This is a genomic window from Pseudomonas sp. B22(2017) (genome assembly GCF_002113105.1).
GTDB lineage: Bacteria > Pseudomonadota > Gammaproteobacteria > Pseudomonadales > Pseudomonadaceae > Aquipseudomonas > Aquipseudomonas asiatica.
In genome coordinates, this window is record NZ_NEJN01000014.1 from 1 (window position 1) to 56,740 (window position 56,740).

Here is a 56,740-nt window from a genome sequence, read left to right on the forward strand (position 1 = left end):
GAAGGGGGCACAGCCATGCTGGGCATACTCGAAAACCTGCTGGTCGACCCCAAGCTTATCGGGCGTCATGGCGATGCCCAGCAGTTCGGGATTGTTGCGGGCCTGGATCAGGTCCAGGCCCTGGAAGCGATGCGCAGGCGACACGCCGCTCTTGTAGGCGTTCAGCACGCTCACCGGCCAGGCATCACTGGAAAAGGCCAGCCAGGCGCTGCTGTACCTGCCGGTATCGAGGTTGAGAAAGGCCGAAGGAATGTCGTGATCTGCGTTCACGCATTTTTCGGGCAGCGGCGAAGGCGGGCCATCTGGCGGCTCGTAAGGGTTGAAGCGGCGCAGATGACCTTGCTCGCTGACGGCATAGGCATGCCAGACCTGCTGGTCGAGCAGCACATACAGGAAGCCCCTGCGCAAGGTGCGCAAGCCGATCTTTGTCGAGATATGCCGGTTATCCGCTACGGTGGAGACACACTCGGGGCGGGTATCGGGCACCAGGGCGCGGCGCAGCGGCAGGATCGGCAGGCCCTGGCGCTCGCAGAACATGCACTGGTCGTGCGGCAGCCCGGCTTCGGCGATCGCGAGGGCAATACGTTGGCTGATGGTCATGAGCGATCCTCGTTCTGGACAGGTCCTTGTCGACCCCTGAACACTAACGGGGAATCGCTTTCCAGAGAGGCTTTGGGCTTCCCAAAACCTTGTAGGAAACGTCTCTGAATAATGGTTTAGCTCTATATGGGGTCATGTTCGGTACCCCGGCCTTTTGCGCCACCTGTCGAGCCCAAGGCACTGCTGCTGGCCGTTTTCCGTCCGATCTGTATGCGCGATCAACGCGCAAACCCAGGAGAACGTCCATGGCAAACGATCAGAATGACCCCGGCCTCGAGCAAACCGAATCCCAGCCCGGCAGCGGTGACGGAGAGGTCCCGCTACCTTCGGATGACGAAGGCCCGATCGAGGAGGAGATGGAGGACGTGCAGGCCAACAATTCGGTTTCTGCCGAGCACCCGCAGCCTCGCTGACGGGATTTGGCCGGAACGAATGCGGTTCACATCTTTCTTGCGAGGTATGCAGCGATGAGCCCCAACCCGAATGCACAAGGCGGCACGAACCCGGAAATGCCCACTTCACCCGACCCGGCCGTTGACCCCGACCGCCCGACCATACCCGACCCTGATGACGACCCGCTCATGAACGAAGAAGAGGGTGGTGATTGGCAGGAGGAAGACAACTTGGCTGATGACGGCCGGCAGAGCGTGGAACAGCCTGCGGTAGACCTCGATCAGCGCAGGGAATGACCATTGATAGGGCAGGCCCCTGTGGGAGCGGGTTTACCCGCGAAGAATCCAACTCGGTGTATGGCACCGGCTGCGCCGGTGTTCGCGGGTGAACCCGCTCCCACAGGTACTGTGGCTGCCTTGAAGGTTGTGGTGATCCTGTTGGAGCGGGCATGCCCGCGAAGAATCCAGCGCGGTGGCTGGCACCGGCTGCGCCGGTGTTCGCGGGTGAACCCGTTGCCACAGGTACTGTGGCTGCCTTGAAGGTTGTGGTGATCCTGTTGGAGCGGGCATGCCCGCGAAGAATCCAGCGCGGTGGCTGGCACCGGCTGCGCCGGTGTTCGCGGGTGAACCCGTTGCCACAGGTACTGTGGCTGCCTTGAAGGTTGTGGTGATCCTGTTGGAGCGGGCATGCCCGCGAAGAATCCAGCGCGGTGGCTGGCACCGGCTGCGCCGGTGTTCGCGGGTGAACCCGCTCCCACAGGTACTGCATCTGCCTTGAAGGTTGTAGTGATCCTGTAGGAGCTGGCTTGCCTGCGATGGGCTGCGCAGCAGCCCCCTGGCATGCGCGCCGGTGTATCACCCCCGTCGCAACGCAGCCGCCAGCCCCACGGTCAGGACCACGGCACAAAGCATGGCCAGGCTGATGGCGATTGCGACACCCCAGGCATCGAGCAGCCCTGCCAATACCAGATAAAACGCAATCACCCCCACCGCCCCGATCGCATTGCCCCGCACCATCGCCGCCATTCCTGCACGGCCAGTCTGCACATGGGCGAACACCACTAGCGGCCAGGCAATCACCGGGATTGGCGCCAGCATCCCGCTGGTCGCCGGGCCCAGCCAGTTGGCCAGGCTTGTGGTGACCATCAGCAACGAAGTGGCAGACACCATGCGCAGAGGGATTTCCCAAAATCGATGCCGGGGCCGGACCAGGGTGTCCGGCCTGGGCTCGCGGCCGCTGGCGCGTATCAGCACGCCGATCAGCACCAGCGCCACGGCAATCGACAGGTACAGGTTGCCCCCTGGGTAAACGCGTAGGCCGCGACGCCATAGAACAGCATCGCCAGCAATACGGCCCAGCCGATGCCGAGCCTGCGTGTGGCGAACAGGTAGAAGGTGTACGTGGCCTGCACCGCCGCCAGGCCGCCCAGCGCGCCGGGCACCGCACCCAGGGCAAAGGCCGTGCCCTGTTCCAGGCACAGGAAGGTCATTACCAAGGCCGAAGTGATCGGCAGGCCGGACAGCAACCCACCGAGCAGGCCGCCCCAGCGACGCGAGGCGAGGGAGATGGCCCACATCAGGAGCGGGGTGACGATCAGCTTGAGGTAGAACAGGGTCATCGCAGGGCTATCCAGATGTGCGAAAGGTGCGCCCGCCGTCGATATTGGTAGGGCGCAGATGAATCAGCTGCGGCTGGCCTCCAGCGCCTGGGCCAGGTCGGCGATGATGTCGTCGCTGTGCTCGATGCCGATCGACAGGCGCACCATGTCCCGTGGCACGCCGGCCTTTTCCAGCTCCTCGTCATTGAGCTGGCGGTGGGTGGTAGAGGCGGGGTGGCAGGCCAGCGACTTGGCGTCGCCGATGTTCACCAGGCGCACCACCAGCTGCAACGCATCGATGAAGCGCGCACCGGCCGCCTGGCCGCCCTTGATGCCGAACGACAGGATCGAAGCTGGTTTGCCGCCGGTGTAGCGCTGGGCCAGTTCATGCTCGGGGTGGTCAGGCAGCCCTGCATATTTCACCCACGCTACCTGCTCGTGGGCTTGCAGGTAACGGGCGACCTTCAGCGCGTTCTCGGTGTGGCGTTCCATGCGCAAGGCCAAGGTTTCCAGGCCTTGCAGGATCAGAAAGGCGTTGAACGGCGACAGCGCTGCACCGGTGTTGCGCAACGGCACCACGCGGCAGCGGCCGATGAAGGCGGCGGGGCCGAAGGCTTCGGTGTAAGTGACACCATGGTAGGACGGGTCGGGGGTGTTGAGCAGGGCGAAGCGCTCCTTGTTGTCCGCCCAGGGGAACTTGCCGGAGTCGATGACGATGCCGCCGATGCTGGTGCCATGCCCGCCGATGTACTTGGTCAGCGAGTGCACGACGATATCGGCACCGTGCTCGAACGGCCGGCACAGCACCGGGGTGGCCACGGTGTTGTCGACGATCAGCGGCACACCATGGCGGTGAGCGGCCTCGGCCAGCGCGGCGATGTCGACGATATTGCCGGCAGGGTTGCCGATGGACTCGCAGAACACCGCCTTGGTGCGAGAATCGATCAGCGCTTCGAGGGCGGCGATGTCGTCATGGGCGGCGAAGCGGGTATGGATGCCCATGCGCGGCAGGGTGTGGGCCAGCAGGTTGTAGGTGCCGCCGTACAGCTTGGCCACCGAGACAATGTTGTCGCCGGCCTCGGCGACGGTCTGGATGGCATAGGTGATGGCCGCCATGCCGGAGGCCACCGCCAGCGCGCCAACCCCGCCCTCCAGGGCGGCCATGCGCTGCTCGAGCACGTCGTTGGTGGGGTTCATGATGCGCGAGTAGATGTTACCGGCCACCTTCAGGTCGAACAGGTCGGCGCCGTGCTGGGTGTCGTCGAAGGCGAAGGAGGTGGTCTGGTAGATCGGTACGGCCACTGCCCGGGTGGTCGGGTCGGGGCTGAAGCCTGCGTGGATAGCGAGGGTTTCCAGCTTCATGCAATCGTTCCTTGAGCGTGGGTGGAGCGATCGAGCATGTGGTGGGTGGAGGGTGTGGGTCAAGCGTGAACTGGCGATGGGCTGCCCGGCAGCAGCCCATCGCATCCACGGGCGCTGCTACTCGTCCTGTCGGCGCACGTGCATCACCCACTGGCCTGCATACCAAGCGCCGCCTACCGCGATCAGGCCTGCTACTGCGCGCCAGTCACGGAAGAACAGTCGCATCGCATTGATGGTGGGTGGTGCGTCGCTGCTGCGGACGAAGATGCGGATGCGCGAGGGTTGTGGGGCGGGATCGGTCTCCACGCCGTCGTGCGGTGGCAGCGACGCCGGGCTCAGGCCCTCCTGGATGATCAGGTACTCACGGCCCTGCTGCAACACGCGGGCGTTGATGTTGCCCTTCTTCAACTGCTCGACCAGGCCCTTGGTGACGCTTTCGATCTGTCGATCCACGGTATGGACGAAGTCCAGCAACTGGGCGCCGGTCACTTCTGGCTCGGCGGCAAACGCCAGCGGCCCGGCGTAGATGAGGGCGATGTCTAGGGGTTTGTTCATTTCCAGCTCCTTGCCGAATCCGGCGACAGCGGGTCGGCGCGCTGCTGCGCGCCGGCCGTGGTCTCAGGCGTGTTCGAGGACCCTGCCAAGGCGTTCCTTGCGGGCCGCGATCAACCGTTGAGTAGCCTCGTAGGACACCTTGGTCACCTGGGTGTAGGTGAGCGTCAGCTTGATATTGGCGCCATCCATGCGCGCAGACGCTGTTGCGCAGTTCATGCCACTGGGGAACTGGATCTGCATTGGGCCGACTACGACGTTGCTGCTGATGACTTCACCCAGCTGTACCTTCTGGAACAGCCCCAGGTAATACGTGGGCGTCACCTTGAACTGGGCCTGGCCGCCACCGACCACATCCGGCTTGAACACCGAACCCTGGCCGCTCATGCCGATGCCCAGGTTGGCAGGCAAGTTCGATTTGTTGTTGATCTGGATGCTGTCTGCGGGCGCGGAGCCGCTACCCAGCACCAGTTGCTGGACGTTGTCCTTGAACACGCAATCCCAGACCGACCCGAGCTGCGTCGACAGCGTCTGGCTGGCCTTGTACACCCCGACACCCCCGACTTGCCGATAATTGGCAATCACCACGTTGTAGTCGATGGTCCACTCCACCCCGCTGTAGCCCTGGGTGGGCACGGTGGTCTGCTTCCACGACACGCTGTCGAGCCCTACCGAGCTTGGCAAGGTCTGGTAGACCGCGAGGGTCCAGGTATCGTTGGTCTGGTTATCGAAGTCGACATAGTAGTCAGTGCTCATGATGCTCTCCTTGTCATGTGGGCCGAGGGCATGGGGTCACGCGCTCGGCCCAGTGACAGGAGCATCGATCATGCCAAGCTGCTGATCGCTTGCTTTTCAACCAGTTAGGTTGAAAAACAAGGGGGCGGGTGGACGTTTTCGTCCACCTCGGGGTGCTCGCGACGGACGCATCCGACCACCTCAACCAAGGGGCGCCCTGGCGTAGCACAAACGGCTCGGACGCACCTTCATCCGCACCAGCGACAGCAGGAAGCCGAACCCGCACTGGTTGGGGTCCAGCACCGGTACGTAGCAGCCAAGGTCCTGCTCGATGAGCTTCGACAAGCGCTCGGCGACACCCATGAAGCCGGTACAGCCAAGCAACAGTGCCTGCGCGCCGTCCTCTTTGATGGCCGCCAGCCCGGCTTGCAATGCCTTGACCAGTACCACCTCGACATTACCCAACTGGGCCACCGGGCAGTCGATGGAACGGATGGAGGCAAAATTGATGCTCTGGCCGTAATTGGCCACATGGCCGCGTTGCAGGGCCAGGGTGCTCTGCAGGATGGTGATGATGGAAAACCGCTGACACAACCCCAGGGCACTGAACGCGGAGGTGGGGAAGCCGCCAATGATCGGGATATCGATCACTTCGCGGGCAGGCTCCACGCCGCACATGTCGAAATCGCTCAGCCAGATGCCGTCGAACCCCTGCTGCTCAAGGTGCTGGGCCAGGCGCACCACTGCCAGGGCGTTCTCGGCGAGATTCAGCCGGTTCTGGATACACGGGCTGCCCTGGTCGATGTTGTACACCTGGACCTCGACATCCGGGGGCACCACTGGGGCTATCGAGGCCAGCAGGCCCTCGTTGTAGTCGCTGCTGTTGACCGGTGCGAGAACCGCAATACGCAGGCTCATGGTCGTAACTCCTGCAGTTGCTCGATGCTTCGGTAAGCGCCCATGTAACCCAGGTCTGCCAGCAACTGCTCGAAGCTCCACGCGATCAACCCACCGGGCTGGCGTAGCGGCGCCGCCGCCTGCCAGCCGATCAGGCAGGCAGGGCGCCCGGCATAGCTCGGGTCCAGCGAGCCATCGGCGCGCACCAGGTCGCCGTTGGAGGCCAGTGCCGGCCCCGCACCTTCGAAGAACCAGGCAATGCTGTCCGGGGCCATGGCCAGCGGTTGCGGCTGGTGCTTGTCCCACAGCAACAGCGACTCGTTCTCGTAGCACAGGCGCAAGCTTCCTTCGTGGCTGTCGAGGTCGATGCGGCCGATGTCGAAGCCGCCCTGGGTAGTCACGCCAGCATGGGTCAGGCGCGCATTGCGAGACAGGCACCGAGCCATCAGGCCGAACTGGCCAAGCCAGTCGAGCACGGCCTGGCAAGTGTGCAACTGCCCGGCAGCCAGGGCTCTGCCCAGCGCCAGGGCGCGGCTGAGGGTGCCACGCAGCGGCAGCGCGGAAGGCAGCTGGTCGGGGCTCATGCACCATAGCGCCAGGCCTCCGAACTCACCGAACGTCGGCGAGCCGACCACAGGGCGCAACATTTGCTCGGCGATCACATTGGCGTTTTCTGCGTACCCCTGGGCCTCGGCCGGCGGCGTTACATTCAGTTCCACCACCAGTCCGCCCTGGCTGACCACGAACGACGGCCGCGGCGGTATACCGGCAGCAGCGAAGGTGAGCATCGGCAATGAGGGCACCGCGCGCCCGGCGCCGTCCGCATCGACCACCGCCAGGCCCAGCTTGGCGGCGGCCAGGCACGCAACCAGAAAGCCCAGCGCGCCGCTTTCCGGCGGCACGACATAGGCAAGCTCGCGGCCCTGTTCATTCAAGCGCTGGCGCAAGCATTCCAGGGCCTGGATCGGCCCGAGGGGGTACTGGCAACGCCCGATCGTTTCCGGTGCACCCATGTACGCCACTACCGCGGCGTCGCCGGCACGGGCCTCATCCACCGTGACCACCCTGACGCGGTCGCGCGGGTAGAATTCCCCGATATTGAACGCGGCCAGCAAGTGCCGGGCCGACGCCAAGGTGCCGCCACCACCACTGCCAAAGAAACAACCACCGTTGATCAACGCTTGCAGATCCTTGTGCTCCAGCTCGAACGCCATGATCGTGCTCCTGCTTTCCGGTTGAGGGGGTCAGCTCGACAAACGTGCCAGCCAGCTACGCACGTTGCTGGCGGGCGGGTAGTCCAGTTGCGGGTCGAGGCCGCGAAGCGCACGCATCAGGATCGACTGCACCTGGGCGCCACGTTCGCTGCGTTCGAGCAACCGGGCCAATTCCAAGGCGGCATGCAGCCGCGCCGGCACCACGCCGAGGGTCAGCGCGGTGGACAAGGCGACGCGCAGGGTCGCCTCGGCTTCGCGGTCGTCGCCAAGTGCCAGCAGCGCCCGGCCGCGTAACAACATCAGTTCGCACAGGTAGGCACGCTCCTGATGGTCCTGGGCCAGGTCCAGGGCGACATCCACCAGTTCCAGGCAGGCCTCTGCGCGCCCGCCCAGCAACAGCACTTCGCCGCGCTTCCAGGCCTGGAAGCCGTGGAACAACAGGCCCCCGTTACGCAGCACATGCTGCTGGTAGCCTTCGGCAATGGCCTGTTCACCGGCTTCGTACTCACCCGATAGGCCCTGGTGATAGCCGCGCAGGATCATGCCCACGCCCCGGTAGAAGGAGAACTCGTGGCGCGCACTGAGCAGTTCCAGCTCGCGGCCCAGGCGCCCGAGTGCATCGCGCTCGCCCAGCACTGCAGCGAGCCAGGCCGCGCCCTGCAGGGCGACCGCGCGGTTGAAGGGGTTGTCGACCGCCTGCTCGGCGCGGGACTGCAAGCGGGCCAGCGCCTGGCGCGCCTGGCTGAACAGGCCCAGCTCGAAGGCGGCCAGGCCCTCGAAAGTGCGGGCAAGGCCCACCAGGTCCAGCCCTTGGCTCGATGGCCAACTGGCCTGGTCCTCCTCCAGCAGCCTGCCGCGCGTCAGGCAGGCCAGGCTTTCCTCGAAATCGCCGAGCCAGAACAGGGTATTGGCCATGGCCAGGTGGGCCTCGATGCGCAGTGCCTCGCCACCGGCTATCTGCGCCTGCTGCAGCATCTGTTGTGCCGTAGCGCGAGCCTCTGCCAGCTCCAGGCCCATCAACAGGGTGGTCCACAGGCCGAACGACACCGACGCCATCTCTTGCGGCTGGCCTTGACGCGCGGCCAAGGCCTGGGCGTCCCGGTAGCTGGCCAGGCTGGTGATGCTCAACCAGCCCTCGATACTGCGAAAGCTAACTCCCAGTAACCGGTGCAACTCAAATTGTAAACGCCACAGGTCTTTGCCCTCGTAGACCCGCTCGGCCACTTCCAGGCCTTTCTGCAAAGGGCCCAGGGCGCCGCGGAAGTCGGCCCCGTCGATCAGCTTGCGGCCTTCGGCCAGGTAGCGCTCCACGGTCAGGCGCAAGTCCTGGCGCAACCGGACCCGCCGCTCGATCACCTTGCGGTTGACCCCCAACAGCTGCGCCGCAGCACTCTTGTTGCCGTTGCAGCGGTTCAGCGCATGCTCTATCAGCAGTGTCTCCACCGCTGCCAGTTTGTCCGGCCCCTCAAGCCCGAGCAGCGCTTCGGCCAGCTCTACGGCAGGCGCCGAGGCGGGCGAGGGCGGTACCAGCAATTGTTCGAGGGTTTCCCGATCGACCAGTGGTGACGGGGCCAGGGTGCCGATGCGATCGATCGAATTGCGCAGTTCGCGCACATTGCCAGGCCAGTCTCGTTGGCACAGCAGCTCCAGCGCTGCTGCATCGAAGCGCAGCGGTCGCCGTTGTTGGCGGCAAAAATGCTCGATCAGGTCCGGGATGTCCTCACGGCGCTCGTTCAGTCCCGGCAGTTCGAGCTCGAACACCGACAAGCGGTAGTACAGGTCTTCGCGAAAGCGCTCCTCGGCCACCAGGCGCTTGAGGTCACGGTGGGTGGCCGCCACCACCCTGCCGCGGAAGCGCCGGTTTTCGCTGCTACCAAGCGGCCGGTACTGCCCGGTTTCCAGCACCCGCAGCAGCTTCGGCTGTAGGGCCAGGGGCAGTTCGCCGATCTCATCGAGGAACAGTGTCCCCGCCCCAGCCATCTGCAGGTGGCCCATGCGCTCGCCAACCGCGCCGGTGAACGCGCCGCGGGCATGGCCAAACAGCTCGGACTCGAGCAGTGGCTCGGGTATTGCCCCGCAGTTGAGGTCGATGAATGGTTTGCCCGGCGCGCTCAAGCGGTGCAGTTGCTGGGCGATGACTTCCTTGCCGGCTCCCGTCGGGCCGAAGATCAGTACCGGCCGGTCGCTCTGCGCCACCCGCCGCAGCAAGGCCTGCAGCGCCTGCATGGCGGGCGAACGGCCAGGCACGCCATCCTCGTCGCCCGGGTGCGTGGTGCACAGTGGCTCCATGAGAATCCATCCTCGTTGGGGTGAGCCAGGCAATGAGGTATAGCAGAACGACGCGGCCGCTGCTGGTGTCCGGGCGGCCACCGGTCAGAACGTCGAAAATGCGCGCGACCAGCCCGCCGGAAACGATGGACGCGGCGGCCGAGGCCACTGTCTGGTTGATGTTGCTTTCGTGCAACGTCCATGCGGGCCGGCCCTTGCTGCGCCCCGCCAGGCCCTGCCACAGGGTGAAACCGACCAGCAAGGCGATGATCGACATGTTGAACGACCAGCCGATCCGAAGGCCCGCGTACACATTCGAGGGCGTCAGCAGAATGCCCAGCGCTACGCCGGTGAGCACCGCCCGTGGGCTCAGTTCACGTTCGATGCGAACCTGGGGAGGGGCGGTAGACGGGGCAGGTCTCATGGCAATCCCTTGTCGGAGTGGTAAGCGCGCTTTGCACAACTGAGCCACTGATGCCACAAAGGTTCACTGTCGCTTCTGGTTGTGAAAGGTGTCCAGCAACGGCCCGGAAGTGCTAGCGGCTACACCGTCGGGTCTCAAGAAAAGTGCTGCGCACAGGGGCCCGCTCTTGCTGACACTGCCGAATCAAGAGAGATTAGTTAAGTTATCCAAATTCGATAACTTTCCTAATCTTGGTATAAGTCAGGAGTGGGGCAAGCATTCATGGGATGTAGCCTCGCAGAGCCCCATCACCAGCGCTGATGTCGAAACCGCTTCAGAGCAGGCCATTGCCACACTGGATGAGAGCTTCTTCCGGGTGCGCTTTGACCGCCTGCAAGCCGCAACCACAGGCAACGCTCCTCGGCCGGGACGCAAAAGCGTACCCGGCGCGAGCGCACGCACACCACGGTTCATTTCCCCCCCGACTGCCCAAACCGCTTGCGATACTCCGCCGGCGTAACCCCCACATGCTTCACGAACGCCCGCCGCAACGTATCCGCATTGGCAAACCCACACAGCGCCGCCACCTGCTTCGGTGGCTCCCGCCCAGTCTCCAGCCGCGCCCGCGCAGCATTTACCCGCGCCAGCTCCACCCACGCGGCCGGGGTCATTCCCACATCACTCTGAAACACCCGCGCAAAATGCCTCGGGCTCAGCCCAACCCGCGCAGCCAGGCTGGCAACCCCGTGGTCCACTGCAGGGTTGGCGGCCACGTAACGCTGCAACCCCTGCAATGCCGAACGCCCAACCGGTGATGTCCCACCTTGCCGGCTGAACTGCAGCTGCCCGCCAGGCCGCTTGAAGTACATCACCAGATGCCCGGCCACCTGCCTGGCAATGTCGCGCCCCAGATCCTCTTCGACCAACGTCAGTGCCAGGTCCAGCCCGGCCGTTACCCCCGCAGCGGTACGCAGGTTGCCGTCATGCACCTGAATGGCGTCGGCATCCACCTGCACCCGCGGATAACGCTCGGCCAACGGCTGCGCCACGGCCCAATGGGTGGTCACACGCCGTTCATCCAGCAACCCGGCAGCCGCCAGGGCAAACGCCCCCGTGCACACCGAGCCGTAACGCCGGCAAGCGCCCGCGCGTTGCCGCAGCCAGTCGAGAATGCCGGGGCGCAGGTATTGCTCGGCAGCCTGCGGCGTGCCGGCGACCAGCAGGGTGTCGATGGCTTCCAGGTCTTCGCCGATCCAGCCGTCGGCGACCAGGCGCGTACCGGAAGAGCTCACCAGCGGCCCCGGTTCGCAGGCCAGCAACAGCAGGCGATAGGCTTCACGGCCGGCCTGGCGGTTGGCTTCGGCGAATACATCGAGCGGGCCGCAGGCATCCAGCAGTTGTACGCCGGGCATGGCCAGTATGGCGACCGTGATGGGGGCAGAGGGCATGGTGGCTCCGGGCGTTGCGCCGCAAGTCCGTAATCCGCCGACAATGGCAGTATTTGGCTGTACAAGTCAATTGAGGACATTGGCCCACGACCGCAGACTGGGCTCGTCATCAACCCACCCAGGAGCGACCATGTCCTCATCCATCGCCGGTATCCAGGTGCCCGACAGCGCCATGGCTCGGGAAATCACCGAGCTCGTCCGTGACACGGCTTCCCCTTTGCTGTTCCACCACTCCAGCCGGGTGTTCTACTTCGCGGCCCTTGCCGGGCAGCGGCTGGGGCTGCGTTACGACAGTGAACTGCTGTACGCAGGCTGCATGTTCCATGACATGGGCCTGACCCATCAGCACAGCAGCGATTGCTGCCGCTTCGAGGTGGACGGTGCCAATGCGGCGCGCGATTTCCTCCAGCGCCACGGCGTGGACGAGCGCGATGTCGAGCGTGTGTGGACGGCGATCGCGCTGCATACCACGCCGGGCATTCCAGAGCACATGCACCCGCTGATCGCCCTGGTCACGGCGGGGGTGGAGACCGATGTGCTGGGGCTGCACCACGAAGGGCTGGAAATTGCCGCACGGGACGCCGTGGTCCAGGCGCACCCGCGTGGGGAAAGGTTCAAGGAGGCGATCATTCAGGCGTTTTACGACGGCATCCGGCACAAGCCGCAGACCACGTTTGGCAACGTGAAGGCGGATGTGATCGCGGACAAGGAGCCTGCATTCCGGCCTGGGAATTTCTGCAGCGTCATTCGGCAGTCCTGCTGGGCGAGCTGAGTAAAGCGGGCTGGTGCTGCCGGTGTTGGCAGGCCCTGGTGCCTGTCAGCTAAACAGATTGGGGTCGCTTTGCGGCCCTTCGCGGGCGTGCCCGCTCCCACAGGTTGCGCATCAGATCAAACCGGTGCTATCGAAGTGGGAGCTGGCTCGTCGAACGCAGAGTCCGCCGCCGAGCGCTCGCGATTCGCCACCCCGAACGGCACATGCACCATCGGCAAATCCCCCGCCGGTGATTGCAAATGGCTGCGTTGGTCATCAAAGAACACATGCGGCTTCAGTATCGACAGCACCCTGGGTTTCTCCATCCCGCCCAGAAAGAAGCACTCGTCCGGCGATACGCCCCAGTCCTTCAGCGTCGTCACCACCCGCTCATGCGAAGGGGCATTGCGCGCCGTCACGATGGCAATCCGCAAGATGCGCGTGTACGCCGGGTCTTCGGCCAACTTGCGGTCCTCGAGCATGCGAATCAGCGAAAGCTTGCGGTACAGGTCCGCCAAGGGCCCCGGCGAATGCGGGATCCCCTTGCGCACACGTTCATGCTCCTGAAACTCGTCCAGGTTGTCGTCGCGCTTGTACACGCGCTCGGCCTCGTCATCGGCAATCACCCCGTCAAAGTCGAAGGCCACCCGCAATTCGGTGTCGATCTCGTCATCGTAGATGCGCGTCGGCAGCACCCGCCCGGCCGGGTAGTTGGCGTCGATGGCTTTCTGTACATCTTCCTCGTTGGCACTGAGGAACAGCGAGGCATTGAATGCCGGGATGTACTCGTAGGGCGAGCGGCCCGACATGAATGCCGCGCGGGTGATGTCCAGCTGGTAGTGGTTGATCGAGCGAAACACCCGCAGGCCGGTCTCCGGCGAATTGCGCGACAGCAGCACCACCTCCACCGGCAACTGCTCGGGGAAGGCCTGGTTGATGCTCAGGAAGCGGCGAATGAACGGGAACGCCACGCCCTTGGGGAAGGGTTCGTCCAGGTTCTGCTGCTGGTGCTGACGGTAAGCCTCGACGCCCTCGGTCTGGTAGATGTCGTCCGAGACGGTGAGGTCGAACAGCGCACTCGAAGCAACGCCGATGACCAGTTTCTGTTCGATGGGGTAGGGCATGAAACAACTCCTGAGCGTGAGCTGAAGGCAAGTGTACCGCGCGCTTCGCGGCGCTGTCGGCGTCAGATCAGGATGTAGTCGTTACGCACCACCACCGGCTCGTGTGCGCCTTCGACCAGGTGCACGAACTGGCCTGCTACCTGGTCGATCGCCAGGCAGTCGTCGACATCCAGCAAGGCATCGGTATGCGGCTTCAGCCAGTCCGCCTGCATGCGTTGCTTGCCCAGGGCCTTGGCCTCGGTCTTGCTGTGGGCGGTGACCAGCAGGTAGCGGTGGGCCTCGCCGAATACTTCGCGTTCATAACCACCGAGGTTGATGAAGTACAGACGCAGGGCACCAGGGGCAGGGGCGTGCGGGCGCAGTTCGATGCGCTGGCCGTCGACACCATGCACTTCCAGCCATGAATCGATGTGCAAACCTTTCGGGCTGCCGAACCAGGCCTGGCGCAACTGCGGGTAGGCCTGTTCGAAGGTGTCGGCCAGGGCGAACACCACATCGTGAACTTCGATCTTGGCGCCGGGGTGGCGGCCTCCGAGCATGACGACGTAAAGCATGGGCGGTCCTTTGCATGGTGGATGTAAAAGTGCGGCATTGTACTGCCAGATCAGCGGATGCCGCATGGATCCAGTGGCCCCTTGTAGGAGGGGCCTTGTGTCGCGAAAGGGCCGCAAAGCGGCCCCTGGATTTCAGCAACTGTGCATAGTCTGTTGGGGCCGCTCTGCAGCCCTTTCGCGACACAAGGCCGCTCCTACAAGGCGCTGGGCATGCCTGACAGTTGCTCCACCAGAAAATCCACGAACACCCGCACCCGCGCCGGCATCGCCGGGCCGCCGACGAACACCGCATGGATCGGCTCGCGATCACCGGGGTTGTACGCCTGCAGCAACGGCACCAGCTGCCCGTTGGCCAGGTCATCGGCCACGGTAAAGGTACCGATGCGCGCCACGCCGGCGCCGAGCCTGGCCAACTGCGCCAGGGCCTCGCCGCTGCTGCATTCGATATTGCCCGTCACCTTCAATGAAAACGCCTGCCCGTCGCGACGGAACGGCCAGTCGGGTGCGGCGCGGCGGAAGTTGAAACGCAGGCAGTTGTGCCGGGCCAGGTCCTCTGGCACAAGCGGCGTACCGCAGCGCGCCAGGTACTCGGGCGAGGCGACGATCACCTGGCCGGTTTCGCCAATGGCACGGGCGCTCAACGAGCTGTCCGGCAGGTGGCCGAAGCGCAGCGCCACATCGGCCTGGCCGCCGAGAATGTCGGCCACTTCGTCGCTGAGGGTAAGGTCGACCAGCACCTGCGGGTAGCGCGCGCTGAACGCCGCCAGCAGCGGCACCACGGTCAGCCGGCCATGGCCCAGCGCTGCGCTGACCCGCAAGCGCCCGCGGGGCACACCCTGGTCGGTGATGGCCTCTTCCACTTCGAGCATGTCGGCCAGCACCCGCCGTGCACCGCGCAGATACGCTTCGCCCTCAGGCGTGAGGGTGATCGCCCGGGTGGTACGCAGTAGCAGGCGGGTGCCCAGGCGCTGTTCGGTCCGCGCGAGGATGCGGCTCACCGCCGAAGGCGTCAGGCCCAGCGCGCGGGCGGCGGCGGACAGGCTGCCCTCCTGGGCCACCTTGGCAAATATTTCCATCTCTCCGGATCTTCCACTGAAGTCCATTTGTGCCTCTTGAGCAAAGGTGGTTCGCAAAAATGCAGTCTAGTGCGGCTCAGCTTCGGATCGTAGCATTTGCAGCACAGATAAGGAGCTTGCCATGCGTATCAATCCACCTCTTGTCGCACTCGCCATCGGTGCCTTTGGCATCGGGGTCACCGAGTTCGCCCCCATGGGCATGTTACCCAGCATCGCCACCGATCTTGGCGTCTCCATCCCCGCAGCCGGGCTGTTGGTCAGTGCCTATGCGATCGGTGTGCTGATCGGTGCACCGCTGATGACCCTGGCCACGGTGAAGATCCCGCGGCGTTACCTGCTGATCGGGTTGATGGCCATCTTCACCCTCGGCAACCTGATGTCGGCCCTGGCCAGCGACTATGCCAGCCTGCTGGTCGCCCGTGTGGTCACCTCGCTGAACCACGGTGCGTTCTTCGGCATCGGCTCTATCGTCGCGGCCAGCGTGGTGCCGCCCGAGAAGCGCGCCGGTGCCGTGGCCGCCATGTTCATGGGGTTGACCCTGGCCACCATCGGCGGTGTGCCGCTGGCGACCTGGTTCGGTGAAATGCTGGGGTGGCGTACGGCGTTCTGGGGCATCGCCGGGCTCGGCCTGGTGGCAATGACCACCCTTTGGTACGCACTGCCTAATGTGCCGTCGCCCAAGGGGGGCGGGGCCATGGCCGAAATCCGCGTGCTCGGCCGCGGGCCGGTGCTGGCGGCGTTGCTGCTGACCGTGGTGGGCTCCAGTGCGATGTTCACGGTATTCACCTATATCGCGCCGATCCTGCAGAGCGAGGCGGCAGCGTCCACCACCTTCGTCACGGCCATGCTGGTGTTGTTCGGTGTCGGCCTGACCTTGGGCAACGTGTGGGGTGGCAAGGCCGCGGACCGCTCGATCGACCGTACCCTGATGCTGTCGCTGGCCGTGCTGATTGCGGTGTTGCTGGTGTTCCCGCTGGTGATGGACTGGCCGCTGCCGACTGCGCTGGCGATCCTGGTGTGGGGCGCTGCCAGCTTTGCCCTGGTGCCGCCGCTGCAAATGCGGGTGATGGAGGCGGCCAAGGATGCGCCCAACCTGGCGTCGGCGGTGAATATTGGTGCGTTCAACCTGGGTAACGCGATAGGTGCGGCGCTGGGTGGAGCGGTGATCAATGCCGGGCTGGGGTATTCGGCAGTTTCCCTGGCGGGGGCGGCGATGGCGGTTTTGGGCCTGGTGATGGTGCTGCTGTTCGCTTGGCGGGGGCGGGCGGGGGCTGCGGCGAGTCAAGTTGCTGTGTAACAGGTGGAGATCTTCGGGGGCGCTTTGCGCCCCATCGCGACACAAGGCCGCTCCTACAGGAAACCGCGATTCCTTGTAGGAGCGGCCTTGTGTCGCGATGGGCTGCAAGGCAGCCCCACAGTCTTGCCCATCACGGCGTACCGTTGCGGCCATGCAGGTGATAGGCAGGGCGCTCGCTCAGCCGCTCGTAATAGTCGCGCACGGCCGGCAGGTGCGGGTGCTCGAAGGGCGTTTCGAACCAGCGGTTGACCGACAGGCCAATGGGGATGTCGGCCAAGGTGAACTGGCTGCCGGCCACATAGGCACCGGTGCTTGCCAGCTGGCGGTCGAGAATGTGCATGTAGCGCGCCCAGTCCGCGCAGCCGGCGGCCAGGGCCTGTGGGTCCTGGTGGGCCGGCGAATGCCTGACCAGCGACATGAACGCGTAGCTCCAGGAACGGTTGAGGTCCGAGGCCTGCCAGTCGATCCACTGGTCGATCCTGGCCCGCGCCTGCGCCTCGCCCGGGTAGAACGCGGTGGCACCATAGCGCGTGGCCAGGTAGCGGATGATGCTGTTGGATTCCCACAGGGTGAAGTCGCCATCCTGGATCACCGGGATCATGGCGTTCGGGTTCAACGCAAGGAATTCGGCGCTGTCCGTGGGCTTGAAGCCCGCCCCCCAGTCTTCGCGCTCGAACGCGACCTCGAACTCGGCGCATGCCCACAGGACTTTTCGCACATTGATGGAGGAGGCTCTGCCCAATATCCGTAGCATGGTGTTCATCCTTGTGAGGGGAGATTGATCGTCCGTCACTGCCGCTTGCCGGTCAAGAGCCAGCGTGGTGGCGGAGCGTCCTCTTTGTAGGGTTCTTGTAGTCCATTTCCGAAAGTAAGCCTTTCCACCCCCAAGGTTATTGTGGCGGGGCAGGCAGCGCCCTAGTCTCGGCACGCTCGTAACCCGAGGAAATGGACATGGACAAAGACACTCCGAAAGAAAGCGGCAATCTCAATGTCGTGCGTGCAGCGGGCCGTTTTGGCAACGGCGGTGCCGAACTGGTGCAGATGAACGCGCAATTGCCGATGCGCACGGCATTGATGGAGGCCTCGAGCATCATGGGCTGCATTACCGAACTCACCCGCAAGGCCATCGACCGGCCCGGTGACCGCAAGGCGATGATGCAGGCCACGTACTACCTGGCAGGCATGGCCAAGGCGCTGATCGACGGCCAGTTGCAGCAGTTGCGCCAGTCTCGGGGAGGCGAGCAGGAGCCTTAGTCAGGCTTGCCTGGGGACCATGAACTTGGCACCCTTGGTCAGTTTGAATCTCTGTATCACGACAGAAGGAAGTTCGCATTGAGCTGGGACAAGGTGGGGAAACTCCTCGTAGCCGTGCTGCTTGGCCTGATGGTCCTGCTGGCCGCCTATGGGTTGCTCAGGGGTAACCCGCGCCTGGAGGCATCGCTGACCTATGCCTACCTCACCTATCCCAGCCAGTTCAGCGAACGCATCACCAAAGCCAGCGAACAGCTCAAGTACGAGCAGTTGCAGGGGCGTATCAATGCCATCAGCGAGGGCGGGCTGAGCCACGATCAGGTCGAGCGGCTGATCGAAATGGCCCAGGCGCCGTATGCCCAGCTGTTCGCCAAGCCCTTCGAGGCCGGGTTGGTCGACCACCGTACCGGTCTGCTCATCGAGCTGCGCAACCGTGGTGATGCGCAAGTGCGCCAGGTGAAAATCCGCCTGCCGGCGAAAGGCCTGGTGCAGGTGCGCGATGCAGCTGGCAATGACACCATCGTGGAAACCTCCACCATGCAAGCGGATATCCCCACCATCGAGCCGGGTGGCGTATGCAAGGTATGGGTGTATTTCGATGCAGACTATTCGCAGATCCGCCAGGGCGGGGTCAGCATCAGTCACGCCGATGGCAAGGCTGACATACAGGTTTACCGCGAGGTCATCGGTTTCCCGGCCTGGGTGGCCCGCTACAGCCGCGAGCTGATGATGCTGCTGGGCGTATTGGCGGCCAGCGTTTTGGGCCTGGGGTATGCCTGCCTGTCGCGCCGTAACCCGCACTGAACGCCTCACCAGTAGGAGCAGCCTTGTGCTGCGAAGAGGCCGGTACTGACTGAACATGTGTACCACCTGTACCGGCCTCTTCGCAGCACAAGGCTGCTCCTACAAGGAGTTGTGCAGGCTGTCAGTGAGCCATACTGCGTCCCAGTGTGGATAATCGCCAATCTCTGCTACCAGGCCAGCCCGCAGAGGGTTGGCAACGATGTATCGGGCTACCTTGCGCACATCATCTTCCTGGCGCAGCGCTCGGTCATGAAACCCGCGTTGCCAGACTGGGCCCGGGCTCACGCCCGCCTTGCACAGTGCCGTACCAGATCGCGATTTGAACTGTCGCATCAGGCTGCTCAATGTGACGGCACGCAGCTCCACCAGCCAATGCAAGTGGTCAGGCATCAGCACCCAGGCAAGTGAGCGGCAAGCGCCAAGGCGTTCCGTCTGCCTCAGCTCACTGATGACCAGGCGAGCTGTACGAATATCCTGAAACAGTGGCTTGCGTGCATGGGTGACAGTGGTCAGCAGGTACAGCCTGCCAGGCTCTGAAAAACGCCCCCGACGTAGCCGGTTGGCCTCAGCACGATCCATGTAATATTCCTCGCATCCGTTCCGTGTGGGATACCTACAATAGAGATCCCAGACGCTACCGACGTTGGCAGATCGTTACCCGTTTTTTCAGTCATACACATTTGTAGGAGCAGCCTTGTGCTGCGAAGAGGCCGGTACGAGCGATACACATGTTTGGTCAGTACCGGCCTCTTCGCAGCACAAGGCTGCTCCTACAGGTCAGTGCCCAATGGCACTGGTAGTCAGTGACTCGCCACGGGGTCGGTGTTCTTGCCGGTCAACAACCACCCTCGTGCAGCGCCAGGCTCTGGCGCAACTGCACGAGCATGGCCTGTCGCAATGCCTGCGGCGCCTGCACGCGGATCGAGCCGGCCTGGGACAGCAGCCAGCCCATCAGCGAGCGGTTGTCGTCGACGGTAGCTACCAGGGTGGCACCACCTTCCGCCTGCAGCGTCAGTTGCATATCTGCCGACAGCGGCGACGCCTCAAGGCGCCGGGCAAGGGCATCATCGACCCAGGCGTGCAACTCGACCTGTTCCGCAGGTGTGAGCGCATCGGGCTGCAGCTGTTGCGCTTCGCCAGGGCTCAGGCCCGCTTGCCAGTACCAGCCGTAGGGCATGCCTTTGCTATTGCACTGCAGCGGGAACAGTGCCGCGAGTTCGACCAGGTCGCGTTCGACCGTGCGTTTGCTGGTGATATGGCCAACGGTGGTCAGGGCGGCCTGCAACTGGGTGGAACTCATCCCCGGGTGACGGCCTGGCAGCAGCTTGAGCAGCTGCCACTGGCGGGCGATGGTGTGGCGGGTAGGGTGGCTGGGCAAAGGGCTCGTCCTTGAAGGCAGGCACGAAGCCTGCCTAAGTAGTGGCGTTTAGCTATTGCTCAGCATACCTTGTAGCAGAATGGGATCCAAGTTTTCGCATTTAGCGTTCAGTCCAGGCGCGTCACCCATTTGCCTGTGCCTTGGCCCTCTTTCAGCTGCCGCAGAGCCTGTGGCAAAGCAGAGAAGGTGAACTCGCGGCGCTGTGGCACCTTCGGGTACCTTGGCCAAGGCCTGCCAGGCGGTCAGGGCGGGGCAGGGCACGGCGGCCGCGGCGGTGTCGCTGAGCGCGCTGTGGATATGCATGACCAGGCTTGCATCGAGCAGGCAGAGCTCGGCAAAACTGCCGTCACGCGCCAGCGATTGGGTGCGGGTCCTTTCGAGACGGGTGTGGGCTGCAAAGCAGCCCCAATTCACTTAGCCGGGGGTTTTCGCCAAGGCTTCCAAGCCACCTTCATAGATGGCCTTGAACAGCGCTTCGGTCGCCTGGTAGCCGGGGTTGAATTCAGATAGCCAGGCTGTCGACCACGCCGCCGTCGACCCGCAGCGCTGCACCGGTGGTGGCGGACGTGCCCGCGAATGCGTTTGTCAGGCAACACAAAAGATTGACTGTTTCGCAACAGCCCAGTCGCAACCTTTGCTTTCAGATCAAAACTCATTGTCCCGCGCCCATCTTTTTCCCATCCCCACGTCCCCCCGAGAATCCACCCATCCCAACCTTCCACAGGTGATTCTCAAATGCCTCTCGCCTTGTTAGCCCTGACCCTGGCGGCCTTCGCCATCGGCACCACGGAGTTCGTGATCGTCGGCCTCATCCCGACCATCGCCAATGACCTGGCAGTGACACTGCCTTCGGCCGGCCTGCTGGTCAGCCTTTACGCCCTCAGCGTCGCCATCGGCGCGCCCCTTCTCACCGCCATGACCGGCCGCGTCCCGCGCAAGCTGCTGCTGGTCGGCCTGATGGCACTGTTCACCGCCGGTAACCTGGTGGCCTGGCAGGCGCCCAGCTACGAATCGCTGATCATGGCGCGCATCCTCACCGGTCTGGCCCACGGGGTGTTCTTCTCGGTGGGCTCGATCATCGCCACCAGCCTGGTGCCGAAAGAAAAAGCCGCCAGCGCCATCGCCACCATGTTCAGTGGCATGACCGTGGCCTTCGTCACCGGTATCCCGCTGGGTACCTTCATCGGCCAGCACTTCGGCTGGCGCGTGACCTTCCTGGTGGTGGCTGCCTTCGGCCTGGTAGCGCTGCTCGGCGCACTGCTGTTCGTGCCCAAGCGCATCCAGCACAGCCAGCCGGCACCGCTGCTGCGCCAACTGCGGGTGATGCTGCAACCGCGCCTGCTGCTGGTGTATGCCATGACTGCCGTGGGTTACGGCGGCTCGCTGATCGCCTTTACCTTCCTTGCCCCGATCCTGCAGGACATCGCCGGCTTCGGCGCCAACAGCGTCGCCCTGGTGCTGCTCGCCTACGGCGTTTCGGTTGCCCTGGGCAACATCTGGGGCGGCCGCCTGGCCGACCGCAAAGGCCCGGTCAAGGCACTGTCGATCATCTTCCTGCTGCTGGCCGTGGTGCTGCTGGCGCTGACCTTCACCGCGCCGCATCCGGTACTGGTGGTAATCACCGTACTGGCCTGGGGCGCGGTGGCCTTCGGCAATGTGCCGGGCCTGCAGGTGTACGTGGTGCAGCAGGCGGAAAAGGTCGCCCCCGACGCAGTCGACGTGGCGGCCGGTTTCAACATCGCCGCCTTCAACCTGGGTGTGGCCGGTGGCTCCTGGGGCGGTGCCCAGGTGGTGCAACAGCTCGGCCTCGGCCACACCCCATGGATTGCCGCGCTGGTCACCCTCGGTGCCCTGGCCCTGACCCTGTACAGCGGCCGCCTCGACCGCCGCGTACCTGCCCAGCCACAACCTGTCGTCAGCCGCGCCTGACCCCAGATTCGACTTACGGAGATGCTCGCAATGCCTCAAGATCCGCTGTTCCAACCCCTGCAGTTCGGCGCCCTTAACCTGCCCAACCGCGTGCTGATGCCGCCGATGACCCGCTCCCGCGCTGCCCAGCCTGGCGATGTACCGACCGCGCTGATGGCCGAGTACTACGCACAACGCGCCAGTGCCGGGCTGATCGTCAGTGAAGGCACCTGGATCTCGCCACTGGGCAAGGGTTACGCCCGCACCCCGGGTATCCACACCCAGGCGCAGATCGACGGCTGGCGCCTGGTCACCGAGGCTGTGCATGCCGCGGGCGGGCGCATGTTCGCCCAGCTCTGGCACGTCGGCCGCCTCAGCCACAGCAGCCTGCTTGGTGGCCGGGCACCGGTGTCGTCCTCGGCGATGCAGGCCGAAGGCGTGAATGTGTTCATCGACAATGCCGACGGCACGCCAGGCTTTGTCCAGGCTTCCAAGCCGCGCGCGTTGAGCGAAGCGGAAATTGCCGAGATCATCGAGCAGTACCGCCAGGCTGCGCGCAACGCCATGGCCGCCGGTTTTGACGGTGTCGAGTTGCATGCGGCCAACGGATACCTGGTCAACCAGTTCCTCGATTCCGGCGCCAACGACCGCACCGACCGCTTCGGCGGTTCGCTGGGAAACCGCCTGCGTTTCCTCGACCTGGTCACCCGTGCGCTGGTCGAAGGTACCGGCGACGCCCAGCGTGTAGGCGTACGCCTGGCGCCGCTGACCACGCTCAATGGCTGTGTCGATGCCGACCCGGTCACCACCTATACCGCAGCGGCCAAGCGCCTGGGCGAAATCGGCATCGGCTACCTGCACATTGCCGAAGCCGACTGGGATGACGCGCCGGACATGCCGGTGGACTTCAAGCAACAGCTGCGGGCGGTGTTCCCCGGGGTGATGGTGTATGCCGGCAAATACACCGGCGAACGTGCACGGCGTGCGCTGGAGGAGGGCTGGGCTGACCTGATCGGCTTCGGCCGGCCATTCGTGGCCAACCCGGACCTGCCGGCGCGGCTGAAGCTGAATGCGCCCATGGCCGAGCACGAACGGGCCACGCTGTTCGGTGGTGATGCCCATGGCCTGACCGACTATCCGGTCATGGCAACAGCCTGACCCCGACCGCTCCTCATGGAACTGCAAATGACTCATTTAGTTAGCAGGGACCCTGTGGGAGCGGCTTTAGCCGCGAACACCGGCGCAGCCGGTGCCATGCACCGCGTTGGATTCAAAGGGCTGGGCGATCTCCCACAAAGACGGCATTTCGCCTGTCGTGTCTCACCTCTGTGCTTGAGCAGTGACGACTTGTTTGTGTCCTATATATGGACCAAAATATGGCTCTCTATTGAGGGTGCAAACATGCAAAACATATTCGCTGACGTGGCCGTAAGCGTGTCGGAACTGAAAAAGAACCCATCCGCGGTGATGACCGGCGCTGCGGGTATGCCCGTCGCCGTGCTCAATCACAACCGCGTGATGGGTTACATGGTGCCGGCCGAACTGTACGAGGCCATGATGGAGCGCTTGGAAGATCTCGAATTGAGCGAACTGGCCAAGTCGAGGTTGGGTGAAAAAGGCGTACCGGTTTCCCTGGATGACCTATAAACTCGAATTCCTGCCTTCGGCACTGAAAGAGTGGGGCAAGCTAGGCCACACCGTGCGCGAACAGATCAAGAAAAAACTCGCCGAGCGCCTGCAGTCACCCAAGGTACAGGCCGACGCGCTGCGTGACCTGCCGAACCACTACAAAATCAAGCTCAAGGCCTCTGGATATCGCCTCGTCTATCGAGTCGAGGAGGAGCGTATCGTTGTAGTGGTGGTATCGGTTGGCAAGCGCGAGCGTAGCGAGGTGTATCGATCCGCTCAGAAGCGGTAAACGCCATCATGGCCATCAACCAAACGCCGCACGCTGCCAATGCGCCTCGCTTATGATCGCAATGTTCGCACCCGCTTCCCTGATTTCCACGGCTTTCTTGATCTTCGTGCCATAACTGCTGTGCAGCCACTGCTCGTTGCCAATACTGCCAATGACCAGGTAGTGGGTCTTCTTGTTCACCCCCGCGGCGATTGAACCCCCACGTTCGACTACCAGCGCTTCGCATGCTTTGCGAGGCCCGTAAGCCATTGTGCCGGTAAACAGGAACATGCGGCCTGTCCACTCCAGTGTGGGTTCGGGGTTATCGAGTGGCAGTGAGGTGGGTGAAGAGAATGGGTTGTCGCTGCAGCGCGGCTTGCCGGTGAACTGCTGCAATAGCTCAAGCAGTTCAGCCGACTCGGCAGCATCCAGCATATTGTCCTTGAGCATGTCGCTCAGGCGCCGGTACAGCAAATTGATGACCGGATCCTCAAGATGAACGAGTTGCTGCTCCATCCATCCTTTGAGGAACTCGGCTTCTTGTTGATTGACCTGATTGTCAGCAGTCAGGCCCGCAGCGATTCCAATCAACCCATCAACCGAGCGCTGCGCGATCCGCGCTTCGTGAAAAAAGCGGCTGTTCTGAAATTCCTGATGAAGATCGACCATTCCCTGTTCCTCGTTGCTATTCCATCAGCATCACAGCGTTGGCGTATTTTTCCTGGTCCGGTGTGAACGTTGTCAGCATGCCGGTGTGATTACAGGTCAGGGTGAGCTCTGTTCGCGTATCGATGAACAGATCCTCGCCGCGAAGGCCCTGCCATTGCGCCAGGTACTTGAACGAACCGTACTTCATCGGTTTCTTCAATGCGCGATCATGGCCACCTTTCCAACCTAGCACCGGGAGCGCGCCATCGGCGCAGTGCCGGGCAAGTTCTGGCTGGGCCAGAGCCCGCTCACGGCCAATCTCCCAGCAGCGGATCAAGCCCTCGTCGGGCCCCTTCCATGCTTCTTCCCAGGTGATCAAGGGGCGGATGGGGTGATGAATGGGGCGTCGAATGACCCCGGTAGCTCGATCCATGACTGAGATTGTCCGTAATGTTCAGTTGGTCTGGATGCTACTAATTGGCCACTATCGTGTCCAGTGCTCGCCGACCCCAGCTCTGCGTTCAGTCAAGGCTGTGCTGCAACGCCTCGATAAACACCTCTTCCGCGCGGCTGAAGCGCTGCTCCCTGTTCCACAACAGGTGGATATCCACATCGGCAATCCCTTCCTGCGGCGGCAGCTTCCACAACAACCCGGCGTCTACATCCGGCGCTACCACATGCTCGGGCAGGCAACCTATGCCAAACCCGGCAATCACCAGCCGGCGTACCTCCTCAAGGCTTGGTGACGATGCCACGATCCGCCCGGCAAACCCCTGCTGGTCGCGGAAAATGGTCAGTGGCGACAGCATGCCGCCAATCTGGTCACTGGTGAAACTGACGAAGTTCTCGCGCTGCAGATCGCCCTCGTCCTGGCCAAATAATGCGTGGTGCTTGCCACAGAAGAACGCATAGCGCTGGCGCAGGAACAACCGTTGCTCCAGCCGTGGCTGCGCACGCCGGTTAAGGCTGAGGCCCGCCGTGGCGGTTTTTTCCTGCAGGGCGGCAACGATGTCGGAGCTGCGCATCACGTCGATCTCCAGCTCCACCCGCGGGTGCTGGCGGTGGAAGTCGGCGAGGAAGTCGTCGAAGTGTTCGTTGACGATACGGCTGATCATCAGCAGGCGTACCTTGCCCACCAGTTCGTCCGCCGGCTGCTCCAGCAAGCCGCCGATCTGCGACATCTGCCCATAGACCTCGCCAGCCAGCTGGAACAGCTGCTCGCCCATTTCCGTCAGCACGAAGCGCGGCCCGCGGCGGGCGATGAGCTGGCGGCCAAGCTGTTCTTCAAGGCGCTTGAGCGCCTGGCTCACTGCCGGCTGGGTGAGGTGCAGGCGCGCGGCAGCACGGCTGATGGACAGCTCCTGGCCGATGACCCGGAAGGTGCGCAGCAGGTTCCAGTCGAGGCGGTCGTTGAGCAGACGGTCGGGCATGGCAGGGCTCGATAATAAGCAAGGCTAATATTTCGAATAATAAATAGAAAATTGACTAATCATAGCCCCGGGCCGATAAATCGCAGGTATCGAGGCCTGTTGGTCTGGTGTCAGCTTCTTCGCGGGTAAACCCGCTCCCACAGGTACTGCAGCGCTTGCAGACCTTGTGCAATCCCTGTGGGAGCGGGTTTACCCGCGAAGAAGCTGACACCAGACCAACAGGCCAAGCGCCACAAGAGCGCCACCGTGCCCCTGACAACTCCTGCCAGAACAACAAGCAAAGGAGCCCCCATGAAGCCCACCGCTTCCCCCCAGCCACGCCGTGCCGCCGCCGCCGCGTTCATCGGTACCATGATCGAGTGGTACGACTTCTACATCTACGCCACCGCCGCCGCCCTGGTGTTCGGCGCGCTGTTCTTCCCCTCCGACAACAGCCTGTTCAGCACCATGGCCGCGTTCGGCACCTTCGCCGTTGGCTTCTTCGCCCGGCCGCTGGGGGGCATCGTCTTCGGCCACGTGGGCGACCGTATCGGCCGCAAGAAGTCGCTGGTCATCACCTTGCTGATGATGGGCATCGTCACCGTGGGCATCGGCCTGCTGCCGACCTACGCACAAATCGGCGCCACCGCGCCGGTACTGCTGATCCTGCTGCGCATCGTCCAGGGCATTGCCGTGGGCGGTGAGTGGGGCGGGGCGGTGCTGATGGCCGGTGAACATGCACCCAAGGGCCGGCGCAACTTCTTTGCCTCGTTCGCCCAACTGGGCAGCCCGGCGGGCCTGATCCTGTCGCTGCTGGCCTTTGGCGCGGTCACCCGCCTGCCGGAAGAAGACCTGATGAACTGGGGCTGGCGCGTGCCGTTCCTGGCCAGCGCGCTGTTGCTGCTGGTGGGCCTGGCGATTCGCCTGGGGGTGAATGAGTCGCCCGAGTTCATCGCCAGCCGCGAGCAGGCGGAAAAGGCCCGGCGCAAGGAGCAGGCCCCGGTATTCGAAGTGCTTCGCACGGCCTGGCGCCCGCTGTTGCTATGCATCGGTGCCAATACCTTGGGTATTGCCGGGGTCTACTTTACCAACACCTTCATGATCAGCTACACCACCACGCAATTGCACCTGGAGCGCTCCTTGATCCTGGAGTGCCTGTTCTTCGTGGCGATCATCCAGTTCTGCGTGCAGCCGTTGGCCGCCTGGCTATCGGAAAAGATCGGCGCCACCCGCTTCCTGGCCCTGGTCGCGTTGCTGGCGATGGCCTCGCCTTACCCGATGTTCGTGCTGGTCAGCTCTGGCCAGGGCCCGTTGATCGTGCTCGGCATCGCCCTGGCCGCAGCGTGCATGGCGTCGTTCTACGCGGTGATCGCCGGCTATGTCAGCGGCATGTTCGACACCCGCGTGCGCTACACCGCCATATCCCTGGCCTACCAGATCTGCGGCGCCATCGCCGGCGGCCTGACCCCGCTGATCGGTACGTGGCTGGCCCACACCTTCACCGGCCAATGGTGGCCGATGGCGGTGTTCTACACCTTGATCGCAACCATTTCGCTGGTCTGCGTGCTCGCCCTGGCGCGCCAGTACGCCCGCAGCCAGCGCCTGGAACTGGCCTGATCGAACCGCTTTTTTCTGGAGTACCCGCACATGTTGAAAAGCAATGGCGAACGCCTGTGGGCGAGCCTGATGGCCATGGCCGAAATCGGCGCTACCGCCCGTGGCGGCAGCTGCCGCCTGGCCCTGAGCGACGAGGACAAGGCTGGCCGTGAACTGTTCAGCCACTGGTGCCGCGAAGCCGGCCTGACGCGGACTGTGGATGCCATCGGCAACCTGTTCGCCCGCCGCGCTGGCAGCGACCCCGATGCAGCGCCGGTGATGATGGGCAGCCACCTCGACACCCAACCTGAGGGCGGCCGTTTCGATGGCGTCTACGGTGTGCTGGCAGGCCTTGAAGTGGTGCGCCGGCTCAATGACCTGAACATCCAGACGCGCAAGCCGCTGGAGATCGCCGTATGGACCAACGAGGAGGGCGCCCGCTTCACCCCGGCCATGTTCGGTTCGGCGGTGTTCACCGGTACCCTGGCGCTGGACGAAGCGCTGGCCATTCGCGATGCCGATGGCATCAGCGTCGCCGACGAACTGCAGCGCACCGGTTACGCCGGCCGGCGCCCGCTGGGTGGCCAGGTCGATGCCTATTTCGAGGCCCACATCGAGCAAGGCCCGATCCTTGAAGACAACGCCAAGGCCATCGGCGTGGTCAGCGGCGGGCAGGCTATCCGATGGCTCGACGTCACGGTCGAAGGCATGGCCGCGCACGCCGGTACCACGCCGATGCCACTGCGCAAGGATGCCCTGTATGGCACCGCGCGGATGATCCAGGCAGTCGAGCAACTGGCTGCCGATTTTGCCCCTGAAGGCCTGACCACGGTGGGTGAACTGTCCATCGCCAAGTCCTCGCGCAACACCATTCCGGGGCTGCTGCAGTTCACAGTCGACCTGCGTCATCACCGGGACGAAGCCATCGAGGCGATGGAACGCGAGCTGACTTTGAAGCTGCAAGCCATCGCCAATCAACGCGGGTTGCGGGTGCGTATCGAGCGCCACTGGACAAGCCCGGCCACGCCATTCGATGCCGATTGCGTAGCCGCCGTGCAGCAGGCGGTGGATGGCCTCGGCTATGCCCAGCAGTCGATCGTCAGCGGCGCCGGCCACGACGCCATCCTGCTGGCCCGCTACTGCCCGACCGCCATGGTGTTCATCCCCTGTGTCGGCGGCTTGAGCCACAACGAAGCCGAAGACGTGTTGCCCGACGACGCCCGCCAGGGTGCCGATGTACTGCTCAATGCCGTGCTGGCCCGCGCGGACATTGTCGAACAAGGAGAAGCCTGATGCGTTGCTACTTCCACCCCGAACAGCTGCTGCACCACCCACGCAGCTACTACTCGCGCGGCGCCATGCGCACCCCGCAGGAAGTCCCCGAGCGTGCCCAGCGCCTGCTGCAGGCGGCCAAGGATCTGGGCTTCGACATCCGTCAGCCTGAGGACGCCGGCCTCGAGCCGCTCAAGGCAGTGCATGGCGAGGCCTACCTGGCCTTCCTCGAAGAGGCCCATGCGCGCTGGAAGGAAGTGCCCGAGGACTGGGGCGACGAGGTCATGTCCAACATCTTCGTGCGTGAACCCAACGCCCTGCGCGGCATCCTCGCCCAGGCCGGGCGCTATCTGGCTGACGGCAGCTGCCCTGTAGGCGAACACACCTGGCGCTCGGCCTATTGGTCTGCGCAAAGCGCAGTGGCCGGTGCCAAGGCCATTCTCGACGGCGAGCCGGCGGCCTATGCCCTGTGCCGGCCGCCAGGCCACCATGCGCGCTTCGATGCGGCCGGTGGTTTCTGTTACCTCAACAACGCCGCTGTCGCTGCCCAGGCCTTGCGCAGCCGCTACAGCCGCGTGGCCATCCTCGATACCGACATGCACCACGGGCAGGGGATTCAGGAAATCTTCTACGACCGCCGGGATGTGCTGTATGTATCGGTGCATGGCGACCCCACCAACTTCTACCCGGGTGTGGCCGGGTTCGCGGACGAGCGTGGCAGCGGTGCGGGGGAGGGGTACAACCTCAACTTGCCGATGGCGCATGGGGCTAGCGAAGCGGACTTCATGGGCCAGCTGGAGGTTGCGCTGGCTGTAGTGAAGGACTTCGGCGCCGAGGTGCTGGTGTTGTCGCTGGGGTTCGATATCTACGAACTCGACCCGCAGAGCAAGGTGGCGGTGACGACTGAAGGGTTTGCGGTATTGGGCGAGCGGATTCGGGCGATGCGCTTGCCGTGCCTGATCGTGCAGGAAGGGGGGTATCACCTGGAGAGCCTGGAGGCGAATGCGCAGGCGTTTTTTGCCGACAAGGCGGACTGGCGATAACGTAGTGTCGGGGCTGACAGGTGCTTGCCTTGACAGTTTCAGCGCCTATGAGATCGAGCGCCGCCCGCGCGGCGCTTCGCGGGACAAGCCCGCTCCCACATCTGTTTCGGGCCAGTCACTCCTGTGAGGGCACCTGTGTCCGCCTTGTTTGTTCCATTCGATATCGAGGGGGCGCGACTGCTCTTCATCGATCTTCAGCCATGCCCCAAGGCTGCAACCTATCTGGCGCAGGAGTAATTGGCCCGAAACAGATGTGGGAGCGGGCTTGTCCCGCGAAGCGCCGCGCGGGCGGCGCTCGATCTCATAGGCGCTGAAGGTGTTGTGGCGAACACCCCGCAGCCCGTTACACCCCACCCCGCCGCACATGCTTCACCAACACCTTCTCCAGCAACTCCCACATCGCCGGCTCGGTACTGAACGCCACGTTGAACCGCATCCAGCCGGTCGCTTTGGCATCGACCATGAACAACTGCCCAGGCCCCAACATGATGCCTTTCTCCAACGCATCATCCAGCAGCGCCGCGCTGTCCGGAATCGCCGGGTGGCGGGTCCAGATATACATCCCTTCATCCGACTCGATGAACAGCTCGAAGCCCAACCGATGCAGATGCCGGCCAACTTCCTGGTGCGCCTCGGCCAGCCGCTGGCGCAGGCGCTTGAGGTGCTTGCGCCAGCGCCCGTCGATGATCGCGGCATACACCACACGCTCCATAACCTGCGAGGTGGTCAGGCCAGAGCGCATTTTCAGGTGCAGCAGCTTCTGCATCAGCTCGGGGTTGGCCAGCATGTAGCCGACCCGCACATTGGGCGAAATGCTCTTGGAGTAGCTGCCCACGTACACCACCTGCTGCAGGTGGTCGAGGCTGGCCAGGCACGGCTGCGGTTCGGCGACCATGTCGGCGTACAGGTTGTTCTCCACCAGGCGGAAGCCGTGCTGGCTGGCCAGTTGCAGCAGGCGGTGCAGCTGCGGCAGCGGCGTGCGCGAGCAGGTCGGGCTGTGCAGGTGCGGCTGGGTGAAGAATGCAGTGGGGCGGTGATGGGTGAGCAACTGCTCCAGCTGGTTCAGGTCGTAGCCGGCCGGTGTGCGCGGCACGCCGACCAGGGTCGCGCCCTGGGTACGCAGGATGCTCATCAGGTTGGGGTAGCCCGGGTCGTCCACCAGCACCACGTCGCCCGGGCGTACCAGGGTGCGCGCGGCCAGGTCCAGGGCCTGGCTGGCGCCATGGGTAAGCATCAGCTGCGCCGGGTTGGCGACGATAGACAGTTCCTGCTGCAGGTTCTGCGCGGTCAGCGCGCGCAGCTCGGGCAGGCCCATGGGGTCGCCGTAGCCCGACAGCTCCAGCGGGCTGCCGGCCACCTGGCGCAGGCCGCGGCGCAGGCCGTCTTCATACATCCAGTCGTTGGGCAGCCAGCCGCACCCGGGCTTGAACGGCAATTGGCGGATTTCGAAGATCTGCTGCAGGTACCACTCGGAGTTGAACGTTGGTCGACTGGTGTCGGCCTCGGCGTTGTGCGGGTCGAGCAATTCGCCCGCCGCGCGGTTGACGAAGAACCCCGCATTGCCCCGGCTCACCAGCAGGCCCTGGGCGACCAGACGGTCGTAGGCCTCGACCACGGTGAAGGTGCTCACCGAATAGCTCGCGGCAAAGGCGCGGATCGAGGGGACCTTGGCGCCTGGCTTGAGGGTCTGGTTGTCGATCAGCTCGCGCAGCCCGTCGATGATCTGGTTCACCAGCGGGGTCGAGGAGTCTGGATGTAATTCGAACATTTGGGCCTTCAGGTTGCGTATCGCCCGGCGTTTGCAAGGTGTATTGCATGGGCGACCTGTACAGTGCAGTGCGAGTTTCATGCCACTGTGCATGGCTCTCTGCGTCGGACATTTTTACATTAGGTGTCAGATATCGCCACCTAAAGCATGTTCAGTTCGCTCCAGGCGCCTGCCCTGGGGCGCGTCAGCAGGCCGCCATGGAAGGCCTGCGTGTGTTCGCTCACACCATCCTGCGCGCATTAGCACTGATGTACGTGAAACCGCCAGCCATCGGGGTTTCACAGTTTTCCTTGGATAAAAAGAAGCACGGGGTACACAACTGATGGACGCAACATCCACAACCACCACCGCGAAAAGCGGGCATGAGAGCAAGCTCAGTGCCTCGCTCAAGTCGCGCCACCTGACGATGATGTCGATCGCCGGGGTTATCGGCGGCGCCTTGTTCGTCGGTTCCGGCAGCGTGATTCACAGCGCCGGCCCAGCTGCTGTGCTGGCCTACCTGGCAGGCGGCATCCTGGTGGTACTGATCATGCGCATGCTGGGTGAAATGGCGACTTCCTCGCCAGACACCGGTTCGTTCTCCACCTACGCCGATCGCGCCATCGGCCGTTGGGCCGGTTTCACCATCGGCTGGCTGTACTGGTGGTACTGGGTCATCCTCATGGCCTGGGAAGCTTATGTGGCGGGCAAGATCCTGCATGGTTTCTTCCCCGACGTCAGCGTCAACGTGTTCGTGCTGGCCACGACCCTGTTGCTGATCACCGTCAACTTCTTCAACGTCAAGCACTACGGTGAGTTCGAGTTCTGGTTCGCCTTGATCAAGGTGATCGCGATCGTCTGCTTCCTGATCGTGTGTACCGCTGCCGTGCTGAACATCTGGCAGTTCGGTGAAGTGCGTGGCATCAGCCACCTCACCGCCGAAGGCTTCATGCCCAATGGCATCACTACAGTGATCGGTGCCTTGCTCGGGGTGATGTTCGCCTTCCTCGGCGCGGAAATCGTCACCATCGCCGCTTCCGAAGCCAAGGACCCGGCCGCGCAGATCGTCAAGGCGACCAACTCGGTGGTCTGGCGTGTGTGCCTGTTCTACGTGGGGTCGATCTTCCTGATCGTCTGCCTGGTACCGTGGAACGATCCGCACCTGGGCGTTTCCGGCTATGGCGCCTACCGCCGCACCCTGGAACTGCTGGGCGTGCCGTATGCCGAGCTGCTGATGAACTTCGTGGTGCTGACCTCGGTGAGCAGCTGCCTGATCTCGGGCCACTACACTGCTTCGCGCATGCTGTTCTCCCTGGCCCAGCGTGGCGACGCGCCGTCGTTCTTCAAGATCACCCGTGCCGGCACCGGTGTACCGGTGTACGCGATCATGGGTTCGTGCGCCGTGGCCGTGGTGTGTGCGCTGATCAACTTCAGCGAGACCCTGCGCCCGAAAGACGTGCTGGAAACCCTGATGAACACCACCGGCATGATTGCCCTGCTGGTGTACCTGGTGATTGCTTTCTCGCAGCTGCGCATGCGCCGCAAGCTGGTTGCCGAAGGCAAGGAAGTACGCCTGAAGATGTGGCTGTTCCCATGGCTGACCTACCTGGTTATCGCGTTCATCGTGGCTGCTCTGGTGACCATGGCCTTCATGCCTGACTACCAGATCCTGGTGATTTCCACCGGTATCGCCGCGGCAATCGTGGTGGCGATGGGTGTAGTGCACCAGATCCGTACTGGCAAGCAGCACTAAGCGTCACTCGCTTCTCGAAACGGCCGGCTCCCTCGGGGACCCGGCCGTTTTGCGTTATTGGGCCAGGTTTTGTGGGAGCGGCCTTGTGTCGCGAAAGGGCTGCAAAGCAGCCCCAGGATGTCTGCAACACTGGAGAACCATGGGGCCGCCTTGCAGCCCTTTCGCGACACAAGGCCGCTCCCACAAGGACCGCGTCAGACCTATCAGAATAGTGCAGATGGCAATATGCTGAACACATTGCCCGCCCAAAGGAGCTTCACATGGCCTGGTCCGCCACCCAGTATTCGCAATTCGAAGACGAGCGTACCCGCGCGGTGCGTGACCTGCTGGCCGCTGTACCGGCACGCCCGGTACGCCACGCCACCGACCTGGGCTGTGGCCCTGGCAATTCCACCGAGGTGCTGCTGCAACGTTACCCGGATGCCCAGGTGACGGCCCTAGACAGCGACCCGGACATGATCGACAAGGCCCGCGAGCGCAAACGGCTGTGCATCCCCCGCGTGCGCACAGTCATCGCTGACATTGCCGGCTGGTCCGCCCCCGAGCCGCAGGACCTGATCCTGGCCAATGCCTCGCTGCAATGGGTACCCGACCACGCCTCGCTGTACCCGCACCTGGTGCGCCAGCTGAGCGAAGGTGCCAGCCTGGCCGTGCAGACCCCGGACAACCTCGATGAGCCGGCCCACCGGCAACTGCGCGAAATTGCCAGCCAGGGACCTTGGGCGGCGAAGTTCGCTGATTTCCAGCTGCCGCCACGGCACAGCGCGGCGTTCTACTACGACCTGCTCAGCCCGCTGTGTGCACGGGTGGATGTGTGGCGTACCACTTACCACCACCCGTTGGCCGGTGGCGCAGAAGCCGTGGTGGAATGGTTCAAGGGTTCGGCCTTGCGACCATACCTGGCGCGGTTGGATCCCCAGGAGCAGACGGATTTCCTGCAGATGTACCTGCAGGCGATGCAACGCGACTACCCGCCGGCCACCGATGGCAAGGTGCTGTTGCCGTTCCCGCGGCTGTTCGTGATCGCTACCCGCTAGGGCGGCGCCAGCGCCAGGCCACGTAACCGTAGACGCCGAGGTTGAGCAGCAGCACGAAAGTGCCCAGCAGCAGCTGGATGTGTGGAGTCAGCCCGGCGGGGTAGATCAACGGCCAGATATAGTGCTCGACGAAGCCGCCATGGTAGCCCGCGTCACCAGCCGCGTTGCGCATGCGGTTTTCCCAGGTGGTCAGCGGGCAGCCCAGGTGCAGGCATTCCACCGCCAGGCCCCAGGCCAGCACCGGCAGGTGCAGCAGCAGGGCAGGGCGCCAACGCAGTATCAGCAGGCCGCCGAACAGCACCAGCAGGATGAAGAGCAGGTGCAGCAGGACCAGGGTGTCGGCGGCAAGGCGGTAGAGCATGGGTTGTGTGCCGAGGGTTGAGGTTATCCCAGCATAGTTGGGTTGCCTGTACCGGCCCCTTCGCAGCACAAGGCTGCTCCTACAGGGGAATGCGATAATCCTGCAGGAGCAGCCTTGTGCTGCGAAAGGGCCGGCACAGGCTTACAACCCTTCCTCCACCATCTGCAGGAAGGTCGCCACCACCCGCCGCGTGCGCTGCTCGCTCAGGCACACCAGTGTCTCGGTCAGGTGCCGCTGGCAATCGACGATCGGCAACGCGCACACCCGCGCATCCGCACCAAACTCAGCCGCCGACACCACCCCCACACCAATCCCCACCACCACCGCTTCCCGCGCCGCTTCCCGGCCTTCCACCTGGATCGCCGGGCGAATCCGCAGCCCGGCCCGTTGCATTTCTTCTTCCAGCGTCTGCCGCGTCACCGACCCGGGCTCGCGCAGTACCAGCGGTGTATCGTCCAGGTCCGCCAGGCTGATCGCGCCGCGGCTGGCCCAGGGGTGCTGGTGCGAGACAAACGCCACCATCGGGTCGCGGCGCAGCGGCAGGCAGTGCAGCCGCTCATCGTCGACGTCCCGCCCCAGCAGGGCCAGGTCGGCTTGGTAGCTGAACAGCCGGGCCAGCGACTCGTCGGTGTTGCCGGTCTCGATCTTGACCTGGATGCCCGGGTAGCGCTGGCAGAAGCGGGCGATCTGCGGCAGCACGTGCACCGGCGCGTCCACCGCCAGCACCAGGCTGCCGGTGTGCAGCGCACGCGAATCCTGCAGCAGTTCATGGGCCTCGGCCTCGCAGGCGAACAGGCGCTGGCTGATGCCCAGCAGGCGTTCGCCGAGGTCGGTGAGCTGCACCGAACGCTTGTTGCGGTGGAACAGCAAGACGCCGAAGCGCTCCTCCAGTTTGCGCACCTGGTCCGACACCGCGGGCTGGGTAAGAAACAGCTTTTCGGCGGCGCGGGTAAAGCTGCCGTGCACCGCGACGGCGTGGAAGGCCTTGAGTTGTGCGTGGGAAACCGACATGACGACCTCAGTAACAAGCTGGGCTTATGTGTGAAATACGATAAATCGATTTTATTTATCTTAGCGCAACTGTTTCCATGCATGTCAGCCCGACGCTGGCACCACAAGTGCCGCCAGGGCCATGGCACCCAAACGGCGCCATCTGACCCGATGACAGCCTCGTCATCGCTGTGCGTAACACAAGAACAAGACAGGCGTTTCTTCACATTCTGCCGGCACACTCAAGCAAGAGGTCAGACTTACATGAACCAATCCCTAGCCGCGTTCAAACGCTGGCGTATCCAGATTTTCGCCATTACCTGGCTGGCCTACGCCGCCTTCTACTTCACCCGCAAGGCCTTCTCGGTGGCCAAGCTGGGCATCGGTGAAGACCCCGACTTCATGCTCGACAAGGCCGCCATGGCCAACCTCGACGCCATCTACCTGGCCGCCTACGCCGTGGGCCAGTTCACCTGGGGCATGCTTGCCGACCGCTTTGGCCCACGCGTGGTGGTGCTCGGCGGCCTGCTGATTTCTGCTGTTGCGGCGGTGGTAATGGGCAGTTACGCCACATTCCCGATCTTCGCCACCTGCATGCTGGTGCAGGGCCTGGCGCAATCCACCGGCTGGGCCGGGTTGTGCAAGAACATCGGCAGCTTCTTCCCGGCGTCGCAGCGTGGGCGGGTGCTGGGCCTGTGGAGTTCCTGCTATGCCTTCGGCGGCCTGGTGGCCTCGCCGTTCGCCGGCTGGTGGGCCTACACCCTGGTCGGTACCTGGCACGCGGCATTCTTCTCCAGTGCCGCGGTGGTGGCACTGGTGGCCGTGCTGTTCTTCTTCCTGCAGCGCAACAAGCCTGAAGACGTCGGCCTGCCGGCGGTGGAGCCCGAGCCGCAGAGCATGGCCCCGGCCGGCAACCTGTGCAGTGTGTGGGCGCCCCTGAAGGAGATCATGCGCAACCGCACGGTGCTGACCCTGGGGCTGGCGTACTTCCTGTTGAAACCGGCGCGCTACGCCATCCTGCTGTGGGGGCCGGTGATCGTCTTCGAGCAGATGCCCTCGGTGGGCAAGGTGGGGGCAGCGATCATCCCGACAGCCTTCGAACTGGCCGGGCTGCTCGGCCCGATCATCATCGGCCTTGCCTCCGACAAGCTGTTCGGCGCCCGGCGCATGCCGGCCTGTGTCATCAGCCTGGTGCTGCTGACCGTGGCGCTGGCGGCATTCATGGCGGCCATGCACACCGGCAGCGTGATCCTGGTGGTGGCCCTGCTGTTCGTCATGGGCCTGACCCTGTACGGGCCAGACTCGATGATCAGCGGTGCTGCGGCCATCGACTTCGGCACCGCCAAGGCCGGTGCCACCGCAGCAGGTTTCGTCAACGGCTGCGGCTCGGTGGGGGCGGTGCTGGGCGGGCTGCTGCCGGGATACTTCGATGGCGTCACGGTGTTCATCGTGTTTGCCGGCTGCGCGCTGTTCTCGGCGCTGGTGCTGCTGCCGCACTGGAACAGCCGCCCGGCCAGCGCTGCGCAAAGCACCGACGTGGCACCGAATACCAGCATGGCAATCAAGCCATTGCGTACCTGAAAGGAAAGCGAGCGAATGAGACCCTTCTGGCTGCAACAGGCCCTGGATTCGGCGCAAGAGGCGGTGTGCCCGCCGCTGCAAGGCGATGCCCGTTGCGATGTATGCATCGTCGGCGGCGGCTATACCGGCCTGTGGACCGCACTGATGCTCAAGGAAGCGGTGCCGGCCCTGGATATCGTGCTGATCGAGGCCGATATCTGCGGTGCCGGTGCCAGTGGCCGCAATGGTGGCTGTGCGTTGTCCTGGTCGGCCAAGTACTTCACCCTCGAGCGGTTGTTCGGGGTGGCCGAGGCGGTGCGCCTGGTGCGTGAGTCCGAGCGTAGCATCGGTGAAATCGGTGCGTTCTGCGCGGCCAATGGCATCGACTGCGACTACCGCCTGGACGGCACGCTGTACACCGCCACCAACGCCGCGCAGGTCGGCGCCACCGACGCGGTGATCGCTGCGCTGGAGCAAAAGGGGATCAACTCGTTTCGCCGCCTGCCGCTGCCGCAGGTGCAGCGTCTGGCGGGTTCGGCGCGGCACCTGGAAGGCTGGTTCTCGCCGGCCGCGGCCACGGTGCAGCCGGGCAAGCTGGTGCGCGGCCTGCGCCGGGTGGCCTTGCAGCGCGGCGTGCGCATCCATGAGGGCACCGCCATGACCGGCCTGGAGCACGGCGCCCCGGTGCAGGTGCGCACGGCCCATGGCACGGTGCGCGCCGACCGCGTGGTATTGGGCCTGAATGCCTGGATGGCGCGGGCTTTCCCGCAGTTCGAACGCAGCGTGGCGATTGTTTCCAGCGACATGGTGATCACCGAACCTTGCCCCGAGCTGCTGCACCAGGTCGGCCTGGACAGTGGCATCAGCGTGCTCGATTCGCGGATTTTCGTGCATTACTACCACAACACCTCCGATGGTCGGCTGATGCTCGGCAAGGGCGGCAATACCTTCGCCTATGGCGGGCGCATGCTGCCGGTGTTCGACCAGCCGTCGCCGTACCGGCCGCTGCTGCGTGAAAGCCTGGGCGGGTTTTTCCCGGCGCTGGCCGAGGTGCCGCTGGCGGCCAGCTGGAACGGGCCGTCCGACCGCTCGGTGACCGGTTTGCCGTTCTTTGGCCGGCTGGACGGGCAGGGCAACGTGTTCTACGGCTTTGGTTACTCCGGCAGCGGCGTCGGGCCGTGCCACATGGGCGGGCAGATTCTGTCGTCGCTGGCACTGGGGCTGGACAACCCATGGACCCGTTCGCCGCTGATCAAGGGGCCGCTGGGGCTGTTCCCGCCCGAGCCGATCCGCTACCTGGGTTCGCTGATGGTGCGCAATGCCATCCGCCGCAAGGAGCGGGCCGAGGACCGTGGGCTGCGGCCGCGCAGGCTGGATGTGCGCCTGGCGCGGTTTGCCGCGGCGGCGGGCAAGGCCGATAAAGGCTGATATTTTGGGGGCGCTTCGCACCCCTGTCGCGACACAAGGCCGCTCCTACAGGGGGACGCGCAAGCCCAGATTGGCGCGCTTCTTCTGTAGGAGCGGCCTTGTGTCGCGATAGGGTCGCGAAGCGGCCCCAGCGATTTCTTGTCGAACACAGGCCAGAGGGCGTATAAACTGCACCCACTTTTGGCCGGTCGCTTCCTGAACCGGCCGCTGAAACAAGAGAGTCGACATGGGCGCACAGTGGAAAGCCAAACATAAAGAAGCCGCGGCCAACGCCAAAGGCAAGATCATGGGCAAGCTGTCCAAAGAGATCCAGATCGCCGCCAAGTCCGGCGCCGACCCGGACATGAACCCACGCCTGCGCCTGGCCATCGAGCAGGCCAAGAAGGCCTCGATGACCCGCGAGACCCTGGAGCGCGCAATCCGCAAGGGCGCGGGCCTGGACGGCGATGCCGTGCAGTACTCGGCGGTAAGCTACGAAGGTTTCGCCCCGCACCAGGTGCCGCTGATCGTCGAGTGCCTGACCGACAACGTCAACCGCACCGTCGCGCAAATCCGCGTGCTGTTCCGCAAGGGCCAGCTGGGTGCCAGCGGTTCGGTGGCCTGGGACTTCAACCATGTCGGCCTGATCGAAGCCACCCCGAACGGCGACGCCGACCCGGAAATGGCGGCCATCGAAGCCGGCGCCCAGGACTTCGAGGAAGGTGACGAAGAGGGTTCGACCCTGTTCATCACCGACACCACCGACCTTGACGCCGTGCAGAAGGCCCTGCCGGAGCACGGCTTCACCGTGACCTCGGCGAAGATCGGCTACACCCCGAAGAACCCGGTGAGCGCGGCCAGCCTGAGTGCCGAAGCGCTGGCCGAGGTGGAAGCGTTCCTCGAAGCCATCGACGAGAACGATGACGTGCAGAACGTTTATGTTGGTCTGACTGACTGATCTGCTTCTCTGGGGCCGCTTTGCGGCCCATCGCGACACAAGGCCGCTCCTACAGGGGAACGCATGACCCATGTAGGAGCGGCCTTGTGCCGCGAAACGAGGGCAAAGCCCTCGCCAGCGGTCTGGAGCCGAACCCCGATGAACCCCGCTTTCGCCTCCCTCAGCCTCGCCCACCTGCGCACCCTCGACCACCTGCTGCAGCTGAAGAACCTCAGCCACGCCGCCGAGCGCCTCGGCGTCAGCCAGTCCGCACTTAGCCGCCAGCTGGCCCACCTGCGCGAAGCCTTCGACGACCCCTTGTTGGTACGCCAGGGCCGCGGTTACGTGCTCAGCGAACACGCCGAAGCCCTGGTCGAACCCCTGCGCCAGGTTCTCGAGGAGCTGCACGCCCTGCGCCAGCCCGCAGTGTTCGACCCGGCGCGTTGCGAGCGGCGCTTCTGTCTGGCCGCGTCGGACTATGTGGCCGAGCACATGCTGCCGCTGCTGGTGGCGGCGCTGGAGCGCGAGGCGCCGGGTGTATCGCTGGAGTACCGCACCTGGCAGGCCGGCCAGTACGCCTTGCTGGCCAGCGGCGAGATCGACCTTGCCACCACGTTGTTCGACGAGTCGCCACCCAACCTGCACGGTCGGCTGTTGGGCGAGGACCGGGCAGTGTGCCTGATGCGCCACGACCACCCGCTGGCTGCCCACGGTGCGCTCAGCCAGGCCGACTACCTGGCGCACAAGCATGTGCGTATTTCCGGCGGAGGCGACAAGGACAGCTTCATCGACCGCCACTTGCGCGCCCAGGGCCTGCAACGGCGGGTCAGCCTGGAAGTGCCGTTCTTCTCGGCCACCGTGCAGGTGATTGCCAACAGCCAGGCGCTGGCCACCGTGCCCGAGCACATCGCCCGGCAGCTGTGCCGCCTGCATGACCTGGCCTGGCGGCCGCTGGGCTTCATCGACCACAGCCAGCGCTACTGGGTGGTGTGGCACCAGCGCCTGCAGGCCTCGGCCGAACACCGCTGGTTGCGCAACCGGGTGTTCGAGTTGTGGCGCCAGTCGCAGTTCGGTGTGCAGGGTGGGCATGCGGGTTTGCCATAGCAGGTATGCGCGAAGCGGGGTTATTCACTTCAGGACAGGTGCCTAGACTGGGGGCATTGTGCTGCCTGCGCTGGCCTCTTCGCGGGCACAGGCAGCGAAAAACCCCACAGGAGACCCCAGGTGACCCCCGAACAATTCCGCCAGTACGGCCACCAACTGATCGACCTGATCGCCGACTACCGCCAATCCGTCGGCGAGCGCCCGGTCATGGCCCAGGTCGAGCCCGGCTATCTCAAGGCTGCGTTGCCTGCACAGGCCCCCCGGCAAGGCGAGCCTTTCGCAGCGATCCTTGACGACGTCAACCAGTTGGTCATGCCCGGCCTGTCCCATTGGCAGCACCCGGACTTCTACGGCTACTTCCCCTCCAATGGCACCCTGTCGTCGGTCCTCGGTGACTTCCTCAGCACTGGCCTGGGCGTGCTGGGCCTTTCGTGGCAGTCCAGCCCGGCCCTGAGCGAGCTGGAGGAAACCACCCTCGACTGGCTGCGTCAGCTGCTCGGCCTGTCTGGCCAATGGAGCGGGGTGATCCAGGACACCGCATCCACCAGCACCCTGGTGGCGCTGATCTGCGCACGGGAACGCGCCAGCGACTACGCACTGGTACGCGGCGGCCTGCAAGCCCAGGCCAAGCCGCTGATCGTCTATGTCAGCGCCCATGCCCACAGCTCGGTGGACAAAGCCGCATTGCTGGCCGGTTTTGGCCGCGACAACATACGCCTGATCCCGACCGACGAACGCTATGCGCTGCGCCCTGAGGCATTGCAGGCGGCGATCGAGCAGGACCTGGCCGCTGGCAACCAGCCTTGCGCCGTGGTCGCGACCACCGGCACCACCGCCACCACGGCTCTCGACCCACTGCGGCCGATCGGCGAGATCGCCCAGGCCCATGGCCTGTGGCTGCATGTGGACTCGGCCATGGCCGGCTCTGCGATGATCCTGCCGGAATGCCGCTGGATGTGGGACGGCATCGAGCTGGCCGATTCGCTGGTGGTCAACGCGCACAAGTGGCTGGGCGTGGCCTTCGATTGCTCGATCTACTACGTGCGCGACCCGCAGCACCTGATCCGGGTCATGAGCACCAACCCCAGCTACCTGCAGTCGGCGGTGGATGGCGAGGTGAAGAACCTGCGTGACTGGGGTATCCCGCTGGGCCGCCGGTTCCGCGCGTTGAAGCTTTGGTTCATGCTGCGCAGCGAGGGGGTCGAGGCGTTGCAGGCACGGCTGCGGCGTGACCTGGACAATGCCCAGTGGCTGGCCGGGCAAATCGGTGCGGCGGCGGAGTGGGAGGTGCTGGCGCCGGTGCAGTTGCAGACGTTGTGCATTCGCCATCGGCCGGCGGGGCTGGAAGGGGAGGCGCTGGATACGCATACCAAGGGCTGGGCCGAACGGCTGAATGCCTCCGGGGATGCCTATGTGACGCCAGCGACGCTGAATGGGCGGTGGATGGTGCGGGTGTCGATTGGCGCATTGCCGACCGAGCGGGAGCATGTCGAACAGCTCTGGGCGCGCTTGCAGGAAGTGGTCAAGGGCTGAAACTGCCGGGGCCGCGTTGCGGCCCATTCGCCGGCAAGCCAGCTCCCACAGGAACCGCACAAGGCTTGAAGCCTGTGCGGTCAAGGTAGGAGCGGGCTTGCCCGCGAATGGACTCCCACAGGAACCGCACAAGGCTTGAAGCCTATGCGGTCAAGGTAGGAGCTGGCTTGCCGGCGAAGGGCACCCACAGGAACCGCACAAGGCTTGAAGCCTATGCGGTCAAGGTGGGAGCTGGCTTGCCCGCGAAAGGGCTGCAGAGCAGCCCCCTGCAATCTCAGTGGCTCACCGCCTGAAAGCTACCTTTACGGCTAGCTTCATACGCGGTCTTGTCCATCGGCTTGGCATCGGGGTTACCCAGGTCTTCCATCGCCAGGCGATGGGTTTCCGGTGCAATGTAGGCTGCCAAAGCACACACGCAGGTGATGAAGAACGCCAGGCTACCAACCACCAACGGAATGTTGTCCGAACCAGGCGGGGCAACCAGGGCGAACAGCGCCGGCAGCATGGCGGTCAGCATGGTGCCGATGTTCTGCGCGATGGCCATGGCCGAAACACGGTAGCGGGTGTGGAACAGCTCTGGGTAGAAGCTTGGGAACACCGCGTTGTAACCCTGGTACACCATGCCCCACATCACGATCGACGAGGCGAACGCCAGCGGTACGTTCTGGATGCTGATCGCATACAGGTAGACGAAGGCCAGCAGGCCAGAGCCCAGGCAACCGGCGATCATGGTCGGGCGACGGCCAATCTTGTCGGACAGGTTGCCGACAAACGGAATCACCAGCACCGCAACGATGTTGCCGACTACCGGAATCCACAGGTACACGCTCTTGTCGAAGCCGATGCCATAGGCCGGCTGCACCGCGTAGGCCGCACCGAAGATGGTGGCGACCACCGGGATCACGTTCATCAAGGCCATGAACATCACCAGCACCATGTGCTTCCAGCTGTGGCGGAAGGCCTCGCTGATCGGCGACTTGGCGACCTTGTCCTGCTTCTCTTCCTTCACGAACGCCGGGGTTTCGTGCACTTCCTTACGGATGATGAAGCCGGCGATCAGCACGAAGGCGCTCAGCAGGAACGGAATGCGCCAGCCCCAGTCGTTGAAGGCTTCGCTAGGCATGAAGTAGGCCAGTGGCAGGAACACTGCCGCCGCCAGCACCTGGCCAGCCTGCACGCCTTGCAAGGTGAAACTGGCGTAGTAGCCCCGTCGACCGAACGGTGCGTGCTCCATGATCATGGAACTGGCTCCGGAGATTTCCCCGGCCACGGCAAAGCCCTGGACCAGGCGCAGCACCACCAGCAACGCCGGGGCGAGCAGGCCGATGTCGTGGTAGGTGGGCAGCAGGCCAACGGCCATGGTCGACAGGCCCATCAGGAACATGCACAGCAGCAGTACGTTCTTGCGGCCGCGGGTGTCACCCCAGTGGCCCAGCACGAAGGCGCCGACCGGGCGCGCCAGGTAACCCACGCCGTAGGTGGCCAGCGAGGCAATGATGGCCATTTTCGGGTCGGTGTTGGGGAAGAAGATCTGCGGGAAAATCAGCGCAGCAGCCTGGGCGTAGATGAAGAAGTCGTAGTACTCGAGTGCCGAGCCTATCCATCCACTGGCAGTCGCTTTCTTGGCTTGAGAGCTGGAGTGAGCCATCGTTGTCTCCGTTGTTATTGTTGTTTGCACAGGTTCCGCCGGAGATTCGCCAAGGCAGGAGGCGAGGGTCGGTGTGCCTGCGTCTGTGGTTCATGTTGACCACGGGCCAGTGGGCTGGCAATTCGCTAAAACCGGTTTTGTTCGATAATCGAACGCAAAACTAACCATTCCGTACAAAGAGATTGAAGCGACGACTTTACCTGCGAATAATCGATCGTGCCAGGAACTGTGGTCCTGATTTTCCAGGTCTGGCCCTATCGCCGGCAAGCCAGCTCCCACAAGGTATGCGCCAATCCTGTGGGAGCTGGCTTGCCGGCGATAGGGCCGGTACAGGCAGCCCTGGCCTCAACCCTCTAACAACAAGGAACTCCCGCCATGCAGCGTTCGATCGCTACCGTGTCCTTGAGCGGCACCCTGCCGGAAAAGCTCGAAGCCATCGCCGCCGCCGGTTTTGACGGCGTCGAGATCTTCGAAAACGACCTGCTCTATTACGCCGGCAGCCCGCGCCAGGTACGGCAGATGTGCGCCGACCTGGGTATTGCCATCACCCTGTTCCAGCCGTTCCGCGATTTCGAGGGTTGCCGCCGCGACCGCCTGCAGAAGAACCTCGACCGCGCCGAGCGCAAGTTCGACCTGATGCAGGAACTGGGCACCGACCTGGTGCTGGTGTGCAGCAACGTCCAGGCCGATGCCCTGGGTGAAGAGCAATTGCTGGTCGACGACCTGCGCCTGCTGGCCGAGCATGCTGGCAAACGCGGCCTGCGCATTGGCTACGAAGCCCTGGCCTGGGGCCGCCACGTCAATACCTACCAGCAGGTCTGGAACCTGGTGCGCCAGGCCGACCACCCGGCCCTCGGGGTGATCCTCGACAGCTTCCACACCTTGTCGCTCAAGGGCGACCCGAGCGCGATCCGCGATATCCCCGGCGACAAGATCTTCTTCGTGCAAATGGCCGACGCGCCGATCCTGGCCATGGATGTGCTGGAGTGGAGCCGCCACTTCCGCTGTTTCCCGGGGCAGGGCGAGATGGACATGGCCGGTTTCCTGGCGCCGATCCTTGCCACCGGCTACCGCGGGCCGCTGTCGCTGGAAATCTTCAACGACGGCTTCCGCGCCGCACCGCCCCGGCAGAATGCCGCCGACGGCCTGCGTTCGCTGCTGTATCTCGAAGAGCACACCCGCCTGCGCCTGGAGCAGGAAGGTACCTCGATCGAGCCCGGTGTGCTGTTCACCCCACCGGCGGCCAGTGCCTATGACGGCGTGGAGTTCCTCGAGTTTGCAGTCGACGAAGCCGTCGGCGCGCGCCTGGGCAGCTGGCTGAAGCGCCTGGGCTTTGCCGATGCCGGCAAGCACCGCAGCAAAGAGGTGCAGTTGCTGCGTCAGGGCGATATCAACATTGTGCTGAACGCCGAACCCTATTCCTTCGGCCACAACTTCTTCGAGGCCCACGGGCCGTCGCTGTGCGCCACCGCGCTGCGGGTCAAGGACCAGCAAGCCGCCCTGAAGCGCGCCACCGCCTTCCGTGGCCAGCCATTCCGTGGCCTGGTCGGGCCCAACGAGTGCGAAGTGCCGGCGGTACGTGCGCCAGATGGCAGCCTGCTGTACCTGGTGGAGCAGGGTACTGCCGGCCAGACCCTGTACGACACCGACTTCAGCCTGGACAAGAACGCCACCGCCACCGGCGGCCTGCGCCGTATCGACCACATGGCCCTAGCCCTGCCGGCCGAGTCGCTGGACAGCTGGGTGCTGTTCTACAAAAGCCTGTTCGATTTCGAAGCCGATGACGAAGTGGTGCTGCCGGACCCGTACGGCCTGGTCAAGAGCCGCGCGCTGCGTAGCCAATGCGGCACCCTGCGCCTGCCGCTGAACATCTCGGAAAACCGCAACACCGCGATCGCCCATGCGCTGTCCAGCTATCGTGGTTCGGGCGTGCACCACATCGCTTTCGATTGCGACGACATCTTCCGCGAAGTGGCGCGGGCCAAACTGGCCGGGGTACCGTTGCTGGAGATCCCGCTGAACTACTACGACGACCTGGCGGCGCGTTTCGATTTCGACGACGAGTTCCTCAGCGAACTGGCCTACTACAACGTGCTGTACGACCGCGATGCCCAGGGCGGCGAGCTGTTCCACGTGTATACCGAGCCGTTCGAAGAGCGTTTCTTCTTCGAGATCATCCAGCGCAAGGGGGGGTATGCCGGTTACGGTGCGGCCAACGTTGCGGTGCGCCTGGCGGCCATGGCCAAGGCCCGCAGCGGGGCGGCGCGCAAGCCGGTCCTGTAGGTGCTGCCTGTACCGGCCTCATCGCCGGCAAGCCAGCTCCCACAGGATCACCAGGGCCCGATAGGCCAGTGCAGTACCTGTGGGAGCTGGCTTGCCGGCGATGAGGCCGGTAAAGCCACTGCGGTTCAGCGCCCCTCGGCCACCAACAGCAGCGACTGTGGCAGCGCACTCTGGGGGTGCTGTGGCTCCTGCAGGCTGACCAGCCGCAACCCCGCCATGTCCAGCGCGTTCAACCAGCTGGCCAGGGTGCGGAAGTACCACGGCATCACCTGCCAATCCCCGCCGAACCCGGCAAACGACTCTTCCCGCCAGCCATCCTGGTAATCGCCATCCGCCACGCTCCACGGGTGCAGGGTCTGGATCACCAGTGCACCGCCAGGCGCCAGCAAGGCATTCATCGCTGCCAGCAGCGGGATGATGTCCTGCTGCAACAGGGCGAAGTTTGCACAGATCAGGTCATAGTCCTTGCCAACATAGACTTGGGCCGCGGCCAGCTGTGCATAGCTGGCCAGGTGCACCTCGGCGGAACCCGCAGCACGCGCGGCATCCACCAGCGCCCGGCCACCGTCCACACCTACCGCCTCGACACCCCGGTCGCCCAGCGCGCGCAGCAGCCAACCTTCACCACAGCCCAGGTCGAGCACCCGTTCGGGCTGGCGACCAAGAATGGCCAGCAGGATGGCCTGGTCGGTAACCTGGCGACGGCTCTCGATACTGCCGCTGCGCACCGCATCGATCCAGGCCTGGGCGTTGTGCTGCCAGCTGTCGAGCAAGGCGTCTTCAGGGTTGCGCATGTTCATCTCCGTTGGATTGGAGATAGGCCCTGCGACCTATCACTACCCTCTGTAGGAGCAGCCTTGTGCTGCGAAGAGGTCAGTATGGCAGACAGATTTCCGCCAGCCATGCGGGCATCTTCGCAGCACCAGGCTGCTCCTACAGTGGGCTCGACAGATGGGTGGCAAGCCCCGCCAGGGCACAGGCTATCAACACCTGGATCACCCCACGCTTGTAACGGAACAGCGCCACCGCCGCCGCCAGCGCAATCAGCGCCGAAGGCCAGTCGAACCGCCCGTCGAAACCGGCCGGCCACAATACGTGGTAGCCGAAGAACAGCGCGAGGTTGAGGATCACGCCCACTACCGCCGCGGTTATCCCGGTCAGCGGGGCGGTGAATTTGAGTTCGTTGTGGGTCGACTCCACCAGCGGGCCACCGGCCAGGATGAACAGGAACGAGGGCAGGAAGGTGAACCAGGTCACCAGGCTCGCCGCTACCGCGCCGGCCATGAACGCCTGGTCGGTGCCGAACATGGGGTGCAGGTAGCCACCGACGAAGCCGACGAAGGCCACCACCATGATCAGCGGCCCGGGGGTGGTTTCCCCCAACGCCAGGCCATCGATCATCTGCGTCGGCGACAGCCAGCCGTAATGGCCGACGGCCCCCTGGTAGACGTAGGGCAGCACCGCGTAGGCGCCGCCGAAGGTCAGCAATGCCGCCTTGGTGAAGAACCAGCCCATTTGCGTCAAGGTGCCTTGCCAGCCAAAGGTAGCCATCAGTACACCCATGGGCAGCAGCCACAGCGCGGCACCCACCAGCAGCAGGCCCAGCAGCCGCCCCCAGCTGAAGCGGGCGTGCTCTGGCGCCGGTGTGTCGTCGTCGATCACGGCCGGGCCATAGCTGGCCCTGGCTGCGCCGTGGCCACCACCAGGCGCGAACTGCCCCGGTAGCAGCCGCCCGCCGATATGGCCCAGCAGCGCGGCCGCCAGCACGATCAGCGGGAAGGGAACGTCGAGCGCGAAAATGGCCACGAACGAGGCCGCGGCAATGGCCCACAACCAGCCGTTTTTCAGGGCGCGCGTGCCAATGCGATGTGCGGCATGCACGACGATGGCGGTCACGGCCGGCTTGATCCCGTAGAAAATACCAGCCACCACCGGCACTTCGCCCCAGGCCAGATAGACCCACGACAGGCCGATCAGGATGAACAGCGACGGCAGTACGAACAGGGTGCCGGCAATCACCCCGCCCCAGGTGCGGTGCATCAGCCAGCCAATGTAGGTGGCCAGTTGCTGGGCCTCGGGGCCAGGCAGCAGCATGCAGTAGTTGAGGGCATGCAGAAAGCGCCGCTCGCTGATCCAGCGGCGCCGCTCCACCAGTTCCTGATGCATGATCGCTATCTGCCCCGCCGGGCCGCCGAAGCTGATGAAACCCAGCTTCAGCCAGAACAGCAAGGCCTCGATCCGGCTGATGTGACCACGCGTTTGCTCGGCGGCGCCTTGCAGGTGTTCCGTCATTTTCTTCCCTTTGGTATTCAGCTGGCCGCAGCGCGCTGTCGCTTGATCCGGTACATATCGCCATCAGCATGGCGCAGCAGCATGTCGGCATCATTGCCGTCTTCGGGGAAACGGGCCACGCCAATGCTGCAGGACGGCGCTCCGATGCCTGCAAACTCGGCGCCGAGTGGCTCGGCCATGGCTGCCAGGATACGTGCCACCTGCTCGACAATGGCCTCTGGTGAGGCGTAGTCGGTCAACAGCACGGTGAACTCGTCACCGCCCATCCGCGCCACTGTATCGGTCGCCCCAACGCAGCCTTCCAGGCGCCGCGCCAGGGTGCACAGCACCCGGTCACCCACGCTGTGGCCGTGGTTGTCGTTGATATCCTTGAAGTCGTTGATATCGATGAACAGCAACGCCAGCGGATGGTTGTGGTGCCGGGCCGCGACAAGTGCGGTGCCCAGCCGCTCATTGAACATGGCCCGGTTGGCCAGGCGAGTCAGCGGGTCATGGTGGGCCAGGAAACGCAATTCTTCCTCGGCCTGGTGTTGGGCGGTGATATCCCGCGCTACACCAATGCGGGCATTGGCCTCATCGGACCAGGAGGCCGACCACAGGATATGCACGATACTGCCATCCTTGCGGATGTAGCGGTTACGGAAGTCGTAATGGGGTTGGCCGTTCATCACCCGTACGATCGACGCGCGGGTAATCGCCAGGTCGTCAGGGTGCATGTAGTCGGTGATCGGTGTGCCGATCAGCTCGCAGGCCTGGTAGCCCAGCAGCGCCTCGCAGGCATCGCTGACGAAAACGATCTGGTTGTCCCTGTCGACCACGAACACCGTGTCCAGCATCAGGTGGATCAGCCTGGGGTATAACGATTGCAGGTCTACGGGCATGGGGCATGGCGTCCGCGGCGGGGTCACCGATCATAGCCTGAAATGGAACAAAATGCGGTAGGCGCCGCATACCCTGTGGGAGCGGCCTTGCGTCGCGATGGGCTGCGCAGCAGCCCCAGGTTTTCAGCACCAATGCACAAATTGCCGGGGCCGCTTTGCGGCCCTTTCGCGACACAAGGCCGCTCCCACAAAGGCAGCATCAATTGGTTACCAATAGTTCCGGCCCGAGGTAATCGTTGATCTGCTGGATATCGTCATCTCCCAGGCTGCCCACCGACGATGCCAGGCGCAGCCGCGACATCAGGTAGTTCAGCTTCGCCTCGAACAGGTCATGCCGGGCGTCAAAAAGCAATTCCTCGGCGTTGAGCACATCCGAGTTGGTACTGGTGCCGCCCTCCCTGAAGCCCTTGCGGGCCGAAAGCAGCGAGCGTTCGTTGGATGCCACGGCCTTTTCCAGCGCCTGGATGCGCAAGGCGCCACTCTGTACGCCGCGGTACTCGCGGGTGGTGTCGGAGATCACTTCCTGGCGCGTGGCATCCAGTTCATCCAGTGCCTTGGAACTGTTGGCACTGGCCTGGCGGGTGAGGGCGCTGGTGCTGCCGCCGCTGTATAGCGGAATGTTCAGCTCCAGCCCGATCGAGCTGTAGTGGTTGCGCTGGTTCAGTTCGGAGATCGACTGGCTGCTGCCGGCGGTATAGCCCGCCACGAAATCCAGGGTCGGCCAGTGCCCGGCGCGGGCGCGTTTCACTTCTTCTTCGGCCAGCTCGTAGTTGTGCCGGCGCGCATGGATCAACGGGCTGTCGGCCTGGGCCTTGACCAGCCAGTCCTGCAGGTTGCCCGGCATCAGCGGCGGTGTGTTGAAGCCCGGCTGCAAGGTGGTCAGCGACTCCGGCGTTTCACCAATGTATTCCTCCAGCTTGCGGCGGGCGTTTACCAGGTTGTCCTGGGCCTCGATCAGGTCGGCCTCGGCCAGGTCGCGACGGGCTATCGACTCGTCGATGTCGGTGATGGTGCCGGCGCCCAGCTCCATGCGCCGCTTTGCCGACGCCAGCTGCTCTTCGAAGGCATTCAGCTTGGCCTTGGCCAGGGTGATGGTTTCGCTGGCCAGCAGCACGTCGAAGTAGGCATCGGCCAGGCGCACCGCAGCGTCCTGGGTCTTGGCATCGAACACCGCCACGCTGTAGTCGGCACGCTGCTGGCCCTGGTGGTATTCGGCCATCTTCTGCTTGTTGAACAGCGGTTGGCGCAACCGCACGTTGGCACCCTTGGAGTCATAGTCCAGGTCGTTGTCCCGGCCACTCTGACGCTGGCTGCCATTGACCTTGTTGAAGTAACCCACAGCGTTGATCTGCGGCAGCAGGCCGGCCTGGCCGATGGCGCGGTTCTCGCTGCCGGCTTCTTTCTCGTGCACCGCGGCGCGGTAGATCGGGCCCTGGTACTGCAGCAGGTCCCAGGCTTGCTTCAGGTCCATGGCACTGGCCTGTACGGACAACCCCAACAGGCACAACATCAGGCACGGGCGATTCATGTCATTGCTCCTTGAACGAGGCGTCCACGCGTTCGAGCATCGGCTTGAGCAGGTAGCTGAGCAGGTTGCGCTCGCCGGTCTTGATGGTGACGGTGGCCGGCATCCCGGGGCGGATATGGTTGCTGCCCAGCAGGGCCATGCCGTCCTGCGTCACTTCCACCTGGGCCAGGTAGTACGGCTGCTTGCTTTCTTCGTCCATCAGGCGGTCGGCGGAGATGGTCTTGACCCGCCCCGGGATATTCGGCGTCTTCGCATGGTTGAAGGCCGGGAAGGCCAGGTCCACGTCCAGGCCCGGCACCATCTTGTCGATGGCCTGCACCGGGATCATCGCGTCCACCTGCAACGGCTGGTCCAGCGGCACCACCTCCATGATCTTGGCCCCTGGCTGGATGATGCCGCCGACCGTGGCGATGCTCAGGGCCTGGACCATGCCGTCGATCGGCGAGCGGATCACCGTATGGGTCACTTCGTAGTCCAGCGCGCGCAGGCGATCGGCCAGGGTGGTGTTCTCCTTGGCGGTATCGGTCAGCTGCGATTCCACTTCCTTGAGGTAGTCGTGCTGGCGTTGCAGGATGCGCAGCTTGATCTCGGTGGCCTGGCTGCGCGCCCGGGCAATGTTGTTGAGGTTTTCGGCCTGGCCGGCGGACAGGTCGGCATTGTTGCGCTCCAGCTCCAGCAGGCGGTTGCGTGGTACATAGCCTTCGGCGGCGAGCACGCGTGTGCCCTGCAGTTCCTGGTTGAGGAAGCCGATCTGCGAGGCGCGGGCGCCGTACACCTGCTGCAGGCCCTTGAGCTGCACCGCCGTGGCAGCCAGGTTTTCCTCGAGGATGCTCAGTTCGCCAGCCAGGCCCGCGCGGCGGGTGTCCAGCAGGCGCTGTTGCAGGTCCATGGCTGCCAGCAGGCGCGGGTCGCCGCCGTAGTGCTTGAGCAGGGCAGGGTCGAAGGCGACCTGGTCGCGGCCATCGCGCTCGGCTTCCAGGCGGTTCTCCACGGTCTTACTGACGATGTACTGGGCACTGACCGCGCCCTGTTCGGCCACCGCGCGCAGGGCGTCCAGGCGTACCACCTCCTGGCCTTTCTTCACAACATCGCCTTCACGCACCAGGATCGCCTCGACCGTGCCACCGGTCAGGTGCTGCACGGCCTTGCGGTTGCTGCTGACCTTGACGGTACCGGTGGCGACCACACCGGCATCCAGCGGCGCCAGGCCCGACCACAGCAGGAAACCGCCAAAGCCGGCGACGACCAGCCACACGCCCCAGCGTGCCGGCCGATGAATGTCCAGGTCGATCTCGTTGCGAGCCTCGGCGGGAATCAACTCGGTGTGTTGGGTCATCTGCATGATCGGTCACTCCCGTACTTTTACCGACGCCAGCGGCGCAGCGGTCGCCGTCGGGATCACGCTGGCCTTGCGCAGCGCCGCGAACACTTCGTCACGGCTGCCGAGCATGTGCACGGCACCGTCACGCAGCATCAGCACCTTGTCGACCGCGCACAGCACATTGGGCCGGTGGGAAATCAGGATTACCGTGGCCCCGCGCGCCTTGAGTTCGGCCAACGCATCGACCAACGCCTTTTCGCCAACGTCATCGAGGTTGGCGTTGGGCTCGTCCAGCACCACCAGGTTCGGCTCGCCATACAGCGCGCGGGCCAGTGCGATGCGTTGCTTCTGGCCACCGGAGAGCGGGCTGCCGTCGGCTGCCAGACGGGTGTCGTAGCCCTGCGGGAAGCGCAGGATCATGTCGTGCACACCGCTGCTGCGGGCAGCGCGGATCACCGCTTCGCTGTCCACTTCGGCAAAGCGTGCGATGTTTTCGGCGATGGTGCCCTCGAACAACTCCACGTCCTGCGGCAGATAGCCGAGCCACGGGCCGAGTTCGGCCTTGTTCCAGGTGAAGATGTCGGCGCCGTCCAGGCGCACCTTGCCGGCCTGGGTCGGCCACACGCCTACCAGCAGGCGGGCGAGGGTGGATTTGCCCGAAGCCGACGGGCCGATGATGCCCAGGCTTTCACCCGGGACCAGGCTGAAGCTGACCCCGCGCACGATGCTGTTGCTGGTGCCGGGAGCACCGGCAACCACGTTTTCCACGGCCAGCATGCCCATTGGCCGTTGTAGCGACATGCTTGGTGGCCGCTGCGGGTAGTCGTGCAGCAGATCGTTGAGCCGGCCCCAGGCGGAGCGGCTGCCTTGCAGTTGCTTCCACGCGGCGATCACCTGTTCTACCGGGGCCAGGGCGCGGCCGGTGAGGATCGAGCAGGCGATCATCATGCCGGGGGTGATCTTGCCTTCGATCGCCAGCAGTGCGCCGGCGCCGAGGATCACCGATTGCAAGGTAATGCGCACGAAGCGCCCGGTGCTACTGATGATCGCCGCGCGGTCGGAGGCCAGGGTCTGCATCTGCAGGATGCGCAAATGGCCCTGAAACCAGCGCTTGCCGATCGCCGGCAGCATGCCCATGGCTTCGATCACTTCGGCATTGCGCAGGTTGTTGTTGGCGTAGCTGGCCGACGACAGGGCTGCCTGGTTGGCTTCGGCCAAGGGTTTTTGCGTGGCCTTCTCGGTGAGGTAGGCCAGGCCCACCAGGATCAGCGAACCGATCAACGTCACCAGCCCCAGCAGTGGGTGGATCAGGTAGCAGACCAGCAGGTAGATCGGCGTCCACGGGGCATCGAAGAAGGCGAACAGGCCGTTGCCGGTGAGAAATTGCCGTACCTGGGCCAGGTCCTGCAGGGCCTGGGCCGGGTTGCCGCCGGCGCGGCTCAGGTTGCGTTCGAAGGCAGCGCTGAAGATGCGTCGGTTCAGATCCATGTCGAGGAAGTTGCCGACTCGGATCAGTACGCGGGTGCGGACCATCTCCAGGGCCGACATCAGCATGAACAAGCCGATCACCAGCAAGGTGAGCATGGTCAGGGTGGTGACGTTGCGGCTGACCAGGGCGCGGTCGTACACCTGCAACATATAAATAGCTGGCGTCAACATCATGACGTTAATGACACCGCTGAAGGCGGCCAGGGCAAAAAAGCTGCGGCGCAGGCGGAACAGCACGTCGGCCAACTCGGAACGAGTGCGTGGTGGCTTGTGCATCGGAGGCCTCCCTTTATCACAAACGGGAAGCCCTTGCGGCGGCCCGTACAGCGGTAGTTGTGGCTTCTGGTCGGCTCGCAGGCGGGTCGCTCTGAGGGCGAATGGTCCAAAACGCTGCGTTGCTCCCACATGCTGGAGCGTAGGTTGCAGTGAAACACTCGGTAATATCTTTTCGCTCTATAAAATCGTTGAACTTTTCATAAGTCTCAGAAAAACAGTAAGTTGAGTCGCATTATCGATGCTGAACGAATTTTTTGACGGGATATTGACAAGGTTTTCTTCTGCGACTTTAGTCTGATGTATTCGGACCCTGTGCGAGCTGGGGTCGATGTGTGTGCGGTGCCAACCTGTATCGCACCATTTACAAGGTTCCCGCCGTTCCTGTGGGAGCCGGCTTGCCGGCGATGAGGCCAGTGGCGATAACGCAGCACCGTAGTGCCCAACTGTCCCAGAACCCAGAATCAGAAACTGCGCACGTCACACTGACTGGGCGCGGGAAGGACCCTGTTGCCCCTGAGTCATCTCCCGACAGATCGAGGGCAATTGAAATGGCAGATTTCAGCAAGTCGGACCTGGAGTTCATCCTTCAGCAGATCTTCATCGCCGAAGCGCATGCCGATGGCGCCAGCCTGATCGACCTGCTGCCCAACAGCCAGGTGCCGTTCGGCCTGCGTACCGTGGACGGCAGCTACAACAACCTGGTGACCGGGCAGAGCGAGTTCGGCGCCGCCGACAATTCGTTCCTGCGCCTGCTCAGCCCATCCTTCACCGGCGACTATGCCGGCACCGGCACGGTCATCGACTCGCAACCCCGCACCATCAGCAACCTGATCGTCGACCAGACGGCGAACAACCCGGCAGCGGTCGAAGCCAATGGCGGCGCCGCCCCGGTGATAAGCCCCGGCATCGACGGGGTATTCGGCACCGCTGACGACACGGAGGTGTTCTTCATCCCCAACGTGTCGCCCGACGTTGGCCTGACCGCCGGCTTCAACGCCTGGATGACCTTCTTCGGCCAGTTCTTCGACCACGGTCTGGACCTGGTCACCAAGAGCAGCACCGACGTCGTGTTCATCCCGCTGCAGCCGGACGACCCGCTGTACGTCGAAGGTAGCCCGACCAACTTCATGGTGCTGCCGCGCGCCGTGCGTACTGCAGGCGCCGATGGTGTGGTGGGTACTGCCGACGATGGCCAGACCAACACTACCTCGCCGTTCGTCGACCAGAGCCAGACCTACAGCTCGCACCCCTCGCACCAGGTGTTCCTGCGTGAATACACGCTCAATGCCGCAGGCGACCCGGTAGCCACCGGGCGGTTGATCACCAACCGTGACCTGGGCGCCGATGGCCGCTTCGGCACCGCCGACGATGGCAATGGTGAAAGCGGTGGCATGGCCACCTGGGCAGTGGTCAAGGCCCAGGCCCGCGACCTGCTCGGCATAAACCTGACCGACGCCGATGTGCACAGCGTGCCACTGCTGGCCACCGACCCCTACGGCAACTTCCTGCGTGGGCCCAACGGCATGCCACAGGTGGTGATGCGCGTGAACAATGGCGCTGACGGCATCGCCGGCACCGCCGACGACGTCACCACGCTGGTCGAAGGCAACCGCGACGCGCCTATCAGCCTGGCCAATGCCGTGAGCACCGGGCATGGCTTCCTTGACGACATCGCCCACAACGCCGCGCCGGTGATCGTGAACGGTGTGCTGCAGGCCGACGCCGATATTGCCGTCGGCAACGCGCAACCAACCGGGCCTGGCGGCAACAACCTGACCTATGACAACGAACTGCTCGACGCCCACTACATCGCCGGCGACGGCCGGGTGAACGAGAACATCGGCCTGACCGCCGTGCACCACGTGTTCCACTCTGAGCACAACCGACTGGTGCAGCAGACCAAGGACACCCTGCTGGCCGCCGGTGACCTGGCGTTTCTCAACCAGTGGCTGATCGATGATGTCGCTGCCATCCCCACCACGCCCGCAGAAATCGCCGCGCTGGTATGGGACGGCGAGCGGCTGTTCCAGGCTGCCAAGTTCGGCACCGAAATGCAGTACCAGCACCTGGTGTTCGAGGAGTTCGCCCGCACCATTCAGCCGCAGATCGACGAGTTTCTCGCCCCCAACGGCTATGACACCTCGATCGACCCGGCCATCCTCGCCGAGTTCGCCCACGTGGTTTACCGCTTCGGCCACTCGATGCTGACCGAAACCGTCGACCGCTACGACCCGACGTTCGCCACTGTGAATGACGACCCGCAGCTGGGCCTGATCGCTGCCTTCCTCAACCCGCTGGCATTCGCCGGCAGTGGCGCCACTGCCGATGAAGCGGCCGGTGCGATCATCCGCGGTGTCACCCGCCAGTTGGGCAACGAAATCGACGAGTTCGTCACCGAAGCGCTGCGCAACAACCTGCTCGGCCTGCCGCTGGACCTGCCTGCGCTGAACATCGCGCGTGGCCGTGACACCGGCATCCCCACCCTGAATGAGGCGCGCCGCGAGTTCTACGCCATGACTGGCGACAGCCAGCTCAAGCCCTACATCAGCTGGGCCGACTTTGCCGACCACCTCAAGCACCCGGCGTCGCTGATCAACTTCATCGCCGCCTACGGTACCCACGCCACCATCACCGGGGCTGACACCGAAGCGGCCAAGCGCGCCGCAGCCGTGGCGCTGGTGCTTGGCGGTGACGGCGCGCCAGCGGACCGCCTGGACTTCCTCAACGGCACCGGCGCCTATGCCAACGTGACACTGGCCGGTGCCGACGGCATCGCCGGCACTGCCGATGACATCACCGGGGTGACCGTGACCGGTGTCAATGCCATCGACTTCTGGGTCGGCGGCCTGGCCGAGAAGAAAATGCCATTCGGCGGCATGCTCGGCTCCAGCTTCAACTTCGTCTTCGAAACCCAGCTGGAAGCCCTGCAGAACGGCGATCGGTTCTACTACCTGTCGCGTACGGCGGGCATGAACTTCGGCACCGAACTGGAGAACAACTCCTTCGCCAAGCTGATCATGCTCAACTCCGATGTCACCCACCTGTCGAACACCGTTTTCCTCACGCCCACCTTCACCCTGGAGGTGGACCAGACCAAGCAGTTCACCGGCCTGGGCG

50 protein-coding genes and 3 pseudogenes (1 of these 53 cut by a window edge) are annotated in these 56,740 nt (G+C 64.2%); 23 read left to right on the plus strand and 30 right to left on the minus strand.

Annotated features, from left to right (window positions below; all coding sequences use genetic code 11):
* The coding region (locus CAG18_RS22260; protein ID WP_305880033.1) for a T6SS effector BTH_I2691 family protein at positions 1–600 on the minus strand (600 nt) is incomplete at its 3' end.
* A gap of 245 nt (positions 601–845) precedes the next feature.
* On the opposite strand from CAG18_RS22260, the gene CAG18_RS27140 reads away from it, so the two are divergent.
* Both CAG18_RS27140 and CAG18_RS22265 read left to right on the plus strand, forming a co-directional pair.
* On the plus strand, positions 846–1,013 hold the full coding sequence (locus CAG18_RS27140; RefSeq protein WP_023660823.1) for a hypothetical protein: 168 nt from the start codon (positions 846–848) through the stop codon (positions 1,011–1,013).
* Between the two features lie 96 nt (positions 1,014–1,109).
* A complete protein-coding gene (locus CAG18_RS22265) occupies positions 1,110–1,289 on the plus strand; it encodes a hypothetical protein (protein ID WP_169775263.1) in 180 nt (59 codons plus the stop codon).
* Positions 1,290–1,847: 558 nt separating this feature from the next.
* Here the strand turns inward: CAG18_RS22265 and CAG18_RS22275 are convergent.
* The 9 genes and pseudogenes from CAG18_RS22275 to CAG18_RS22320 all read right to left on the minus strand — a co-directional run bounded on the left by CAG18_RS22275 (position 1,848) and on the right by CAG18_RS22320 (position 11,469).
* Positions 1,848–2,611: pseudogene (locus CAG18_RS22275) on the minus strand (hypothetical protein).
* A gap of 63 nt (positions 2,612–2,674) precedes the next feature.
* Complete coding sequence (locus CAG18_RS22280; RefSeq protein WP_015269919.1) at positions 2,675–3,952, minus strand: bifunctional O-acetylhomoserine aminocarboxypropyltransferase/cysteine synthase; 1,278 nt, start codon at positions 3,950–3,952, stop codon at positions 2,675–2,677.
* A gap of 117 nt (positions 3,953–4,069) precedes the next feature.
* Entirely contained in the window at positions 4,070–4,507 is a 438-nt protein-coding gene (locus tag CAG18_RS22285; RefSeq protein WP_085721561.1) for a hypothetical protein, read from the minus strand.
* 63 nt (positions 4,508–4,570) lie between these two features.
* Entirely contained in the window at positions 4,571–5,260 is a 690-nt protein-coding gene (locus CAG18_RS22290) for a hypothetical protein (protein WP_015269921.1), read from the minus strand.
* Positions 5,261–5,440: 180 nt separating this feature from the next.
* Positions 5,441–6,157 carry an aspartate/glutamate racemase family protein gene (locus CAG18_RS22295; protein ID WP_015269922.1) on the minus strand — a complete coding sequence of 239 codons (717 nt, stop codon included), beginning with the start codon at positions 6,155–6,157 and terminating at the stop codon, positions 5,441–5,443.
* Positions 6,154–7,350: a DUF917 family protein gene (locus CAG18_RS22300; protein ID WP_015269923.1), complete on the minus strand. Its 1,197-nt coding sequence runs from the start codon at positions 7,348–7,350 to the stop codon at positions 6,154–6,156. Before CAG18_RS22300 ends, CAG18_RS22295 begins: the two co-directional genes overlap by 4 nt.
* Positions 7,351–7,380: 30 nt before the next feature.
* Complete coding sequence (locus tag CAG18_RS22305; protein WP_015269924.1) at positions 7,381–9,639, minus strand: sigma-54-dependent Fis family transcriptional regulator; 2,259 nt, start codon at positions 9,637–9,639, stop codon at positions 7,381–7,383.
* Between the two features lie 22 nt (positions 9,640–9,661).
* Positions 9,662–10,042: pseudogene (locus CAG18_RS22310) on the minus strand (OPT/YSL family transporter); the annotation flags it as partial.
* Positions 10,043–10,491: 449 nt separating this feature from the next.
* Positions 10,492–11,469 carry a GlxA family transcriptional regulator gene (locus CAG18_RS22320; RefSeq protein ID WP_085721562.1) on the minus strand — a complete coding sequence of 326 codons (978 nt, stop codon included), beginning with the start codon at positions 11,467–11,469 and terminating at the stop codon, positions 10,492–10,494.
* Positions 11,470–11,599: 130 nt separating this feature from the next.
* Between CAG18_RS22320 and CAG18_RS22325 the strand changes: the two genes are divergently transcribed.
* The gene (locus CAG18_RS22325) at positions 11,600–12,241 is read left to right on the plus strand and encodes an HD domain-containing protein (protein WP_015269928.1); all 642 of its coding nucleotides are present in this window, start codon (positions 11,600–11,602) and stop codon (positions 12,239–12,241) included.
* Between the two features lie 116 nt (positions 12,242–12,357).
* On the opposite strand, the gene CAG18_RS22330 is transcribed toward CAG18_RS22325, so the two are convergent.
* From CAG18_RS22330 to CAG18_RS22340, 3 genes are all read right to left on the minus strand, one after another.
* Entirely contained in the window at positions 12,358–13,344 is a 987-nt protein-coding gene (locus CAG18_RS22330) for a 5'-nucleotidase (protein ID WP_085721563.1), read from the minus strand.
* 62 nt (positions 13,345–13,406) lie between these two features.
* The gene (locus CAG18_RS22335) at positions 13,407–13,898 is read right to left on the minus strand and encodes a DUF1543 domain-containing protein (RefSeq protein ID WP_085721564.1); all 492 of its coding nucleotides are present in this window, start codon (positions 13,896–13,898) and stop codon (positions 13,407–13,409) included.
* Positions 13,899–14,092: 194 nt separating this feature from the next.
* Complete coding sequence (locus CAG18_RS22340; RefSeq protein WP_061302498.1) at positions 14,093–15,001, minus strand: LysR family transcriptional regulator; 909 nt, start codon at positions 14,999–15,001, stop codon at positions 14,093–14,095.
* Between the two features lie 94 nt (positions 15,002–15,095).
* Here CAG18_RS22340 and CAG18_RS22345 point away from each other — a divergent pair, with 94 nt between their 5' ends.
* Positions 15,096–16,271: an MFS transporter gene (locus CAG18_RS22345; RefSeq protein ID WP_085721565.1), complete on the plus strand. Its 1,176-nt coding sequence runs from the start codon at positions 15,096–15,098 to the stop codon at positions 16,269–16,271.
* A 130-nt stretch (positions 16,272–16,401) separates the two neighbouring features.
* Here CAG18_RS22345 and CAG18_RS22350 read toward each other — a convergent pair whose 3' ends face one another.
* Complete coding sequence (locus tag CAG18_RS22350; protein ID WP_015269931.1) at positions 16,402–17,025, minus strand: glutathione S-transferase family protein; 624 nt, start codon at positions 17,023–17,025, stop codon at positions 16,402–16,404.
* A 197-nt stretch (positions 17,026–17,222) separates the two neighbouring features.
* Between CAG18_RS22350 and CAG18_RS22355 the strand changes: the two genes are divergently transcribed.
* Both CAG18_RS22355 and CAG18_RS22360 read left to right on the plus strand, forming a co-directional pair.
* Positions 17,223–17,525: a DUF3077 domain-containing protein gene (locus CAG18_RS22355; RefSeq protein WP_085721566.1), complete on the plus strand. Its 303-nt coding sequence runs from the start codon at positions 17,223–17,225 to the stop codon at positions 17,523–17,525.
* Between the two features lie 78 nt (positions 17,526–17,603).
* On the plus strand, positions 17,604–18,326 hold the full coding sequence (locus CAG18_RS22360; RefSeq protein ID WP_015269933.1) for a hypothetical protein: 723 nt from the start codon (positions 17,604–17,606) through the stop codon (positions 18,324–18,326).
* 99 nt (positions 18,327–18,425) lie between these two features.
* On the opposite strand, the gene CAG18_RS22365 is transcribed toward CAG18_RS22360, so the two are convergent.
* From CAG18_RS22365 to CAG18_RS27585, 3 genes and pseudogenes are all read right to left on the minus strand, one after another.
* Entirely contained in the window at positions 18,426–18,905 is a 480-nt protein-coding gene (locus tag CAG18_RS22365) for a transposase (RefSeq protein WP_085721567.1), read from the minus strand.
* A gap of 256 nt (positions 18,906–19,161) precedes the next feature.
* Positions 19,162–19,704 (minus strand): WYL domain-containing protein, encoded by a 543-nt coding sequence (locus CAG18_RS22370; RefSeq protein WP_015269935.1) that lies wholly within the window; start codon positions 19,702–19,704, stop codon positions 19,162–19,164.
* 502 nt (positions 19,705–20,206) lie between these two features.
* Positions 20,207–20,317, minus strand: a pseudogene (locus CAG18_RS27585) (oxidoreductase); the annotation flags it as partial.
* Positions 20,318–20,439: 122 nt separating this feature from the next.
* Between CAG18_RS27585 and CAG18_RS22380 the strand changes: the two are divergent.
* The 4 genes from CAG18_RS22380 (at position 20,440) to CAG18_RS22395 (ending at position 23,530) form a co-directional block, all read left to right on the plus strand.
* Positions 20,440–21,633 (plus strand): MFS transporter, encoded by a 1,194-nt coding sequence (locus tag CAG18_RS22380; protein WP_025338595.1) that lies wholly within the window; start codon positions 20,440–20,442, stop codon positions 21,631–21,633.
* Positions 21,634–21,663: 30 nt separating this feature from the next.
* Positions 21,664–22,770 carry an alkene reductase gene (locus CAG18_RS22385; protein ID WP_085721568.1) on the plus strand — a complete coding sequence of 369 codons (1,107 nt, stop codon included), beginning with the start codon at positions 21,664–21,666 and terminating at the stop codon, positions 22,768–22,770.
* A gap of 243 nt (positions 22,771–23,013) precedes the next feature.
* Positions 23,014–23,259 (plus strand): type II toxin-antitoxin system Phd/YefM family antitoxin, encoded by a 246-nt coding sequence (locus CAG18_RS22390; protein WP_013972043.1) that lies wholly within the window; start codon positions 23,014–23,016, stop codon positions 23,257–23,259.
* The gene (locus CAG18_RS22395) at positions 23,249–23,530 is read left to right on the plus strand and encodes a type II toxin-antitoxin system RelE/ParE family toxin (protein WP_085721569.1); all 282 of its coding nucleotides are present in this window, start codon (positions 23,249–23,251) and stop codon (positions 23,528–23,530) included. Before CAG18_RS22390 ends, CAG18_RS22395 begins: the two co-directional genes overlap by 11 nt.
* Before the next feature lie 15 nt (positions 23,531–23,545).
* Here CAG18_RS22395 and CAG18_RS22400 read toward each other — a convergent pair whose 3' ends face one another.
* The 3 genes from CAG18_RS22400 to CAG18_RS22410 form a co-directional block, all read right to left on the minus strand.
* Positions 23,546–24,178, minus strand: a complete 633-nt coding sequence (locus tag CAG18_RS22400) for a BRCT domain-containing protein (RefSeq protein WP_015269938.1) — start codon at positions 24,176–24,178, stop codon at positions 23,546–23,548.
* A 16-nt stretch (positions 24,179–24,194) separates the two neighbouring features.
* Complete coding sequence (locus tag CAG18_RS22405) at positions 24,195–24,590, minus strand: hypothetical protein (protein ID WP_023662326.1); 396 nt, start codon at positions 24,588–24,590, stop codon at positions 24,195–24,197.
* Between the two features lie 88 nt (positions 24,591–24,678).
* The gene (locus CAG18_RS22410; protein WP_013972045.1) at positions 24,679–25,587 is read right to left on the minus strand and encodes a LysR family transcriptional regulator; all 909 of its coding nucleotides are present in this window, start codon (positions 25,585–25,587) and stop codon (positions 24,679–24,681) included.
* 291 nt (positions 25,588–25,878) lie between these two features.
* Between CAG18_RS22410 and CAG18_RS22415 the strand changes: the two genes are divergently transcribed.
* Genes CAG18_RS22415 through CAG18_RS22425 form a run of 3 tightly spaced genes read left to right on the plus strand, consistent with a single transcriptional unit; the run spans position 25,879 to position 29,477 of the window.
* Positions 25,879–27,183 carry an MFS transporter gene (locus tag CAG18_RS22415; RefSeq protein WP_013972046.1) on the plus strand — a complete coding sequence of 435 codons (1,305 nt, stop codon included), beginning with the start codon at positions 25,879–25,881 and terminating at the stop codon, positions 27,181–27,183.
* A 30-nt stretch (positions 27,184–27,213) separates the two neighbouring features.
* Positions 27,214–28,455, plus strand: coding sequence for a Zn-dependent hydrolase (locus tag CAG18_RS22420; RefSeq protein ID WP_085721570.1), 1,242 nt, complete (start codon positions 27,214–27,216; stop codon positions 28,453–28,455).
* Positions 28,455–29,477 carry a histone deacetylase family protein gene (locus tag CAG18_RS22425; RefSeq protein WP_085721571.1) on the plus strand — a complete coding sequence of 341 codons (1,023 nt, stop codon included), beginning with the start codon at positions 28,455–28,457 and terminating at the stop codon, positions 29,475–29,477. Before CAG18_RS22420 ends, CAG18_RS22425 begins: the two co-directional genes overlap by 1 nt.
* A gap of 343 nt (positions 29,478–29,820) precedes the next feature.
* On the opposite strand, the gene CAG18_RS22430 is transcribed toward CAG18_RS22425, so the two are convergent.
* A complete protein-coding gene (locus CAG18_RS22430; RefSeq protein ID WP_085721572.1) occupies positions 29,821–31,245 on the minus strand; it encodes a PLP-dependent aminotransferase family protein in 1,425 nt (474 codons plus the stop codon).
* Positions 31,246–31,292: 47 nt separating this feature from the next.
* On the opposite strand from CAG18_RS22430, the gene CAG18_RS26845 reads away from it, so the two are divergent.
* The 3 genes from CAG18_RS26845 (at position 31,293) to tam (ending at position 34,014) form a co-directional block, all read left to right on the plus strand.
* A complete protein-coding gene (locus CAG18_RS26845) occupies positions 31,293–31,568 on the plus strand; it encodes a hypothetical protein (protein ID WP_085619209.1) in 276 nt (91 codons plus the stop codon).
* On the plus strand, positions 31,568–32,977 hold the full coding sequence (locus CAG18_RS22435; protein ID WP_013972050.1) for an amino acid permease: 1,410 nt from the start codon (positions 31,568–31,570) through the stop codon (positions 32,975–32,977). Before CAG18_RS26845 ends, CAG18_RS22435 begins: the two co-directional genes overlap by 1 nt.
* 260 nt (positions 32,978–33,237) lie before the next feature.
* Positions 33,238–34,014: a trans-aconitate 2-methyltransferase gene (gene tam / locus CAG18_RS22440; RefSeq protein WP_015269944.1), complete on the plus strand. Its 777-nt coding sequence runs from the start codon at positions 33,238–33,240 to the stop codon at positions 34,012–34,014.
* Here tam and CAG18_RS22445 read toward each other — a convergent pair.
* Together CAG18_RS22445 and CAG18_RS22450 are read right to left on the minus strand one after the other, a co-directional pair.
* A complete protein-coding gene (locus tag CAG18_RS22445; protein WP_085721573.1) occupies positions 34,004–34,375 on the minus strand; it encodes a DUF2784 domain-containing protein in 372 nt (123 codons plus the stop codon). The genes tam and CAG18_RS22445 overlap by 11 nt on opposite strands.
* A 141-nt stretch (positions 34,376–34,516) precedes the next feature.
* Positions 34,517–35,386 (minus strand): LysR substrate-binding domain-containing protein, encoded by an 870-nt coding sequence (locus CAG18_RS22450; RefSeq protein ID WP_013972053.1) that lies wholly within the window; start codon positions 35,384–35,386, stop codon positions 34,517–34,519.
* Positions 35,387–35,629: 243 nt separating this feature from the next.
* Here CAG18_RS22450 and CAG18_RS22455 point away from each other — a divergent pair, with 243 nt between their 5' ends.
* The 5 genes from CAG18_RS22455 to CAG18_RS22475 all read left to right on the plus strand — a co-directional run bounded on the left by CAG18_RS22455 (position 35,630) and on the right by CAG18_RS22475 (position 41,906).
* A complete protein-coding gene (locus CAG18_RS22455; protein WP_003259277.1) occupies positions 35,630–36,946 on the plus strand; it encodes an MFS transporter in 1,317 nt (438 codons plus the stop codon).
* Positions 36,947–36,961: 15 nt separating this feature from the next.
* Complete coding sequence (locus CAG18_RS22460) at positions 36,962–38,353, plus strand: FAD-dependent oxidoreductase (RefSeq protein WP_015269947.1); 1,392 nt, start codon at positions 36,962–36,964, stop codon at positions 38,351–38,353.
* Between the two features lie 226 nt (positions 38,354–38,579).
* On the plus strand, positions 38,580–39,290 hold the full coding sequence (locus CAG18_RS22465; protein ID WP_013972055.1) for a YebC/PmpR family DNA-binding transcriptional regulator: 711 nt from the start codon (positions 38,580–38,582) through the stop codon (positions 39,288–39,290).
* Positions 39,291–39,428: 138 nt separating this feature from the next.
* Positions 39,429–40,373 (plus strand): LysR family transcriptional regulator, encoded by a 945-nt coding sequence (locus tag CAG18_RS22470; RefSeq protein WP_085619196.1) that lies wholly within the window; start codon positions 39,429–39,431, stop codon positions 40,371–40,373.
* A 120-nt stretch (positions 40,374–40,493) separates the two neighbouring features.
* Positions 40,494–41,906, plus strand: coding sequence for a DOPA decarboxylase (locus CAG18_RS22475; protein WP_085721574.1), 1,413 nt, complete (start codon positions 40,494–40,496; stop codon positions 41,904–41,906).
* Positions 41,907–42,180: 274 nt separating this feature from the next.
* On the opposite strand, the gene CAG18_RS22485 is transcribed toward CAG18_RS22475, so the two are convergent.
* Positions 42,181–43,554, minus strand: coding sequence for an MFS transporter (locus CAG18_RS22485; protein WP_015269950.1), 1,374 nt, complete (start codon positions 43,552–43,554; stop codon positions 42,181–42,183).
* Positions 43,555–43,929: 375 nt separating this feature from the next.
* Here CAG18_RS22485 and quiC point away from each other — a divergent pair, with 375 nt between their 5' ends.
* Complete coding sequence (gene quiC, locus CAG18_RS22495; protein WP_038409298.1) at positions 43,930–45,837, plus strand: 3-dehydroshikimate dehydratase QuiC; 1,908 nt, start codon at positions 43,930–43,932, stop codon at positions 45,835–45,837.
* A 125-nt stretch (positions 45,838–45,962) separates the two neighbouring features.
* Here quiC and CAG18_RS22500 read toward each other — a convergent pair whose 3' ends face one another.
* The 6 genes from CAG18_RS22500 to CAG18_RS22525 form a co-directional block, all read right to left on the minus strand.
* Positions 45,963–46,631, minus strand: coding sequence for a bifunctional 2-polyprenyl-6-hydroxyphenol methylase/3-demethylubiquinol 3-O-methyltransferase UbiG (locus CAG18_RS22500; protein ID WP_085721576.1), 669 nt, complete (start codon positions 46,629–46,631; stop codon positions 45,963–45,965).
* A 139-nt stretch (positions 46,632–46,770) separates the two neighbouring features.
* Positions 46,771–48,129 carry a chromate efflux transporter gene (gene chrA, locus CAG18_RS22505; RefSeq protein ID WP_085721577.1) on the minus strand — a complete coding sequence of 453 codons (1,359 nt, stop codon included), beginning with the start codon at positions 48,127–48,129 and terminating at the stop codon, positions 46,771–46,773.
* Positions 48,130–48,146: 17 nt separating this feature from the next.
* Entirely contained in the window at positions 48,147–49,010 is an 864-nt protein-coding gene (locus tag CAG18_RS22510; RefSeq protein WP_043935540.1) for a sensor domain-containing diguanylate cyclase, read from the minus strand.
* A gap of 199 nt (positions 49,011–49,209) precedes the next feature.
* Complete coding sequence (locus CAG18_RS22515) at positions 49,210–50,538, minus strand: TolC family outer membrane protein (protein WP_085721578.1); 1,329 nt, start codon at positions 50,536–50,538, stop codon at positions 49,210–49,212.
* Position 50,539: 1 nt separating this feature from the next.
* A complete protein-coding gene (locus tag CAG18_RS22520) occupies positions 50,540–51,880 on the minus strand; it encodes an HlyD family type I secretion periplasmic adaptor subunit (protein WP_085721579.1) in 1,341 nt (446 codons plus the stop codon).
* A 6-nt stretch (positions 51,881–51,886) separates the two neighbouring features.
* A complete protein-coding gene (locus tag CAG18_RS22525; protein ID WP_015269957.1) occupies positions 51,887–53,623 on the minus strand; it encodes a type I secretion system permease/ATPase in 1,737 nt (578 codons plus the stop codon).
* 548 nt (positions 53,624–54,171) lie between these two features.
* Between CAG18_RS22525 and CAG18_RS22530 the strand changes: the two genes are divergently transcribed.
* A protein-coding gene (locus CAG18_RS22530; RefSeq protein ID WP_085721580.1) for a peroxidase family protein crosses the window boundary here: on the plus strand, positions 54,172–56,740 show its beginning. The gene runs 8,189 nt beyond the window's last position; the window shows 2,569 of its 10,758 coding nt (coding positions 1–2,569); it begins with the start codon at positions 54,172–54,174; the stop codon falls past the right edge of the window.

Bases quoted from the DNA above. Each gene is read 5' to 3' on its own strand.
- CAG18_RS27140 (WP_023660823.1), top strand. From the start codon at position 846: ATGGCAAACGATCAGAATGACCCCGGCCTCGAGCAAACCGAATCCCAG.
- CAG18_RS22265 (WP_169775263.1), top strand. From the start codon at position 1,110: ATGCCCACTTCACCCGACCCGGCCGTTGACCCCGACCGCCCGACCATA.
- CAG18_RS22280 (WP_015269919.1), bottom strand. From the start codon at position 3,952: ATGAAGCTGGAAACCCTCGCTATCCACGCAGGCTTCAGCCCCGACCCG.
- CAG18_RS22285 (WP_085721561.1), bottom strand. From the start codon at position 4,507: ATGAACAAACCCCTAGACATCGCCCTCATCTACGCCGGGCCGCTGGCG.
- CAG18_RS22290 (WP_015269921.1), bottom strand. From the start codon at position 5,260: ATGAGCACTGACTACTATGTCGACTTCGATAACCAGACCAACGATACC.
- CAG18_RS22295 (WP_015269922.1), bottom strand. From the start codon at position 6,157: ATGAGCCTGCGTATTGCGGTTCTCGCACCGGTCAACAGCAGCGACTAC.
- CAG18_RS22300 (WP_015269923.1), bottom strand. From the start codon at position 7,350: ATGGCGTTCGAGCTGGAGCACAAGGATCTGCAAGCGTTGATCAACGGT.
- CAG18_RS22305 (WP_015269924.1), bottom strand. From the start codon at position 9,639: ATGGAGCCACTGTGCACCACGCACCCGGGCGACGAGGATGGCGTGCCT.
- CAG18_RS22320 (WP_085721562.1), bottom strand. From the start codon at position 11,469: ATGCCCTCTGCCCCCATCACGGTCGCCATACTGGCCATGCCCGGCGTA.
- CAG18_RS22325 (WP_015269928.1), top strand. From the start codon at position 11,600: ATGTCCTCATCCATCGCCGGTATCCAGGTGCCCGACAGCGCCATGGCT.
- CAG18_RS22330 (WP_085721563.1), bottom strand. From the start codon at position 13,344: ATGCCCTACCCCATCGAACAGAAACTGGTCATCGGCGTTGCTTCGAGT.
- CAG18_RS22335 (WP_085721564.1), bottom strand. From the start codon at position 13,898: ATGCTTTACGTCGTCATGCTCGGAGGCCGCCACCCCGGCGCCAAGATC.
- CAG18_RS22340 (WP_061302498.1), bottom strand. From the start codon at position 15,001: ATGGACTTCAGTGGAAGATCCGGAGAGATGGAAATATTTGCCAAGGTG.
- CAG18_RS22345 (WP_085721565.1), top strand. From the start codon at position 15,096: ATGCGTATCAATCCACCTCTTGTCGCACTCGCCATCGGTGCCTTTGGC.
- CAG18_RS22350 (WP_015269931.1), bottom strand. From the start codon at position 17,025: ATGCTACGGATATTGGGCAGAGCCTCCTCCATCAATGTGCGAAAAGTC.
- CAG18_RS22355 (WP_085721566.1), top strand. From the start codon at position 17,223: ATGGACAAAGACACTCCGAAAGAAAGCGGCAATCTCAATGTCGTGCGT.
- CAG18_RS22365 (WP_085721567.1), bottom strand. From the start codon at position 18,905: ATGGATCGTGCTGAGGCCAACCGGCTACGTCGGGGGCGTTTTTCAGAG.
- CAG18_RS22380 (WP_025338595.1), top strand. From the start codon at position 20,440: ATGCCTCTCGCCTTGTTAGCCCTGACCCTGGCGGCCTTCGCCATCGGC.
- CAG18_RS22385 (WP_085721568.1), top strand. From the start codon at position 21,664: ATGCCTCAAGATCCGCTGTTCCAACCCCTGCAGTTCGGCGCCCTTAAC.
- CAG18_RS22390 (WP_013972043.1), top strand. From the start codon at position 23,014: ATGCAAAACATATTCGCTGACGTGGCCGTAAGCGTGTCGGAACTGAAA.
- CAG18_RS22395 (WP_085721569.1), top strand. From the start codon at position 23,249: ATGACCTATAAACTCGAATTCCTGCCTTCGGCACTGAAAGAGTGGGGC.
- CAG18_RS22400 (WP_015269938.1), bottom strand. From the start codon at position 24,178: ATGGTCGATCTTCATCAGGAATTTCAGAACAGCCGCTTTTTTCACGAA.
- CAG18_RS22405 (WP_023662326.1), bottom strand. From the start codon at position 24,590: ATGGATCGAGCTACCGGGGTCATTCGACGCCCCATTCATCACCCCATC.
- CAG18_RS22410 (WP_013972045.1), bottom strand. From the start codon at position 25,587: ATGCCCGACCGTCTGCTCAACGACCGCCTCGACTGGAACCTGCTGCGC.
- CAG18_RS22415 (WP_013972046.1), top strand. From the start codon at position 25,879: ATGAAGCCCACCGCTTCCCCCCAGCCACGCCGTGCCGCCGCCGCCGCG.
- CAG18_RS22420 (WP_085721570.1), top strand. From the start codon at position 27,214: ATGTTGAAAAGCAATGGCGAACGCCTGTGGGCGAGCCTGATGGCCATG.
- CAG18_RS22425 (WP_085721571.1), top strand. From the start codon at position 28,455: ATGCGTTGCTACTTCCACCCCGAACAGCTGCTGCACCACCCACGCAGC.
- CAG18_RS22430 (WP_085721572.1), bottom strand. From the start codon at position 31,245: ATGTTCGAATTACATCCAGACTCCTCGACCCCGCTGGTGAACCAGATC.
- CAG18_RS26845 (WP_085619209.1), top strand. From the start codon at position 31,293: ATGGGCGACCTGTACAGTGCAGTGCGAGTTTCATGCCACTGTGCATGG.
- CAG18_RS22435 (WP_013972050.1), top strand. From the start codon at position 31,568: ATGGACGCAACATCCACAACCACCACCGCGAAAAGCGGGCATGAGAGC.
- tam (WP_015269944.1), top strand. From the start codon at position 33,238: ATGGCCTGGTCCGCCACCCAGTATTCGCAATTCGAAGACGAGCGTACC.
- CAG18_RS22445 (WP_085721573.1), bottom strand. From the start codon at position 34,375: ATGCTCTACCGCCTTGCCGCCGACACCCTGGTCCTGCTGCACCTGCTC.
- CAG18_RS22450 (WP_013972053.1), bottom strand. From the start codon at position 35,386: ATGTCGGTTTCCCACGCACAACTCAAGGCCTTCCACGCCGTCGCGGTG.
- CAG18_RS22455 (WP_003259277.1), top strand. From the start codon at position 35,630: ATGAACCAATCCCTAGCCGCGTTCAAACGCTGGCGTATCCAGATTTTC.
- CAG18_RS22460 (WP_015269947.1), top strand. From the start codon at position 36,962: ATGAGACCCTTCTGGCTGCAACAGGCCCTGGATTCGGCGCAAGAGGCG.
- CAG18_RS22465 (WP_013972055.1), top strand. From the start codon at position 38,580: ATGGGCGCACAGTGGAAAGCCAAACATAAAGAAGCCGCGGCCAACGCC.
- CAG18_RS22470 (WP_085619196.1), top strand. From the start codon at position 39,429: ATGAACCCCGCTTTCGCCTCCCTCAGCCTCGCCCACCTGCGCACCCTC.
- CAG18_RS22485 (WP_015269950.1), bottom strand. From the start codon at position 43,554: ATGGCTCACTCCAGCTCTCAAGCCAAGAAAGCGACTGCCAGTGGATGG.
- quiC (WP_038409298.1), top strand. From the start codon at position 43,930: ATGCAGCGTTCGATCGCTACCGTGTCCTTGAGCGGCACCCTGCCGGAA.
- CAG18_RS22500 (WP_085721576.1), bottom strand. From the start codon at position 46,631: ATGCGCAACCCTGAAGACGCCTTGCTCGACAGCTGGCAGCACAACGCC.
- chrA (WP_085721577.1), bottom strand. From the start codon at position 48,129: ATGACGGAACACCTGCAAGGCGCCGCCGAGCAAACGCGTGGTCACATC.
- CAG18_RS22510 (WP_043935540.1), bottom strand. From the start codon at position 49,010: ATGCCCGTAGACCTGCAATCGTTATACCCCAGGCTGATCCACCTGATG.
- CAG18_RS22515 (WP_085721578.1), bottom strand. From the start codon at position 50,538: ATGAATCGCCCGTGCCTGATGTTGTGCCTGTTGGGGTTGTCCGTACAG.
- CAG18_RS22520 (WP_085721579.1), bottom strand. From the start codon at position 51,880: ATGCAGATGACCCAACACACCGAGTTGATTCCCGCCGAGGCTCGCAAC.
- CAG18_RS22525 (WP_015269957.1), bottom strand. From the start codon at position 53,623: ATGCACAAGCCACCACGCACTCGTTCCGAGTTGGCCGACGTGCTGTTC.